35 protein-coding genes (1 of these 35 running past the window's edge) are annotated in these 47,232 nt (G+C 64.9%); 17 read left to right on the top strand and 18 right to left on the bottom strand.

From position 1 onward, the window contains the following. Positions 1–136: 136 nt before the first annotated feature. Both ACIQF4_RS17900 and ACIQF4_RS17895 read left to right on the top strand, forming a co-directional pair. Positions 137–448 (top strand): hypothetical protein, encoded by a 312-nt coding sequence (locus ACIQF4_RS17900; RefSeq protein WP_400516952.1) that lies wholly within the window; start codon positions 137–139, stop codon positions 446–448. A gap of 140 nt (positions 449–588) precedes the next feature. Then, a complete protein-coding gene (locus ACIQF4_RS17895) occupies positions 589–1,464 on the top strand; it encodes a TIM barrel protein (RefSeq protein ID WP_400516951.1) in 876 nt (291 codons plus the stop codon). A gap of 878 nt (positions 1,465–2,342) precedes the next feature. On the opposite strand, the gene ACIQF4_RS17890 is transcribed toward ACIQF4_RS17895, so the two are convergent. The 10 genes from ACIQF4_RS17890 to ACIQF4_RS17845 form a co-directional block, all read right to left on the bottom strand. After that, the gene (locus tag ACIQF4_RS17890; protein WP_400516950.1) at positions 2,343–4,760 is read right to left on the bottom strand and encodes a glycoside hydrolase family 2 TIM barrel-domain containing protein; all 2,418 of its coding nucleotides are present in this window, start codon (positions 4,758–4,760) and stop codon (positions 2,343–2,345) included. Beyond that, positions 4,757–6,565, bottom strand: coding sequence for a DUF5605 domain-containing protein (locus ACIQF4_RS17885; RefSeq protein ID WP_400516948.1), 1,809 nt, complete (start codon positions 6,563–6,565; stop codon positions 4,757–4,759). The genes ACIQF4_RS17890 and ACIQF4_RS17885 overlap by 4 nt, the downstream gene beginning before the upstream one ends. Before the next feature lie 32 nt (positions 6,566–6,597). Continuing rightward, positions 6,598–9,486 (bottom strand): family 78 glycoside hydrolase catalytic domain, encoded by a 2,889-nt coding sequence (locus tag ACIQF4_RS17880; protein WP_400516947.1) that lies wholly within the window; start codon positions 9,484–9,486, stop codon positions 6,598–6,600. Positions 9,487–9,597: 111 nt separating this feature from the next. Then, positions 9,598–11,109 carry a family 43 glycosylhydrolase gene (locus tag ACIQF4_RS17875; protein WP_400516946.1) on the bottom strand — a complete coding sequence of 504 codons (1,512 nt, stop codon included), beginning with the start codon at positions 11,107–11,109 and terminating at the stop codon, positions 9,598–9,600. Then, positions 11,106–13,613 carry a beta-glucosidase gene (locus ACIQF4_RS17870; RefSeq protein WP_400516956.1) on the bottom strand — a complete coding sequence of 836 codons (2,508 nt, stop codon included), beginning with the start codon at positions 13,611–13,613 and terminating at the stop codon, positions 11,106–11,108. Before ACIQF4_RS17870 ends, ACIQF4_RS17875 begins: the two co-directional genes overlap by 4 nt. 41 nt (positions 13,614–13,654) lie before the next feature. Beyond that, on the bottom strand, positions 13,655–13,783 hold the full coding sequence (locus ACIQF4_RS17865; protein ID WP_400516945.1) for a hypothetical protein: 129 nt from the start codon (positions 13,781–13,783) through the stop codon (positions 13,655–13,657). A 46-nt stretch (positions 13,784–13,829) separates the two neighbouring features. Beyond that, complete coding sequence (locus ACIQF4_RS17860) at positions 13,830–14,690, bottom strand: ATP-binding cassette domain-containing protein (protein WP_400516944.1); 861 nt, start codon at positions 14,688–14,690, stop codon at positions 13,830–13,832. Further along, on the bottom strand, positions 14,687–16,516 hold the full coding sequence (locus ACIQF4_RS17855; protein ID WP_400516943.1) for a dipeptide/oligopeptide/nickel ABC transporter permease/ATP-binding protein: 1,830 nt from the start codon (positions 16,514–16,516) through the stop codon (positions 14,687–14,689). The genes ACIQF4_RS17860 and ACIQF4_RS17855 overlap by 4 nt, the downstream gene beginning before the upstream one ends. Further along, the gene (locus ACIQF4_RS17850; RefSeq protein WP_400516942.1) at positions 16,513–17,454 is read right to left on the bottom strand and encodes an ABC transporter permease; all 942 of its coding nucleotides are present in this window, start codon (positions 17,452–17,454) and stop codon (positions 16,513–16,515) included. The genes ACIQF4_RS17855 and ACIQF4_RS17850 overlap by 4 nt, the downstream gene beginning before the upstream one ends. 70 nt (positions 17,455–17,524) lie before the next feature. Continuing rightward, positions 17,525–19,048: an ABC transporter substrate-binding protein gene (locus ACIQF4_RS17845; RefSeq protein WP_400516941.1), complete on the bottom strand. Its 1,524-nt coding sequence runs from the start codon at positions 19,046–19,048 to the stop codon at positions 17,525–17,527. 184 nt (positions 19,049–19,232) lie between these two features. Between ACIQF4_RS17845 and ACIQF4_RS17840 the strand changes: the two genes are divergently transcribed. Then, positions 19,233–19,874, top strand: a complete 642-nt coding sequence (locus ACIQF4_RS17840; RefSeq protein WP_400516940.1) for a TetR/AcrR family transcriptional regulator — start codon at positions 19,233–19,235, stop codon at positions 19,872–19,874. 30 nt (positions 19,875–19,904) lie between these two features. Here ACIQF4_RS17840 and ACIQF4_RS17835 read toward each other — a convergent pair whose 3' ends face one another. The 3 genes from ACIQF4_RS17835 to ACIQF4_RS17825 all read right to left on the bottom strand — a co-directional run bounded on the left by ACIQF4_RS17835 (position 19,905) and on the right by ACIQF4_RS17825 (position 23,512). Further along, positions 19,905–20,660, bottom strand: a complete 756-nt coding sequence (locus tag ACIQF4_RS17835) for an SDR family NAD(P)-dependent oxidoreductase (protein ID WP_400516939.1) — start codon at positions 20,658–20,660, stop codon at positions 19,905–19,907. A 60-nt stretch (positions 20,661–20,720) separates the two neighbouring features. Then, complete coding sequence (locus tag ACIQF4_RS17830) at positions 20,721–22,577, bottom strand: hypothetical protein (RefSeq protein ID WP_400516938.1); 1,857 nt, start codon at positions 22,575–22,577, stop codon at positions 20,721–20,723. Between the two features lie 188 nt (positions 22,578–22,765). Next, positions 22,766–23,512, bottom strand: a complete 747-nt coding sequence (locus tag ACIQF4_RS17825; protein WP_400516937.1) for a FadR/GntR family transcriptional regulator — start codon at positions 23,510–23,512, stop codon at positions 22,766–22,768. 200 nt (positions 23,513–23,712) lie between these two features. On the opposite strand from ACIQF4_RS17825, the gene ACIQF4_RS17820 reads away from it, so the two are divergent. The 6 genes from ACIQF4_RS17820 (at position 23,713) to ACIQF4_RS17795 (ending at position 29,885) form a co-directional block, all read left to right on the top strand. After that, positions 23,713–25,077, top strand: a complete 1,365-nt coding sequence (locus ACIQF4_RS17820) for an MFS transporter (RefSeq protein ID WP_400516936.1) — start codon at positions 23,713–23,715, stop codon at positions 25,075–25,077. A 110-nt stretch (positions 25,078–25,187) separates the two neighbouring features. After that, entirely contained in the window at positions 25,188–26,933 is a 1,746-nt protein-coding gene (locus ACIQF4_RS17815; protein ID WP_400516935.1) for a dihydroxyacetone kinase family protein, read from the top strand. After that, a complete protein-coding gene (locus ACIQF4_RS17810) occupies positions 26,930–27,400 on the top strand; it encodes a ribose-5-phosphate isomerase (protein WP_400516934.1) in 471 nt (156 codons plus the stop codon). The genes ACIQF4_RS17815 and ACIQF4_RS17810 overlap by 4 nt, the downstream gene beginning before the upstream one ends. Continuing rightward, the gene (locus tag ACIQF4_RS17805) at positions 27,384–28,214 is read left to right on the top strand and encodes a triose-phosphate isomerase family protein (protein ID WP_400516933.1); all 831 of its coding nucleotides are present in this window, start codon (positions 27,384–27,386) and stop codon (positions 28,212–28,214) included. The genes ACIQF4_RS17810 and ACIQF4_RS17805 overlap by 17 nt, the downstream gene beginning before the upstream one ends. Further along, positions 28,211–29,023 (top strand): sugar phosphate isomerase/epimerase family protein, encoded by an 813-nt coding sequence (locus ACIQF4_RS17800; RefSeq protein WP_400516932.1) that lies wholly within the window; start codon positions 28,211–28,213, stop codon positions 29,021–29,023. The genes ACIQF4_RS17805 and ACIQF4_RS17800 overlap by 4 nt, the downstream gene beginning before the upstream one ends. Position 29,024: 1 nt before the next feature. Further along, a complete protein-coding gene (locus ACIQF4_RS17795) occupies positions 29,025–29,885 on the top strand; it encodes a phosphogluconate dehydrogenase C-terminal domain-containing protein (RefSeq protein WP_400516931.1) in 861 nt (286 codons plus the stop codon). Between the two features lie 366 nt (positions 29,886–30,251). On the opposite strand, the gene ACIQF4_RS17790 is transcribed toward ACIQF4_RS17795, so the two are convergent. The 5 genes from ACIQF4_RS17790 to ACIQF4_RS17770 all read right to left on the bottom strand — a co-directional run bounded on the left by ACIQF4_RS17790 (position 30,252) and on the right by ACIQF4_RS17770 (position 38,680). Continuing rightward, entirely contained in the window at positions 30,252–31,121 is an 870-nt protein-coding gene (locus tag ACIQF4_RS17790; protein ID WP_400516930.1) for a helix-turn-helix domain-containing protein, read from the bottom strand. 51 nt (positions 31,122–31,172) lie between these two features. Continuing rightward, positions 31,173–33,521, bottom strand: a complete 2,349-nt coding sequence (locus ACIQF4_RS17785; RefSeq protein WP_400516929.1) for a beta-galactosidase — start codon at positions 33,519–33,521, stop codon at positions 31,173–31,175. A 10-nt stretch (positions 33,522–33,531) separates the two neighbouring features. Further along, positions 33,532–34,872: a cellulase-like family protein gene (locus ACIQF4_RS17780; protein WP_400516928.1), complete on the bottom strand. Its 1,341-nt coding sequence runs from the start codon at positions 34,870–34,872 to the stop codon at positions 33,532–33,534. After that, positions 34,869–38,195 (bottom strand): DUF5107 domain-containing protein, encoded by a 3,327-nt coding sequence (locus tag ACIQF4_RS17775; RefSeq protein ID WP_400516927.1) that lies wholly within the window; start codon positions 38,193–38,195, stop codon positions 34,869–34,871. Before ACIQF4_RS17775 ends, ACIQF4_RS17780 begins: the two co-directional genes overlap by 4 nt. A gap of 98 nt (positions 38,196–38,293) precedes the next feature. Then, entirely contained in the window at positions 38,294–38,680 is a 387-nt protein-coding gene (locus ACIQF4_RS17770) for a hypothetical protein (protein WP_350004205.1), read from the bottom strand. A 391-nt stretch (positions 38,681–39,071) separates the two neighbouring features. On the opposite strand from ACIQF4_RS17770, the gene ACIQF4_RS17765 reads away from it, so the two are divergent. The 8 genes from ACIQF4_RS17765 to ACIQF4_RS17730 form a co-directional block, all read left to right on the top strand. Continuing rightward, positions 39,072–40,700 carry an SLC13 family permease gene (locus tag ACIQF4_RS17765; protein ID WP_400516926.1) on the top strand — a complete coding sequence of 543 codons (1,629 nt, stop codon included), beginning with the start codon at positions 39,072–39,074 and terminating at the stop codon, positions 40,698–40,700. 153 nt (positions 40,701–40,853) lie between these two features. After that, positions 40,854–41,774 carry a LysR family transcriptional regulator gene (locus tag ACIQF4_RS17760; protein ID WP_400516925.1) on the top strand — a complete coding sequence of 307 codons (921 nt, stop codon included), beginning with the start codon at positions 40,854–40,856 and terminating at the stop codon, positions 41,772–41,774. Between the two features lie 130 nt (positions 41,775–41,904). Beyond that, a complete protein-coding gene (locus ACIQF4_RS17755) occupies positions 41,905–43,002 on the top strand; it encodes a tartrate dehydrogenase (RefSeq protein WP_231454932.1) in 1,098 nt (365 codons plus the stop codon). A gap of 138 nt (positions 43,003–43,140) precedes the next feature. After that, complete coding sequence (dctA, locus tag ACIQF4_RS17750; protein ID WP_400516924.1) at positions 43,141–44,637, top strand: C4-dicarboxylate transporter DctA; 1,497 nt, start codon at positions 43,141–43,143, stop codon at positions 44,635–44,637. Position 44,638: 1 nt separating this feature from the next. Next, on the top strand, positions 44,639–45,787 hold the full coding sequence (locus tag ACIQF4_RS17745; protein ID WP_231454930.1) for a glycerate kinase: 1,149 nt from the start codon (positions 44,639–44,641) through the stop codon (positions 45,785–45,787). Positions 45,788–45,919: 132 nt separating this feature from the next. Further along, positions 45,920–46,327, top strand: a complete 408-nt coding sequence (locus ACIQF4_RS17740) for a helix-turn-helix transcriptional regulator (RefSeq protein WP_400516955.1) — start codon at positions 45,920–45,922, stop codon at positions 46,325–46,327. Continuing rightward, positions 46,324–46,746 (top strand): VOC family protein, encoded by a 423-nt coding sequence (locus ACIQF4_RS17735; RefSeq protein WP_400516923.1) that lies wholly within the window; start codon positions 46,324–46,326, stop codon positions 46,744–46,746. The genes ACIQF4_RS17740 and ACIQF4_RS17735 overlap by 4 nt, the downstream gene beginning before the upstream one ends. A 91-nt stretch (positions 46,747–46,837) precedes the next feature. After that, positions 46,838–47,232 carry the 5' end (the start) of an ATP-binding cassette domain-containing protein gene (locus ACIQF4_RS17730; protein WP_400516922.1) on the top strand. 1,996 nt of this gene lie beyond the right edge of the window, so 395 of the gene's 2,391 nt are visible here — the first part of the coding sequence; its start codon is at positions 46,838–46,840; its stop codon lies off the right edge, out of view.

Genomic DNA, 47,232 nt, shown 5'->3' with positions numbered 1-47,232 from the left:
CGACGCCCGGAACACACCCCTGCCCGCGGCGCATCATCTCGCACCGGTCACGCCAGGACGGCCAGCCGAAGGCTCATCGGTGGATCGAGGCTAAGACAACAGGCCTTTGTCACTAGCCCACGCAAGGAGACACGATATGGCGCGCAACATACGCTCGCTATCTCTGGAGCGCACTATGGTCCTGTTTTCGCCCACCTTCACCGTGGTGAACGCCGGCCAGACCGCCGTGCGCGCAATAGTCAGCGGCGCCAACAAGGTCGCGGTCCGTAAACGCGTACAAGCCTTGGCAGAAATGCTAGGCAGGTACGACGTCCCGGGCCGCGGCCGCCTGGTCGCGACCAATGATTCGCTTCTTGTGGAGTTCGACCCCTCCCTCATCGAAGCTTCCGCCCTGAAACGACTAATCAGGCTCGCCGACGCATCCGCTTCCCCGACTGAATCTATCTAGCACGAGCCGGTCACCTGCACCCCCGTTTCTAACGCCGCCGAAAACATCGATGACTCGATGCCTTGTCCGGTCGGCTAGGCAGCACAGCAAATAGCAGGAATATCGCGGGCCCCACCAACAGACCACTCGAAGGAAGAGCAATGACCGAACAGCCGGCATACAGTCCAGTGAATGAACTCGTACTTGCCCAGGGCAGCCTTACTGGAGTGACCTTTGAGCAACGCGTCGCGGCAGCGGCTGCGGGCGGATTCACCGCAATAGGCTTGTCCTTATACGAATACGATCGGCTCCTCGCGGCGGGCACCACTGACGAAGAGATGCTCTGCATCCTCGCCGTCTACAATGTCAAAGTCGCAGAACTGGACGGCTTGCACGGCTTTGCAGCCGCCGACAATCAACCAGGGGTGAGAGTTGGCTCAAGCAAAGCGCAGGACGACCATACGCTGGAGCGCCTACTGGACCTGGCTGATCTCTTCCACGCCCGGCACCTGCAGGTATTCGGCACCCCAAACACCGACAAGCTCGAAGATGATGCGGTCGAGAAATTCCAGGATATCTGCGACCAGGCAGCGCAACGGCGCCTGGAAGTCAGCCTAGAACCCAGAACCAACACAAACATCACCTCCATCAGGACTGCAGCAATGATCGTGTCGCGCGCTCAGCGCAGGAATGCTGGGCTCTGCATCACCACGGGGCAACATTTCAGGGCGAAAAACGCAGCCGGGGACCTGCTTGCCATTCCAGCCGATCTCGTATCGGCAATCCGGCTCTCACATGAAGTGACCGCACCGGGGGCTTTGGACTTTACCAGCAGCGCTATAGAAGATGGTCGAGGCACCGTCGAAGAGGATCCTGAGCTGATTAGGTTCCTGCAGACGATCACTCAACACGGCGTAGGTGTGACCCTTTCAGTGGACGCCACCTCATACCGTCCGAATCAAACGGATCCCTTTGCCTTCTGTGCCCTACTTGAGGACAAGACAGCCTCCATCTGGAACCAGGCCATCCGAAACTGAGACTGCGGAGATACTTCGTGGAACATTCGTAGGCGGGGTCCAAGCTATATCTACCGCGAACCCTATGCAAATTTCGTAGCCTCATCACAGCGTCGTTGATGTCCCCGAGAAGTCGGCCAAGTCGAACCCCGCCTCCTGCCAGACCAAGTTCGCATCTCAGGAGACCTGCCCATTATGGGAACGACAGTTATGCGTACACCCCAACCTGACGTCAAAACCGCCTGACAAGGGAGGATTAGCCCTGGGGGCGGAGTTCCTGCTTGTTCTCAGTGGCCCGTCCAGTCACGACATGTGGCATAACCACCCCCTGCCCCAAACGGACTTCATCAAGTCCAGATTCTTTGGACTATTTCGACGATTCTCGAGCCACCCCACCCTGTTTCCTTCCCCTCCGACTGTCAGGCTGGGATCTGAGAACATCATGAGCCACCGTCAATAAAACCGAATTTCACACTATTCTGACGCCAGCACATGAAGCGGCGGGTCCCGCCGGGTGATGAGAACATGAGGACCTAGGGCCAGAGCGATGATGCATGACTTGGCGGCCAGCATCAGCCGCGCACCCGTGCCCCTTGACTTCGCATGCCAAATGACTCTCGGTCGCGAGTCTTCGGCGAGGCGACCTCCGAGTATCCGCGACCGAGGCATGAAGGGGCCCCCTTGCTATCGTTTCCGCTCCCCAGGGCATAACCCGACGGCTACGATCTCAAGGACGCCTTCCGGATGCTCGGCCTGACTTGGAGGATTGAATAGTCCGCTCCCCCGCCGCTCCTCGCCCTAGCTTGACTGAATATCCGTTATCGGCCCTTGAAAACGGGCAAGGGGAGTGCCTGCTCAAGGGCTGAATAGATGGCGTGTGCATCAGCGTGCCCGGCGCGCTACCGTGCGCTTATCCCTGTGACAGCGGGTTCGAAGCCGGCTGCGGACGCTGTGAGGCGGATCTCGCCGGGACCGGTCCGCCGTACAATCGCCACCAGCCGCCCGTCGTAAGTCGTACAGGAGGGCCCCGCGAAAGACTCCTCCGTGCGCGCCCGTCCCGAGCCGATCCCGGCGAGTTCGCCGCCGGAAACTTCCACTGTCACGAGGCAGTCCGCGTCGCAGACGACGGTGCCTTCGGCGTCTTCGATGGTGATCTCGACGTATCCCAGATTCTCGTTCGCGGCGATCTCCACCCGCTCGGCACGAGCCGCGAGTAACGGCCTGCCAGCGGTGCGCAGGTTTGTCCTGGCGACCTCTGCGCCGTCTGTGTAAGCGACGGCAGTGAGTTCACCAGGGTGGTATTCGGTTTCGAAGCGTGCGACCAGCGGCAGCGGCTTTCCGACAGCAGTTCGTGCGAGCACGGTTCCGTCGCGTCGCAGTTCGACCTCTTCGGCGTCCGCGTATACGTCGACGGTCACTGGCGATCCGGCGGGCACGCCCCACGTCCAACTGGAGACAACATCGTCCCAGGACCATGGTGTCTTTGCGGTCGGGCGACCGTGGTGCTGCGGGCGATGTACTGCGATCACTGGCTTGGCCCCAAGACCGTAGGCGATCTCGCGATAGTACGACGCCGGAAGGCGGTGGCCTGTGATGTCGATGTCACCGCAGGCGCCGAGCAGATACGGATAGAGTCCGGTTGTCCCGGTGGGCTCGTACCCCTCGCCGTCGGTGTAGTCGACGCGACCGATGCCGGCCTCCCCGATGTAATCCCAACCGGTCCAGGTGAAGTCGCCGATCACGTGAGGGAAACGACGAACGTCGTCCCACAGCGACGCGATGCGGTCGGGGAACGTCTCGGACCCGACAATTACGCGATGAGGGAACAGCTCCGCATCAAGCGCGTAGCGGGAATCTGCATAGTTGAACCCCACGACGTCGAGCACCGCAGCGGACTCCTCTGTCGAGTCGGTCACCAAGGACGAGGCGTTCATGATCGCCATCTGCTCGCCCATGTTCGCCATCATCGTGTTGGGATCCGAGGCTTCAGCCTCTACCATCACCTCCGCTATTCGGTCCAAATTCGCGATGACCCCGTTAATGCCGTTCGTGACAAACCGCGTCGGGTCAAGCGAACGTAACTCCTCAGCAAGGCGTCGGCTCCACGTGGCGCCGTGCGGCGTGGCCAGCTCGAGAATTTCGTTGCCGATCGAGTACATCACCACACTGGGGTGGTTGACGTCCTTCGTGACGAGAGCCGCAACGTCGCGCTGCCATCGTTCGTCAAACCCGATGGACCCATCAAACGATGTCTTGGACTTCACCCACACATCGGTCAGCTCGTCCATGACGATCACACCATGTAGGTCGCAGGCATCGAGCAGGGCGCGACTGGCCGGATTGTGGGCACTTCGGATCGCGTTGAACCCGGCGGCTTTGAGCAACCGCACGCGGCGTTCCTCCGCATCCGCGATCGAAACCGCACCGAGCGGGCCATTGTCATGATGGATGCACGCACCCCGCAGGTCCACTGTGGCGCCGTTGATACGCAAACCGTGGGTCGTGTCCAGTTGCAGACGACGTATGCCGAAGCGCACCTCGTCCGCATCGACCTCAGTGCCGTCGAGTTCGGTCAGCACGGACCGTACGCGATAGAGGTGCGGCGCATCCGGACCCCACAATTGGGGGGCAGGCAGCGGCAGGCGCACCCGCGCGATGGCGCTGACACCGGGCAACACCGTCACCGGCGACGTACCAGTGGCCGCTTCGGTGCCGACCTCGTCGACCACGATCCAGTTGAGTCGCTGCGTGACCGTGTGGCGGGTATCGTTCTCGACGCGCGTCGCGATCTCCACGATCGCCCGCTCATCGTCGATGTCGGTGCTCGTGGCGCTCGTGCCATCGAGCCCTATGTGCACGGGGTCAGCCACAATGAGATGAACCGGGCGGTAGATGCCGCCCCCGGTGTACCAGCGACTGTCCTTATGTACGCGGGCTTCGACCGTGATCGTATTTGACTTCCCGAAGTGGAGGAAAGGATCGGCGTCGACGACGAACGCGGCGTAACCGTTCGCTTCATGTGCGGCGAAGGCACCGTTTATGTAGACGGTGGCGTCGCGGTATACGCCCTCGAACTCGATGTGCACAGACTTGTCCCGCCAGTGGAGCGGCACGTCGAAAGTTTTCGTGTACTCGAAGACTCCGCCCGGGATGTAGCCGCTGTGCACGCCCTGGGTGCTGTCAGCCGATCGGGGCAGGTCGCGCAGCGCGTCATGCGGGAGAGCCACCGGCACAGCAGCGGTCGTGGCATCGCGCGACTCGAAGGCGCCGAGCTTGGGACCGACCGTCCAGCCATCGACGAAGGAAATACGTTTCACAGCTGTGCCTCCTCGGCATCGAGCATGGTGAAGTGCGGCACTGCACGAATCCTGACGGCAATGAACTGCCGGCCCGGGAGATCCACCCGGAACCGTCCTTCTACTGTGCCGGGCAGGGTATCAACGGTCATGTTCCAAGTGTCGATGACGTCCACTTCGTAGGTCCGCCCGGCCGGCATCACAAAGTTCCGGTAGGTGGGCTGGTTAAAGCCGAAGTAGCTGAGTTCGTACTCATAGCGAATGCCGGCGGTGGGAACGTCCCAGGCGCTGGGCAGGGGTTCCAGGAACCCGCCCGGCGTTTCTTCTATGATGCGCCGCAGGAAGGCGATGCGCTCGGGGCTGCTGCCGTGAAATTCTCCGCCCTTGGCCCACCACAGGATGTCCTCCGGTTGCATGTAGGTTTCACCGTGGCCGACGTAGCCGCCGCGCATGGCTCCTTCCCAGAACCGCCGGGTCATTTCCTCGCCGGTGATGTTGCCCCAGCCCTGGTCGATGTTGCCTTCGTAGGCGCACTCGTCGATGACCACCGGTTTCTGCCAGCGGTCACGCCACTCCCCCGTGAATTCAGCAGTTTTATGCACGTCTTGGCGCTGGATGCTGCTGTGGGTGATCCATGGGCGGCTGTAGTCGTAGAAGTCCTGGCAGTTGTGGATGGACAGCAGGTGCCCGTTGGGGTCGTTGGCTTGGACGATACTGGCAAAGCGTTCCCAGTCATCGGTGGTCTTTCGGAACAGCAGGTCGTACTCGTTGGCCAGGGACCACCAGATATTCCGGTGCGAGGCGAGACGTGCTACAACGTACTTCAGGTAGCGGTCATCCTGGCCGGGGGTCATGGTGGAGAAGCCCCAGCGGTCATAGGCATGGAAGAGGATAAGGTCTGCTTCGATGCCGAGTTCATCCAGCTGAATGATCCGCTGTTCGAAATGGCGGTAGAACGCAGGGTTGGGGCGTTCGTAGTCGAAGCCAGCGGTCAGGGACCCCTCGAACGGGTACAGGTCCGGCTCATTCTCGTTGAACAGGTAGGACTTGGGGAAGACGCACATCCGCATCTTGTTGAATGGGCTCGCTGCCAGAGTCTCAAGGGTTTGTTTCTCCAAGGCGTCGCCCTGGTGCGTCCAGGCATAGGCGGTGGTGCCGATGGGCAAGTAGGGGGTGCCGTCGTCGTAGGCGAAGTGGAAGGTGTTAGCCACACGCACTACACCCTTGGCCCCTGCTGCGGGTTCGTCGGCGGTGAAGCAACCGGTGATGCCGTCCAGTGAGCGGGCGTTGCTGGAGGTGGTGAAGGACCAGTTCCCGGCTTCCGGAACCAGGAGCCGTACCTTGTACAAGCCGTCGCCGTCGTAAAACCCGGGGACGTTGAGCGTCCTGCCGGAAGGCGTAAGGCATTCGGCGCGAAGGTCGACGTCCGTGAACGGGTTGCCGTGCGAGGGGCCGGCAAAGGTGATTTCGAAGCGTTCCTGCGTTGCCGCCGTCGTTGGCAGGGAAAGAACCGCGGTGCCGCGTTGTACGGTTTCCGGCTCATAGCCGGCCGCCGGCGCGGGAACATCGACGGCGGCCGCTGCCGCACGCTGCGCCACGGTGTCCTCCGGTTCCAGTTCGCCAATCAGGCGGAGGATTTCCGAAACTTTGGCGGGCTTCCCTTTTAGGGCTTCCTCGGTTCCAAGGATCATGCCGACCTCATGGAAGTAGAGGGTGTGCAGCAGGGGGTTGTTGGTCAGGGTGGGGACATGTTCGTTCAGGATGCGGTTACCTTCGGCGTGGCTCATTACAAAGTACAGGGGGCTCTCAGCGGTGAAAGTTTTCATCGATGCCTTCTTGGGTGTCGGGACTATGCAGATCAGGAGTTGCTGGCGGTACGGGCAGAGCCACGGTCAGTAAGGGCAGCCAGAGCGACGGCTATGTCTTCCTTGACCGCAGGTGGCGTGAAAAGCAGGCCCTGGTCCAGGCTGGTCTGCCGGTACCAGCTGGTGTCCTTCCGGAATGCTGCGGCAGCCGCGGGCTCGTGCGCTTCAATGGCCTGCCAGACCGCAGCGTAGGCCACCGGGTCGTCCATGATGTCCGCGAGCGGCGTATGCAGGGACACGGCACCGCGTTCATTAGGGGGCGGCACGGCAACGTTCCACTCGTGCTCTCCTGAGCCCACTTCAAACTCCGCCGAGCCGTCCGGCAGTGACACAACCGCGGTGGTGCCGGATGGCACGGCGGCTTCCACGAGGATCCGGTCCCCTACCCGTTTCCAGGCCACCCGCGCCTGGCCGTAAGGCGTCTCGTGTGATGTCGAGGCGTGGTCCAGGGTGTTCAACGGGCGGGGTGCGATGGCCAGTTCCCGGTAACCGGGCGCTGCCGGGGCGAGGCCAGCAACCGTGCGGTGCATCCAGTCGGCGATGGCCCCTAAAGCGTAGTGGTTAAAGGAGGTCATCTCACCGGGGTTGACGCTGCCGTCCTCGAGGATGGAGTCCCAACGTTCCCAGATGGTGGTGGCGCCCTGGGTTACCGGGTAAAGCCATGAGGGGCACTCGGTCTGGGTGAGTAGCCGTTCGGCAGCGTCCAGGTGTCCGGTAACGGTCAGTGCGTCGGCGATCAGCGGTGTCCCGACAAAGCCGGTGGCGATCCGGTAGCCGCCCAGCCGGGCGAGTTCGGCGAGCCGGTCGCCCAGTGCCTGGCGCTGGGCCGGATCGGTGCTGATGCCGAACATCAGCGCCAGCGAGTATGCCGTCTGGGCATCCGAAACCATGCGGCCAGCGGGTGTCACGTATTCTGCCAGGAAGGCCTGCCGAGTGTCCTCGGCGAGTGCTGCGTAGGTGCCGCGGTCGGCGTCGGCACCAAGGACTTCTGCCGCCCGGGCCACCAGGTCCAGGGACCGGAACAGGTAGGCGCTGGCCACAATGTCGCCGTGGGTGCGGGCGGCGCCGGGCTTGTCCGGCGGCGCGGCGGGGTCCAGCCAATCACCCAGCTGCATCTGGCCCTGCCACAAGCCGGAGCTGTCCCGGACCTTAAGGAGGGCGTTGGCCCAGTCCCGCATGCTGTCGTATTGCCGGCGGAGCAGCCCGGTGTCCCCGAAACGCTCGAACAGCACCCAGGGAACTACTGTAGCGGCGTCACCCCAGGCGGCCACCGGAGCCTCCATCATGTTCAGCACGGATGGGACGATGATCGGTACAACGCCACCGCGGTGGCCCTGTTCAAGGGCCAGGTCGCGAAGCCAGGAGTCCAGGAACCCCAACGAGTCATACAGGTAGCTGGCCGTAGGGGTGAAGACTTGGATGTCGCCGGTCCAGCCGAGCCGCTCGTCCCGCTGCGGGCAGTCTGTGGGCAGGGCCAGGAAGTTGCCGCGCATACCCCAGAGAGCATTTTCGTGAAGGCGGTTCAGCAGCGGGTCTGAGCAGTCGAACCAGCCGGTGCGTCGCATGTCATTGTGAATCACGACGGCGGTGATCGCCGACGGATTCAGCTCTCCGGGCCAGTTGTCCACCTGCGCGTAGCGGAAGCCGTGGAACGTGAAGCGCGGCTCCCACTCCTCGGGGCCGTTGCCGGCGAGGGTGTAGGTGTCAGTGGCGGCGGCCTGCCGCAGCGGCCGTAGGGACAGTTCGCCGTCCTCGAGGACCTCGGCGTGCCGGAGGGTGATGGTGTGCCCCGCTTCGCCGGAAACGTTGATCCGCAGCCGGCCCACGAGGTTCTGGCCGAAGTCCAGCACGGTGGCGCCGGAGGGCGTGGCAAGGACTTCCCTGACGGGCAGTTCCTCGATTCGGCGCACCGGCGGGGCACTGGCGGGGGTGGCCTCCGCCCATGCCCCTGGCTCCTGGACGGAAGGGACGGCGGCGGCGGGGAGCCAGTGCGCGTCGTCGAACCCGGGTTCGGACCAGCCTGCTTCGCTGCGCCGGGCGTCGAAGGATTCGCCGGCGTAGATGCCACTGGATACCAGCGGGCCGCCAGTGAAGGCACGCCAGCCCGGGCCGGTGGCCACGGTCTGCTGCGTGCCGTCGGCGTATTCGAGCCGCAGCTCCACCTTGGCCTCGGGCTGCTCGCCGTAGAACGGCTGGGCGAACCCGTGGAAGCCGTACTTCTCGGTGAACCAGCCGCCGGCGAGCCAGACACCAATGGCGTTGGCACCAGGGACCAGCAGGGCGGTGACGTCCGTGGTTTCGTGGTTGAGCCGGTCGGCGTATGCCGTCCAGCCCGGCTTGAGGACCTGGTCATCCACCTCGGAGCCGTTTATTTCGGCCTGGTAGACGCCGTGGGCGGTGGCGAAGAGGGTAGCTTTTGCCAGTCCCTCCCCCACCGTAAATTCATGGCGCAGTTGGCCGGTCTGGCCCAGCACCTGGTTTTCCCGGGCAGCCGGAAGGCCGATCGCTTCGGCCTGCCAAGGGCCATCCACGTAACCGCCCACCAAAACCAGGGGTGCGCTCCAGTCCGTTGTGTTGCCGTCGTTCCCGGACACGCGGACTTCCACGTGCACCTGTTCGCCGGCAGCGATGGCGCCGAAGGGCCAGTCCACCAGTACGGATTCCGGGCTTTCGTGCACGGCGGACTCCACCGTCCCGTCCCGGGTCAGCCGAAGCTCAGCCCGGACCTGCTGCCAGTCCCGGCTCCCGGTGGCGGTGGTCCAGCTGAGCCGGGGCCGGGGAACGGCAACGAACGGCGTGTCCGTCCGGTACTCGGCGGTTAACCGCGCGACAGCGGCCTGCTGGCGGGCCGCTGGCTGCGGTGTCAGGAACGTGAATGTCACAAACGACCTTTCTGGGGAGGAGCAAAGATGCCGAGATGGCACTTCACGGCAATCCGGAGCAGCAACACTGCCGCGGTGCCATCTCGCGCAGAGGCTGGTGCCATGCCGGGGCTACTGAGGTTCGCGGCCTTCGCTGCGGAACCAGTCGAAGGAGACCGTGCCGTTGCTGGCAAACACGCCGGCGACGCGCCCGGTGAAGGACGCAGCGGTCTCAGCGGAGAGGTACCGGCCGTCGAGTTCCGCGAGGGTGACCGGTTCGCCGCCGATGACTGCCTGCAGCGCCACCGTGTCTGAACTCAGGCTGCCGATGGCATTGTCCGGGGTGGGCTCGCGGGTTTCGATCCGCAGTTCCACCGGTCCCCCGGGCGCGGGGCGGGTCCACGTCTGTTCAATCGAGGAGATCCTGGCCCGGGCGGTGATGGTGGTTCCGTCCGTTTCGATCGAGTAGTGGTGGGCCTCGTCATAGCGGACCGCCAGGCCGCCTGCGCCCTTACCGGACTCAGGCGATCCTGCGTCCACCAGCGCGGCGATAGTCTCCACCTGGGACTGCTGGCGGCGGCCCAGGAAGGCGGGCCGGGCATCATCCAGGCCTGCCCCGTCGCTGGTCAGCGTGAGGCGCCCCGAGACTTTCTCGGTGGAGGCAAAGGCGCCAGGGAAGCGCCGGACTGCAATCCAGCCACCGTCGAGCTCTGCCTGCGCAAAGTCATCCTTATACGCGAAGCCGCCGTCGCGTGGGTTCAGGATGACCGGCTTGGCAACGGGCCAGCCGTCCTCCCAGATGACCGGCGTAATGAAGGTTTCCCGGCCTAAAGCTGAAAATGCGCGGGTCATGCCCTTCGGGCGCATGCCCAGGAGCACCATGGCCCAGCCGCCGTCCGGTGTTTCCACCAAGTCGCCGTGGCCGGTGTTCTGGATGGGGCGGTCGGTGCTGCGCGCACTGAGGATGGGGTTGGCCGGGTTGTTTTCGAACGGCCCGGCCGGGGACGTTCCGCGGGCGATGCTGACGCTGTGGCCGCGTTCGGTGCCGCCCTCGGCGATCATCAGGTACCAGTAGCCGCCGTGCTTATAGAGGTGCGGCGCTTCCGGGAACATCAGGCCGGTGCCGGACCAGACGCTACGTGGTTCCTCCAGCGCTTTGCCGGCTTCGAGGTCGACGCGGACCTGGAGGATGCCGCCGTGCTCATGGATGTTGCCGGTGACCGTGTCCAGCCCAGAGTAGGTCATGTAGGCGGTGCCGTCCTCGTCCCAGGCAAGGTCCTGATCAATGCCGACGGCGCCTTCGATGGCCAGCCCGTCACTCCAAGGCCCTGCGGGGTCCTGAGCGGTGAATACCAGGGTTCCGCGTGCCATTGCATCGGTTACGGCGACGTAGAACAGGCCGTCATGGAAGCGGATGGTGGGAGCCCAGGCGCCCCCCAGCGTGGGCACGTCCCGTGAATCCAACTGCCCTTCACGGTCCACCACATGGCCGATCCGGCGCCAGTTCACCAGATCAGTGCTGTGGTAGACGGGGATTCCGGGCAGGTATTCGAAGGTGGAGGTTGCTAGGTAGTAGTCCCCGCCGACCTTGACGATGCTGGGGTCCGGGTTGAAGCCAGGGATCAGCGGATTGGGCAGGCTCATGCGGCACCTTCCGTGCTTGCTGTGGACAGCGTCAGTGTGATTTCGAGGGGCAGGTCGGTGACCGAGGTGCCGATGCGGAGGGTGTAGCTGCCGGTTTCGTAGGTCCAACCGTTGTCCCAGTAGGCAAGAAGCTGGGTGGGGACCACCAGGACGGCGGTGGCGGTTTCTCCGGCGTCTGCCCGGACGGGGGCGGAACCAACGAGCCAGCGGACGGGTCGGTCGACGGCGGAGCCTGGCTTTTCGGCGTAGACCTGCACCACGTTCTTCCCGGGCCGGGCGCCCGTGTTGGTCAGTGTGACAGTGACGGGAATGGTCTCCCCGGGGGCCGCTCCTGCGGGGGCGGCGGCGCTGTCCAAAGTCCAGTCGGTGTAGCCGAGGCCATAACCGAACCCGTAGGCGGGTGCCGTTCCGGCCTTGAGCCAGGCGCGGTAGCCGATGTGGATGCCTTCGTCGTAGGTCAGGGTCCCGTCCGGAGCGGGTGTTACATTGATGACGGGAACGTCTTCCTGGGTCGCGGGCCAGGTGGTGGGGAGCCGGCCGCCGGGTTCGGTGGCGCCGGTGAGGATGTCGGTGAGGGCGTGGCCGAATTCCTGGCCGCCGAAGTAGCCGATCAGCGTCGCGGCTACTTCGTTGCGCCAAGGCAGCAACACCGGGGACCCGGAGTTGACGATGACCACTGTCCGCGGGTTGGCCGCTGCAACTGCGTGGACCAGGCGGTCCTGCAGGCCCGGCAGCTCCAGGGAGGTCCGGTCGTAGCCCTCCGATTCAACGCGGGAGTTTGTCCCCACCACGACGACAGCGACGTCGGCTGCGCGGGCACCTTCCACTGCGTCGTTGATCAGGGAGTCCGGGTCGGCGTCGTCCGCTTCCAGGCCGATGGTGATGGCGAGGGCGTTTGACAGGGCGCCATCCCGGCCGGCGGTGTCGAGTTCGATCCGTACTTCCAGCGGGACCCCGGCCGAGGCTTGGACCTGGACGGAGGCGGACGGCGGGGCCAGGAACGCGGCGCCGAGGTCGGTGCCGGTGGCTTCGATGGTGGCTTCGCGGGCCAGGACGCCGTCCACGAAGATCCGGCCGTGGCCCACGGTGGAGAAGCCGAGCCGGACGGGTCCGGTCTCTTCCGGGGTGAAGTTGGTGTGGATCTGGACCGTGGAGGAAGCCGCGATCGGCGCGTCACCGCCGAACCAGACCAGGGCGGTGGAGCGGCGGTCCTCGGCGAAGAGCTCCTGGCCGTTGGCGTCAAGGAAGCGGACCCGGACGCCCGGGGTGCCGGTGACCGGGTTGGTGATCTGTTCCAGCGGAAGTTCGGCGATCCCTTCCTGGACCACGGCGCCAACACTGTAGGTGACATTCTCCGCACCGAAAGCTTCGCGGATCCCGTCGAGCGGGGTGACGATCTTTTCCGGGACCACGGTGGCGGAGCCACCGCCCTGGGTGCGGGCGTTACGGGCATTGTGCCCGATCACGGCCACGCGGGACACCGAGGCAGGGTCCAGCGGAAGCACGCCGTCGTTCTTCACCATCACGGTGCCCGCGGCGGAGGCTTCCCGGGCAAAGGCGATGGGGTCCTCCTGGTCCACGGGCTCGGCCGCGACAGCCTCAAAGCCCTCCAGGGCACCTACGCGGGCGGCGAGCTGCAGGATGCGGAAGACCTTGCGGTCGATGGCTGCTTCGGGAACCTGGCCGGCTTTCACGGCCACCACTAGGGCTTCGCCCCAAGGGCCATCCGGCCCGGGCATGGCCAGGTCTTGGGAGGCGTTGGCGCTTTTGACGCTGCGGACGGCGGTCCAGTCGCTGATGACCACACCATCGAAACCCCATTCGCTGTTCAAGGGGGTTTCCAGCAGGTCGTTTTCGGTGGCGGTGGTGCCGTTGACGGAGTTGTATGCGCTCATCACCAGCCAGGCCTTCGATTCGATAATGGCCTTTTCAAAGGCGAGCAGGTAAAGCTCGCGCAGGGGACGGTCCCCCACCTTGACGTCCACCGTGAACCGGTCCGTTTCGGAGTCGTTGGCAATGTAATGCTTTGGGGTGGCGCCCACGCCGTTGCGCTGTACGCCGGAAACGTAGGCCGCTGCAAGTTCAGCCGTGAGGACAGGGTCCTCGCTGAATGCCTCGAAGTGGCGGCCACCGAGCGGTGAGCGGTGCAGGTTGATGGTGGGGCCCAGAACGACGTCCACGCCTTTGCGGCGGGCTTCTACGGCGGACGCGGCGCCGAGCCGGTCGGCGATGGCCGGGTCCCAGCTTGAACTGATTGCGGCGGCGGACGGGAAGTTCATGGACGGTTGGCGCTCATCCCACACTTCGCCGCGGACGCCGGTGGGGCCGTCGGAGAACAGCATGCGGCGCAGGCCGATCTTCTCCAGTGGCCATGTGGTCCAAAAGTCGCGGCCGGTCAGGAGCTGGACCTTCTCCTCGAGGGTGAGCTGGTCCAGGAGGGCCTTCAGTCGCAGATCTGTGGCACTCGTGTCAGCGACAAGGGTTTCGGTGGTGAGGGTATCCATGACGGCTTTCGTAGAAGTTTCTGTGGCGGTGGTTTCGATGCTCATGCAGTGGCACCTGCAGTCAGCGGGGCTGCCGCAGGGCGCAGTGCCCCGCCGTTGCGGGTGGCGATGGTGTCCCGGTACCAGTAGGCGCTCTGTTTGGGGATGCGAGTTTGGGTGCCGTAGTCCACGTAGATTGGTGCCTTTCATCGAATTCAAAGGTTGGAAAAGAATGCGTCAGGCGACGCCGGACTGGAGGTCCTGTTCCCGTTGGAGTTCCAGGAGGCGGAGCCTGTCGGCCCGATGCTTGGCCTGCCGGTCGGGGTCGGGAATCGGTGCTGCCATAAACAGCCGCTGCGTGTAAGGGTGTTCGGGTGCCCCGGTTACCTGTTCGCCGTCGCCCCATTCCACAATCTCTCCGTGGTACATCACGGCAACGCGGTGGCTGAGGTGCCGCACCACGGCCAGGTCGTGGGAGACAAAGAGGTAGGCGACCCCGGTGCGTTCCTGGATCTCGATGAAGAGTTCCATTACGCGGGCCTGGGTGGAGAGGTCCAGTGCTGAGACCGGCTCGTCGCAGACGATGAGCTTGGGGTCCAGGGCCAGGGCCCGGGCGATGGCGACGCGCTGACGCTGGCCGCCGGAAAATTCCCGGGGCAGCCGGTGTGCGGCGCCGTGCGGCAGCCGGACCTGGTCCAGTAGATCTGCAACGCGTTTGTTGGCGGCTTGGCGCTCCACTTTCCGGACGGTGAGTGGTTCTGTAAGGATCTGTTCGATGGTCATGGACGGGTTCAGTGAGGTGTACGGGTCCTGGAAGACCACCTGGATCTCGTGGCTGAGTTCCTTGCGCTGTGCCCGGTTAACCTTGGAGATCTCCTGGCCGCGGTACTTGATGCTGCCTCCGGTGACCGGTGCCAGTCCCAGCACCGCGCGGCCCAGGGTGGTCTTGCCGGAACCGGACTCTCCCACCAGGCCGACGGTTTCACCCGGCCGGATGTCTAGGGATACCCCTTTGAGCGCCCGGAAGGGTGGGCGGCGGAAGCCCTTGAGCGGGTACTCGACAACGACGTCCTGGACGTCGAGCAGCGTCTCGGTCATGACGTCACTTCTTTCAATTCCTTGGGCGTGCCTGTGGTGACCAGCGGGCCGCGGGGAGCGGTGTCCTCGAGGATTGCGTCCAGCAGTTGGCGGGTGTATGGGTGTTGTGGGTGGTTGAAGATGGCACGGACGGGTCCGGTTTCAACTACCCTTCCGGTCTGCATCACGGAGACGCGGTCGCAAAGGTCGGCCACGACACCGAAGTTGTGGGTCACCAGGATGACGCCCATGTTCAGTTCGTCCTGGAGTTCGCGGAGCAGGTTCAGGACTTCGGCCTGGACGGTAACGTCGAGTGCAGTGGTGGGCTCATCGGCGATCAGCAAGTCTGGTTCACAGGACACTGCACCGGCGATCAGGACGCGCTGGGCCATGCCGCCGGAGATCTGGTGGGGGTAGGCGTTGAAGGTTCGTTCCGGGTTGGGGATGCCCACCTTGGCCAGTAGGGCAAGGGCGCGTTGGCGGGCTTCTACCTTGGAGATGCCCAGGCATACCCGCATGGGCTCCATGAGCTGGCTGCCGATGGTGAAGGCGGCATCAAGGTTGGACATCGGTTCCTGCGGGATGTAGGCGATGCGCTTGCCACGGATTTTGGTCATCTCCTTTTCGGAGAGGTGTGCCAGGTCCTTGCCCTCGAAGAAAATGGAGCCGCCGGTGATGCGTCCACCCTGCGGCAGGAGCCTGAGGATGGCGAAGGCGGTTTGCGTTTTGCCGGATCCCGATTCGCCGACCAGGCCGTGCACTTCCCCGCGGCGGACGGTGAGGCCCACGTGGTTCACCACGTGGGTGGTGGAGCCGTCAGGCTGGTCGTAGCCGACGCCGAGATCGGTGACTTCCAGCAGCAGCTCACCGGAGTTGCTGTGGGGTTCTTCGGGGTGGACGATAGCGGCGGCGCCGCGCTTTTCAGTGGCACCTTCGGCCTCGGCTGCGGCCGCGGCTGCTGTTGCCTTCCGGCTCTTTTTGGCCGGTCCGCGGCTGCGTTCCAGCTCATCGCGCATGGCGTTGGCCAGCAGGGTAAGTGCGACGCAGACCAGTCCGATGGCCAGGGCGGGCCACAGGACAAGAGTGGGTGACTTGAAGATGTTGATGAAGCCGTCGTTGAGCATGCTGCCCCAGGTGGGGATGTTCAGGTCGCCCAAACCGAGGAACTCAAGGCCGGCCTGGATGGCGATGGCGATGCCCAGGACCATGGCGGATTGGATGATGACGGGGGCGCGCACCACGGTGAGGATGTGGCGGCCGATGATGCGGAAATCGCTGAGCCCGGAAACACGTGCTGCATCCACATACAGTTCGTTGCGGACGGCGGTGACGGAGGCGTAGACCAGACGGAAGAACGCGGGTGAGAGCAGCACGCCGAAGATCATCATCGAGAGCCACATGGAGGGGCCAAGCACGGCGCGGGCTGCCAGCAGCACCACCATGCCGGGCAGGGCCATCATCAGGCCGGTGAGCCAGGAGGAAAGAGAGTCGAACCAGCCGCCGTAGTACCCGGCGATCAGGCCTGCGGTCACGCCGAGGGCCAGTGCCACGGCGAGGGCCACCAGGGCGCCGGCGAGGCTGAACTGGCCGGCGTACAGAAGTCGGCTAAAGACGTCGCGCCCGGCGCTGTCGGCACCGAGAACATGCTCGGTGCCGGCCTTGGCCAACACGTCCTGCAGGCTCGCGGTGTTTGGGTCATGCGTGGCCAGAACGGGCGCCAGGATGGAGGCGAGTGCCACCAGTAGAAGGACAAACAGGGAAGCCGCGCCCGTGGGGTGGGTCAGCAGCCTGCGGAAGAGGGAAACCTTGGCTGCCGTGACAGGCAGTGCGAGGGGAGTTTCGATCATGACAGCCGAACTTTCGGATTGAGCCAGCCCTGGGCGAGGTCGATAATGAGGTTGACGGTGACCACGATGGCGGCCGTGGCGACAACGACACCCATCACGACCGGAATGTCCCCCTGGCCGGTGGCGGCGACAGTGATCTGGCCGAGGCCGGGCAGGGCGAAGATCTGTTCAACGATGACGGCGCCGCCCAGCAGGCCAATGAACTGCACAGCGAGCACAGCCAGGGCAGGGCCGCCTGCGTTGCGCAGCACGTGCTTGTAGACCACCCGGTTGAAGGAAAGGCCGCGTGCGCGCAGCGTCCGGACGTAGTCCTGACGCAGGGCATCGATCAGTGAACCGCGGATTTGCTGGACCACTGCGGCGATGCAACCGATGGAAAGCGCGATGATCGGCAGGGTAACGGTTGCCGCCCAGCCGCCGAACGAGGTTGTGATTGGTACATAACCGGTGGCCTTGAACCACTTGAGGTTCAAGGCAAAGAGGGACACCAGGCCCAGCGCGATCAAAAAGCCCGGGATGGCGAAGCCAAGGACACCCACAAACTGGACCACACGGTCAACCCAACCACGGCGCACCGCCGCCCAGACGGCCACTACTACCGAGACGACAGCAGCGATGATGGTGGCCCCAAGCACCAGGGAGATGGTAACGGAGAGACGGCTGCTGACGCCCGCGCTGACTAGCTGGCCGTTAAACCAGGACCGGCCAAGGTCGCCGGTCAGGGCACTGGTCAGCCAGTCCCAATACTGGATCACGAGGGGACGGTCGAGTCCCAGTTGGCTGGCCTTCAGCGCAACCTGGGCATCACTGGCAGTAGGGCCCACGATGCGGCGAGCGATGTCGCCGCCGCCGGCATACAGCAGCAGGTAGGCGACTGTTGTGATGACGAACAGCAGAAGGACACCGGAGAACAGGCGCCGCAGCACGAATCGATACATTCGAAAATCCTTTGGGAGGGTTCCTGAGGCTGCCGGACCGGGGTTGGGTCCCGGTCCGGCAGCGAATCCGCTAGGAGGCGGGGGTGAAGGACCAGAGGAACGGGTAGGCGTTGCCCGTCTGGACCTGGACGTTTGTCTTGGCGTCGGTTACGAAGCTGGACTGGGGGCGGTACCACGGGGCAAACCAGGCCTGCTCCACGATGTACTTGTTCAGTTCCTTCGCCGCGGACTTCTGCTCATCCTCAGAGCCCAGGTGGATCTTGCTGACCAGTTCGTCAACCTTCGGGTCCTGGTAGTCGTACGGGTTCCACGGGGCGTTGGGGGTCAGCTTCATGTTGATCAGCTGCCAGTCAGACTGCTGTTCCAGGATCATGTAGCTCACGCCGAACTTCGGGGCCAGGAGGTCGGCGATGAAGTTGTTTCCGACATCCGTGAACTTCACGTCAATGCCCACGTCCTTCAACTGCTGGGTGATCAGCGCCGGGATGGTGTTGCCCAGCAGGGTGGAGGATGGCAGTTCCAGGGTGAGTCCCGTGGCATAGCCGGCCTCAGCCAGTAGGGCCTTGGCTTTGGCGGGGTCATAGGCGTAACGGGAGTCCAAGGACTCGTCGTAGGCGTCCGAGGACGGCGGGAACACCTGGGTGGTCAACTCACCGTAGCCCTGGCCAATGGATTTCAGCATCGCCTTCGTGTCGAACGCGTAGTTCAGCGCCTGGCGGACGCGGACGTCCTTGAGGGCCGGGTTGGTAGTACCGGCACGGTCGAAGAGGATCAGGCCTGACCAGTTCAGCTCGAACGGGTTCACCTTGTAGCCCGCCGCTTCGATCTCAGCCAGGGTGTTGTTGTCCACGGTGTTGGCAGCGTTAAGCGTGCCTGACTTGATGGCATTCAGCAGCGACGTCTGGTCACCGTACACGTTCAGTACCAGGTTGTCGTAGTGAACGAGGTCCTTGTCCCAGTAATCCGGGTTGGTTTTGTAGGTGTAAGAGGTTCCCGTGACCGTGGCCGCGGTGTCCAGGATGTAAGGTCCGGAGCCGACGGGGTTGGTGGCGATGTCGGCGTTGCCGAAGGACGCCGGGCTCTGCATGAACGATGCATCTTTGGACAGGTAGTTCAGGAACGCCGGGTCCGGGGCGGAGAGGGTCAGTTCCAGGGTAGTGGCGTCCACGGCCTTGACACTCTGCAGGGCTGCGAGGAACTGGGCGTCCGGCGAGGTGCCGGCCTTGAAGCGCTCAAGGTTTTGCTTGGCGGCGTCAGCATTGAAAGCCGTGCCGTCGGTGAACTTCACATCGTCGCGGAGCTTCAGGGTCAGGACGGTCTTGTCCTCGTTGTAGTTCCACTCCGTTGCCAGCATCGGCACCAGCGTGCCGTCCGGTTCCATGCGGATGAGGGTGTCGTAGACGGCCTGGTAGAAGGGCGAGAGGTTGGCGAATTCGGACTGGTCAGCGGCAAAGGTCTTTGGTGCAAGAAGTGTGCCAAGAGTAAGGGTTTCGGAGGCCTGTTCTCCGGCGGAGTCTCCGCCGGCAGAGCAGCCGGTGAGGCCAAGGGCAACGGCGGCAACAATTGCGGCCATACGCTTCGATCGGAACATCATTGGTCCCTTTCACGGTCAGTGGCGTCCACCATGGACGGCCATTGGGAAAGACCGTAACATGAATACCTAGTGGGCACTAGGTTTTTATTCGGGAATCTGGAACGTGATGAAATGTGACGGTTCCCACAGCGGTTGACCAATCGGTCACCACTTCCAGCCGAAGCTTGCTTGATAGGGTCTTGTGATGACGAACACGTCCGCCCTCGTGGTTTCCGAAGCTCCGCGCCGCGGGCGTCCGAGGGGCAGTTACGCCAAAACCGAGGCGCGCAGACAGGAGATCCTGGCGGCGGCCTTCGAGGTTTTCTCGACCTCGGGCTATCGAGCGGGTTCCTTGAAGGATGTGGCGGACAAGGTGGGGTTGAGCCAGGCCGGGCTGCTGCATCACTTTCCCAGCAAGGAGGCATTGCTCGAGGCGCTGTTGACCCTCCGCGACGAGGAGTCAGCCGAGCGTCTTGGTACCAGCGAGGCCAAGGGGATGGACCTGCTGCGCGGGCTGGTGGAGCTGACGCGCTACAACACCACCATCCCCGGCCTTGTGTCGCTGTACTGTGTACTGTCGGCGGAGGCAACGGACCCTGATCATCCCGCTCACGAATATTTCCTTCGCCGCTACACCTGGGTCCGCGAAATCATTGCCGAGGCCTTCGAAGAGGTGGGCAGGCAGGGCCGGCTGCGCCCAGGCGTCGTACCCCTCGCGGCCACGCGCCAGCTTGTCGCCCTGATGGACGGGCTGCAGGTGCAGTGGCTCCTGGACAAGGAATCTGTGGACATGCCCGCAGAAGTGGTCTCGTTCCTCGAGTCCATCACCTCGGAAAAGTTTCAGTGACTTCCCCTATTCCCGGGCCGGGCACCTGTTCTACAGGGCCGTTAGGCCGCCATCGACGGTAAAAATGCCTCCGGTGGCGTAGGCGGAGTCATCGCTGGCGAGGAACACCATGATTCCTTCAACGTCGGCTGCCGCGCCCGGGCGGCCCAGCATGGTGGAATTAACCAGTCCTGCACGGCTGGCGGGATCATCCGCGATCGCTTGGACCAGCGGTGTCTCCGTGTATCCCGGTACTACCGTATTGACACGGATGCCGACGCCCGCGTAGTCGGCGGCCACTACCCGGGCAAGACCATGGACTCCTGCCTTCGAACTGGTGTAAGCGGTGAAGGTTTGACCGCAACCTACTATGGCCGTTGGGCTTCCGGTGCAGATGATGGAGCCCCCGCCGGTTTCCAGGGCGCGGACAGCGTACTTAAGGGTGAGGAACGCGCCGCGCTGATTGATGCTGACAGTCTTCTCCCAGACTGAGAGGTCAAGGTCACCTACTTTGGCATCCTGGCCAAAGAGCTGGACTCCCGCGTTTGCCACGACTATATCCAGGCGGCCGTCCCTGGCGATCGTTGCGTAGCCGGCAGCCACACTTTCTTCATCCGAGATGTCCATATTGAGGGCGTGCGCGCTCACAGCACCGGTGGCCGCAGCAGCCTTTTCGGCGGCATCGGTATTGATGTCGGCGAAGTAGACGGTGGCCCCTTCGGCAATGAACCGGTGGGCAACGGCAAGGCCAATCCCGGAACCTGCCCCGGTGACCAAGGCGGTTTTTCCTTCAAGACGCAGACCCATCGGGTCTCCTTTCGCTAATGCGGTGCCGCCGTCGAGTGCGACAGCAAGTGTGTATCGTGGTCAGTTGCCCGCGGGGAAACGCACGACGCCGGCGGACCAGGGTCCGAGCGTCAGCCGCCCATGCGGATGGGCGGCCCCGTCGCCGGCAGTGAAGTCCAGGAAAGAGAAGGTGCCTTGGCCGAAGACCGCGCATTTACTCCCGCCGGGGTCGGTGCCGCTGGGAAGCTGGATGTCCAGGAAAACTTCGGACCCGGACAGATTTCCGGCGAACAGTGTGAGGGCGGCCGGTGACTGGACCGGGTAGAGCATGGCAGGACCTGCCGCGGAGTCGACAGAGAACACAGCTGAGCCCCGGAGTGCGGCCAGTTCCTTCAACAGTTCACCGGCCGGGTTCAGCTGGCCGGAGGCGTCGGAGATTCCGTTCGGGCCGGATGCCTCGAAGTAGCTGACGGAGGCCACACCATCCACGGTAAGTGCGCTGATGCTCGCCAGCAGCCAGGCAGCGGTGATGGGATGGCCCTGGAGTTCATCGGATTCGACCCCGGTCCCCTTGCCCGACGTGGCGACGGCATTGAACCTTGGCTTGAGGGTGACGGGCCCAACGTGGAGGGGCTTGCCTCCGCCCAGCCGCAGCGCGTTCTGGGCCACAACCCGTTGTATGGGTACACTGTCGATGATGTGAGCAGGCTCGGTGCTGTGCATTTGCGGTGTGATGCTGAACGTGAGCGCGTCGAAGTCCGACGGCATGCGCCCGCTGTTACGGTTCAGTTCCGTGAAGTGGGACCTGGCCCCGGCAAGGAGGCTGCCATTGAATCCCAAGGCATGGACCGCTGCCTTCAGGTCCTGCCAGGTGCCCGGTTCGGTGAGATGGCTGGCAGGGTGGAAGACCGCGAGCCGCTTGGCTTGGGGCAGAAACCTGGCAAGGTCCGGAAGCGCGGCGACCGGGTCCGCACTCACAGCCCGGATGTCCAACCCGCCTCCGAAGCTGGCGGCAGCGTCAGAGGCTGCCCGCAACTGATCATCCCAGCCGGCACGGGGAGCGGCGCTCGGCAGCTCGGCGAGTTCCACAACGAAGGCGTCGAGCCCTGGAATCGCAGGAAGCAGTTCCGGCTGCCCTCCGGCTCCTACTGCCAGCGCCGGCACCCGGCCCGCCGCACCTTCAATCCGCGCAATTGCGGGAGGCCTGTCGTCTGTTCCGCCGGGGACCGTGACGGCGGCCGCCTCCACACCCTCCTGCGGCTCGAGAGTGGCCGCCTCCAAAAGCACTGACTGCCGGACACTGGTTCCGGCGGCGACACTAACGGGAAACGGCCGCGACAGCGGAGTGCTGTAGGTCTTGAAAGACGCATCTGTCCAGTTCCGTTGATCCTCGGTCTCAAAGACGTCGCCGGTGAAGGTCAGCCGGAAGGCGGTGCCGGCATCGGCCCATTCGAGGGCCGTGACGTCCACAAACGGCTGATGCGGGCTGATGACGTCAGGAAACCGCGTGGCCGTGCTGCTGCCGTCGGAGTGTTCCACCGTTATATCCCGGCCGGCGTCAGAGGGAGGATGCAGCACAACAAGGCCGATCCGGTTGCTTCGGAACGCATGGGCAGCGACGCCCACGAAGTCAACCTGCACGGCCGCTGGAGTAAAGCTGGTCGTCAGCTCACCCTTGTACTCGACGCCGTAGCCGATGTAGTCAACGGTCCAGCGCGCCTGCACGCCGTCACCCCCGCGGGTGATCTCGAAATCACTTGCCGATGGTTGTGGCGTCTGCCAGTCCTGGTCGCGGACCACGGCCTTCACCGCCCGCAGGACCTGTCTGCCGGCGTAGCTGATGTGCGCCAGCTCGTCGCCGATAACTTCGGCGGACCAGGGTCCGGCAACCAGGGCTTGGCGCGGCGGCCGAAGGCGGGCATGGAGGGATGAGGACATTTTGGGCTGGTCCTCCTGCCCTGTGAACTGAAAGGACACGTCACTGCTCTCTGCCTTGCCCGCGGCCGACATGGCCCGAACCGGATGCGACTCGCACATTTAAGGAGCCTGTTACTCAGGCCACAGTCATTATGGAAGCGGCGGAGACCACAAGTCAACCGGTTGACCAAACCCGGGTCAGGAAAAAGCTACTGGGCGGCATCAAAGCCTAGGAGCAGCCGGCGTGATGCCGTCTCCATGTGGGAGCGCATTGAAGCTGTGACTGCTACCGGATCCCGGGACTCCAGAGCTGCGTGGATTTCCGCGTGTTCCTTTAGGGCAGCGGCGGCGTGCCCTTCGTCCGTCAGTGCCCGATCGACCCAGATTCGCAGAAGCGAACGGATGCTCTGCAGCAGTTCCTGGAGCACTTGGTTCCCCGAGCCTTCGGCGATTTCGCGGTGGAAAGCAGCGTCGGCCTCCACGAAGGCGGCCAGGTCGTTGAGATTGGCGGCCATAGTGGCCAGGTTGCCCTTCATCCTTTCGAGGGCTTCGCTGGTGATGCGCTCCGTGGCGAGCTGCGCCGCTTGAACTTCCAAGCCGCTGCGCAATTCCACCAGCTCGCGGGTTCGGGGCGCTCCCAGCATCATGCCCCAGCTCAGTGTTCGAGGCAGGAGCTCCGAGATCCCGTCACGCAGATAAGTCCCGGACCCTGGGCGGACCACGACAATACCCAGGATTTCCAGAGCAGCCAGTGCCTCCCGGACCGCAGACCGCCCGACTCCGAGGGAGGCGGCAAGCTGGCGTTCTGCCGGCAACCTTGTTCCCGCGGCAATATCTCCGCTAGTGAAGTACCCAAGCAGGCGCTCAGCCACTTCCGACACCACTGATCCCTGACCCAGGGAACCAAGGGCCTCGCTGATCTTGGCCGTGGACAGGGGCGAAGGGTTTATGGACACAACCCAAGCCTAGCAACGAGGACCGCTGTGAACTTGCCGTGTGAAAAATCGATCAACCGGTTGACCAATTTATTCCTTGCGCTTATGGTGGACCTCACACGCTTTAGCCGCCGGTTCGGTCCGCAGACCCTTCCTGGCGTTGAGACAGACCCCAGCCTCCAGTGACGGAGGGTCGGGCATTTCACTATCTAGGAGTCAACGTGGACACCACACAATCGGTGGTCGAAAAATCTGCAATCAGGAAAGTGGCGATCCGGCTTGTCCCGTTCGTTGCCCTGATGTTCTTTATCAATTACCTGGACCGCACCGCGATCTCCTTTGCCGGCCCGAACGGAATGAATGCCGATCTGGCCCTCTCGGCGGCCCAGTTCGGTTTCGCGTCCGGCGTTTTCTTTATCGGCTACATCCTGCTTGAGGTCCCCAGCAACCTGGCTCTGCACAAGTTCGGTGCCCGCCGCTGGCTGGCCCGCATCATGGTCAGCTGGGGTATCGTCTCACTGCTGTTCACCTGGGTTGGCAACGTGGAGCAGCTCTACGTCCTGCGGTTCATCCTGGGCGTGGCCGAGGCCGGCTTCTTCCCCGGTGCCATCCTCTTCCTGAGCCTGTGGGTTCCGTCCCGCCACCGCAGCAAGATCCTGGCCCTCTTCTACTTGGCCCAGCCGCTGACCACCGTGATCGGCGCTCCGCTTGCCGGCCTGCTCATCCAGCAGGATGGGCTCTTCGGACTTGAAGGCTGGCGCGTGATGTTCTTCGGCGTCGCCGTCCCGGCCATCATCGTGGGCATCATCGCCTGGTTCTACCTGGCGGACTCCCCCGCCACCGCCAAGTGGCTGACGCAGGAAGAGAAGACCTGGCTGACCGGTGCGCTGGAGAAGGAAAAGAAGGAAACGGTCGCCGGCAACAAGCACGTCAGTGTCCGCACCGTCTTCGGCAACGGCCGCGTCTGGATGCTTTCGGCAATCTACTTCGGTTTCATTTATGGCCTGTACGCCCTCGGTTTCTTCCTGCCCACCATCATCGCCGGCTTCGAAGGCATCTACGGCACCAAGTTCGATGTCATGCAGAAAGGCCTGATCACTGCGATCCCGTATCTGCCGGCAGCGTTCGCCCTGTACTTCTGGTCCAAGGACGCCACCAAGCGCGGCGTCAAGACCTGGCACATCGCCCTCCCCGCCCTGACCGGGGCACTCAGTATCCCGCTGGCCCTGTTCGCCGGGTCCCCGGCAGCAACCATCGCCGTCATCACCATCACTGCCATGTCCATCTTCGCGGCCCTGCCCAACTTCTGGACCGTGCCCACGCAGTTCCTGACCGGCGCCGCAGCGGCCGCAGGCATTGCCCTGATCAACACGGTTGGAAACCTGGCGGGCTTCAGCGCCGGCTACATCACCGGCTGGCTCAAGGACCTGACCGGCAGCTACACGGTGCCCATGTTCGTCGTCGGCGGCTTCATGTTCCTCTCCTGCATCCTCATGGTTGCCCTCAGCCGTGCCCGCAGGGTCAGCGAAGGGGTACCGGCCGAGGCGCTGGACCCGGCCGGAGCTGGAAGTCACTCCGAACCGTAACGATTCGAGCCCTAACAAGACCCGGTGGCGTCCCCCTCACCTGGGGACGCCACCACCCAAGCTGCCCCACCGACACACGACTTCCCTTTAGCTAGGCCCAGGAGCTTTCCATGACCCGCCTGTTCAACCAACCCGCAGCCTTCGCTGACGAAATGATCGAAGGCTTTGTTGCCTCCCACGGCCGCTGGGTCAAGCGTGTCTCCGGCGGCGTTGTCCGCAACACCAAAAGCACACCGGACACCGTCGCGCTGGTCATCGGCGGAGGCTCCGGCCACTACCCCGCCTTCGCCGGTTTGGTGGGCCAGGGCTTGGCCCATGGTGCTGCGATGGGCAACCTGTTCGCGTCGCCCTCTGCTCAGCAGGTCTACAACGTGGCCAAGGCAGCGGATAACGGTGGCGGTGTCCTGCTGGGCTATGGCAACTACGCCGGTGACGTCCTCCACTTCAATCAGGCCCAGGACCGGCTTCGCCGGGAAGGCATTGACTGCCGCAGCATCGCCGTCACTGACGACGTTTCCTCTGCCCCGCTGGCCGAGCGCACCAAGCGCCGCGGCATCGCAGGGGACCTGACCGTCTTCAAGGTAGCTGCCGCAGCAGCTGAAGCGGGCTACTCCATGGATGCGGTGATGGACATCGCCGAACGCGCCAACGATCGTACCCGCTCCTTCGGCGTCGCGTTCACGGGCTGCACCCTCCCCGGCGCGGACCACCCGCTGTTCACGGTTCCCCAGGGACGGATGGCAGTGGGCATGGGCATCCACGGCGAACCTGGCATTGATGAGACAGACATCCCGACGGCTGATGAACTCGCCGAGCTGCTCGTGTCCAAGCTCCTCACCGAGGTCCCGGGCGGAATCACCGCTACCGGCGCACGCGTGGTCCCCATCCTCAATGGTCTGGGCAGCGTCAAGTACGAAGAGCTCTTCGTGGTTTACCGCAGGGTGGCACAACTCCTCGCCGAAGCCGGACTGGAAGCAGTAGACCCCCAGGTGGGCGAGCTGGTCACCAGCTTCGACATGGCCGGCACCTCCCTCACCCTGTTCTGGCTCGACGACGAACTCGAGACCCTCTGGAACGCCCCCGCAGACACCCCCGCCTTCCGCCGCGGCGTAGTCACAGCCGCCGCCCTGGACCCAAGCGAAGCTGCCGACCTGGCCGACGTCGCAGTCACGATCCCGGAGGCGACAGCGGACTCCCGCGCCGGAGCCGTCCACGTCCTGAAGGCACTGCGTGCGGCGAAGGCAGTGGTGGACGCGACCGCCGACGAGCTGGGCCGGATCGACGCTATTGCTGGTGACGGTGACCACGGCATCGGTATGGAACGCGGCGTCCGCGCCGCCGTCGAAGCCGCAACAGACGCCGTCGGACGCGGCGCAGGGGCCGCCACCACCCTCTACATCGCAGGCGACGCCTGGGCAGACAAGGCAGGCGGCACCTCCGGCGCCCTCTGGGGCATGGCCCTGCGGGCAATCGGCGATGCACTGGGCAACACCTACAAGCCCGACGCCAATGCTGTGGCCACCGGTGTGGCGCAGGCGGCCGCCGCCATCATGGACTTCGGCAAAGCCAAGCCCGGGGACAAAACCCTGGTGGACGTCCTGGTCCCGTTCCGCGACGCCCTCACCTCCGAGGTCGTAGCCGGAAAGTCCCTCACCGAAGCCTGGGGAACCGCAGCCATCACCGTCCAAGAAGCCGCCGATGCAACCGCCAACCTTCTCCCCCTGATGGGCCGGGCACGTCCTCATGCCGAAAAGAGCCTCGGCACCCCGGACGCGGGAGCCGTATCCATGGCACTGATCATCCGGGCCATCCACACCACCCTCGTCGAGAACACCACTATTAAGGAGAAAGCATGAGCACCAAACTGCGCCTGGTCATCGGAGCCGACGACGCCGGTTTCGACTACAAGGAAGCCCTGAAAGCGGACCTGGAAGCCAGCGAGTTGGTGGAATCAGTCCAGGATGTCGGGGTGGACGCCACCAGTCACACCCCCTACCCGTCCGTCGCCATCGCCGCAGCCGAGCTCGTCGCCGCAGGCAAGGCCGACCGGGCCCTGCTGGTCTGCGGCACCGGCCTCGGTGTCGCCATCGCGGCGAACAAGGTCCCCGGCGTCCGCGCCGTCACCGCCCACGACAGCTTCTCCGTGGAACGCTCAGTCCTGAGCAACAACGCCCAGGTCCTCACCTTCGGCCAGCGCGTCGTCGGCCTGGAGCTCGCCCGCAGGCTTGCCAGGGAATGGCTCACCTACACCTTCGACGAAACCTCCGCCTCTGCGGAAAAAGTCACCCTGATTAAGGACTACGAAGGTGTCACTTCCTGCTAAGAACCCTTTGGCCAACGCCGGAGGACCCACGCCGACGGCCATCATCGGCGTCAGCCTGAAGATGTACTTCGGCTACCAGCGCTCGGTGGACTACTGCCGGAACGTAGCGGCCATTGCTGCGGAGCACCCGGCAGTGCAGAGCGGGGACATCGAACTCTTCATCCTGCCTACCCTCCCTGTCCTTCCCGAAGCCGCCCGAGTTCTGGGCCCGGCGGGAACGGCTGTGGGAGCCCAGGACATCTTCTGGGAAGACGAGGGCGCGTTCACCGGTGAAGTCGGCGGCAAGACAGTGGCTGAACTCGGTGGCCGCTACGCCGAAGTGGGGCACGCCGAACGTCGGCGAATCTTCGGCGAGGACGACCAGATCATAGGCCTGAAGACCGCCGCCGCCTACCGCAACGGACTCACGCCTGTGCTGTGCGTCGGGGAGCTGCAGCAGGGATCGGTGGAGGAAGCCGTGGCCCGTTGCTCGGGGGAGATCGATGCCGTACTCAACCGCGCCCAGTCCCTGGGACCCACGGGACGAACCATCGTGGCCTACGAGCCGCAGTGGGCCATCGGCGCCCCGGAACCAGCGACGCCGGAATACATCAGCGCCGTCATCACCGGCCTGGACGCACACCTGCGTGCCCTGCCCGGTCAGGAGGACAGCCGCGTGATCTACGGTGGCAGCGCCGGACCCGGATTGATTACGAAGCTCGAGCCCGCCGTGGCCGGCCTGTTCCTGGGCCGCTTCGCCCACGACCCCCAGGCGCTCAAGACCATCCTTGACGAGACCGCCACGAGGTTCGCTGCAGCGGAGGTGACCGTATGACCAGCATCGGGAAAAGCAGGATTGGACTGAGCAGCTACGCGTTCTTCTGGCAGCTCTCGGACAAAGTCTCCGCGCCGCTCAGCATCCATGATGCATTGGAGCGGACCGCGGAACTCGGCGTGGACCTCTTCCAGGTCTGCGACTACGCCCCGCTGGAAACCATGACGGACTCCGAACTGGAAGCAGTCCGGGCCACCGCGGACCGGCTGGGAATCTCCCTGGAGCTCGGCACCAAGGGCATCCGACCGGAGCACCTGCGGAAATTCCTGCACATCGCCCGGATCCTGGGCTCACCCCTGCTTCGGACCATGTTCAACACCCCCGGCCACACCCCCACGAACGAGGAAGCGGTGGGGATCTTCAAAGAAGTCCTGCCCGAATTCGAGGCAGCGGAAGTGAAGATCGCGGTGGAGACCTACGAGCAGGTTCCCACCTCCCGGATCCTGGACGTGATCCGCGGCGTAGACAGCCCATACCTGGGCATCTGCAGCGACCCCGCCAACACCGTCGCGGCGCTGGAGATGCCCCGAGAGGTGATCGACGCCGTCGCACCCTACGTCCTAAATATGCACATCAAGGACTTTGCGTTCAGCCGCAAGGACGGGTGGGTCGGATTCACGTACTCCGGCGCACCGCTCGGCGAAGGCCTCCTCGACTACGACTACATGATCAGCACCATCCAGCCCCACCAAAGAAACATCAACCAGATCGTCGAACACTGGCTGCCCTGGCAGGACACCGAATTGGACACCATCCGCCTCGAAAGCCAGTGGACCCAACAAAGCCTCAATTACCTAAGGAGCAAATGAAATGTCAGCAGAAAAATTGACCGTCGCCGTCATCGGAGCCGGAGGCAAAATGGGAATGCGCGTCTCCCGCAACCTCCAGAAGAGCGCCCACACCGTCTTCTACAGCGAAAACTCCCCCGCCGGCCAGGAGCGCATCCAGGCTGAAGGCCGCGACATCACAGCCACTGACGACGCCGTCAAGGGCGCCGACGTGGTTATCCTCGCCGTCCCGGACACCGTCCTGGGCGTTGTATCCGAGGGCGTTGTCCCCCAGATGAAGGCAGGTGCCATCCTGCTCACCCTGGACCCCGCCGCCGCCTACGCCGGCCTGCTGGCGAGGCGCGACGACGTTGTCCAAGCCGTCGCCCACCCGTGCCACCCCTCGGTGTTCCTCGAGCGCACCACCAAGGAAGAATGGGCCGACACCTTCGGCGGCGAAGGCGCACCCCAGAACGTGGTTGCCGCCATCGATAATGGCACTTCCGAGGAGACCAAGGCAGCTGCTGAAGCTATCATTCGGGTCATTTATGCCCCCGTCATCGACGTCCACTGGGTCACCGTCAAGCAACTCGCCATCCTCGAGCCCACCTTGGTGGAAACCGTGGCCTGCATGATCGGCACCCTTCTCAATGAGGCGCTGCACGAGACCGTCCACACCGCCGGCGTGCCCGAGGAAGCTGCCAAGGCCATGCTGTTCGGCCACGTGCAGATCGCGCTCACCAACGCCCTGCGCGGCTCCAACCCGTTCTCGGAGGCCTGCGAAATAGCCATCCAGTACGGCAAGGACACCATCATCAAGGACGACTGGAAGAAGATCTTCGACGACTCCGAGCTGGACAGCGTCATCGCCAAGATGCTCAAGCTCGAAGCAGTGAAGCGCTAGCCACCCGATGATTAGTAGCCCAGTGCCGATTATCGCGGCGCTGGGCTACTTTTTGCTTATTGGCGTCCTAATACAGCCGGGATTAGCCGTTTAGTCGCTACCGAGTAAGGGGTTCTTTCTAAAGCGGTGTGCGGGGAGCTTGCTTGTCCACATAAGGCACACCCCAACCTGACGTCAGGCCTGCCCCACGAAAACGTCAGATTAGGGTCTAATCTAGGCATTGCGGACACGCCTCGGGAAGGCCTCAGGCCTTAACCTGACACCCAGTTCAGCCGGCCTCGAGCCACATGGCGGTGAAAACAGCTTGCCTGCGAAGCCACCGCGGAGAGACACCGAGAGAACTCACGGAAGCCACTCCCCAGCGCCTCAGCCCTTCCGGTCCGCCCGGTACGCGCTGGGGCTCACCCCGTGCAGCCGGCGGAACTGGCGGGAGAAGTAGAACTGGTCGTTCAGCCCGATTTCCCGTCCCACCTGCGCAATCGTCAGGTCTGTTGTGTCAAGCAGGAGCCTGGCCCGTGCCATCTTCAACGCCGTGTGGTGGGCCAGCACTCCCCCGCCCGTCGCCTCCCGGAACAGCTTGCTCAAATGCGACGGCGAAACACCCACCACCCTGGCCAGGTCAGGCAGGCGGATGGCACCGTCCACCCGGTCCTCGAGGAATTTCATGGCCTGCTGCAGCGGCGTCCCTTGTTCCGGGAGGCGGCGGTCCACCGCCAGGGTGGCCAGCAGCTTCCAGGCCATCCCGGCCGTGGCCACCAGGCGGGCCGGCGACTGGTCCTGCTCCAGGGCAGTAATGATCTCGTCCAGCATGGCGGTCAGCCGGTCCACCGCCACCAGCGGGATGATGGGCCGGCCGGTGCGCGCCCCCGATTCTTCAACGAGTTCGGCAACATCGGACCCGCGGACGTGGCACCACCAGATGGTCCAGGGATCCTCAGCAGAGGCACCGTAGGCATGCGCCTCACCGGTGTTGCCGGGAAGTACGACGGCGGTTGCCTTGCCGACGTCGTAACGCGCACCCCCGGTTTCCACCCACCCCGCGCCCGCGACGCAGAGGATGACGATGGTTTCCTCCGCGCCCTGGGGACGGTACCGTCCATGTTCCCCGGCGGCGGGAAAAACGCCGCCGTCGGTGACCACCAGCCGCCGCGTGACGGGACGTTTCAGCGCGTCACGGACCAGGGGCCGGGGAACCACCACCAGGCGCTGGTTGGGAAACCCCGTTGCCCGCTCCACCCCGCACTCCCTCCGCCACGAAGTGTCCATGCTATGGCACAACGCGGCAGCTCAGGCGGGCTCTTCCGACCACCCGGTCCACTGGAGGAGCTCAAGCTTGTCCAGCGAAACCAGGTCACCGGCAACCGCGTCCCGCCGGCACTGCGCCCCGGCCGGCAGTCCAACCTGCGCATCCTTGGCGAGCGGCAGGATCTGGAGCCGGACGTCCGAGCCCGGGCGTATCCCGGCGTCGTTGGTTTCGATAATCCAAGGGGAACCGTCCCAGAACCTGTCCCCCACTACCGTCCCGTCAACTACCAGGCGGGCCACGTCCCCGGCCCAGGCAACCTCCAGTTCCGTATGCTCCCCGGACAGTACCTCCGCCCCCAGGTCCACCGCATAAACGGCTGCCAGCTCATCGATGGATGAGCCGGTGGGCGCGGCAGCACGGCCGGCGAGCGAACCGAAGGACGCCGGGACCGGCTTCGCGGCGCGGATCCGCTCGGCAGGCAGCGTCCAGCGAAGGGGTTCAGGTTTCAAGCTGCCGGTGCGCACGTCCTCGAACCGTCCGGCCGCAGTGGAGTAGCGCCGGACAGCGGGTTCCCCCTGCGACCTGCCGGCCAGGCGGCCGTCCGCACCAACCCAGAGCGGGTCTGCGGACAGGACCAGCTGGCGCCCGTGCGGTGTCTCCAAAGCCCACGCCTGGTCAGCCAGGTGGGCTGGCAAAACCAGGATGGCCACGGAGCCTTCGGGTAAGCTCGCCGTCAGGGTCACCGGGTGGGCCGCATCGATGGCGTACACGTTGCCATCGAGCGCGGCTGCCGGACCATCCAGAACGGTTCCTTCCTGCAGGCACAGCTGCGGCACTATCCCTTCCTCGGCAGCGAGGACCAGCGTGGGCGCACCGTCCGGGTCCAGCAGTGTAAAGGCCGACGCCGTTGCCCAGCAAAGGCGGACACCTGCCACTTCCAGATTAACGGGCCAGCGCGCGATGGTTCCGGCAGGAATGGTGAGGCCCCTGCGCGGAAAAATGAGTGTTTCCCCGTCCAGGAGGAGCCTGAACTGGGCTTCCGGGTAGTCCGGCACGGGGATGTGGGGCTGGTGCCAGCTGACGAACAGGAAGCCGGACCGGCCGTCCGAGCGCACGGCCCAGCGGAGCGTAGCCACGTCATCAATGCCGGAAGGAAGCGTGTCCGGCAGGGTGGACGGCATCGGGGCGAGCCGGGCACCGAAGGCCGCCAGGAACGCGTGCTGCTTCCGCAGTTCGGCGAAGCCCGGTGCCAGCCTTCCGGCCGCACCAATGGGGGCGTGGAAGTCATAGTCAAACACCGGAAGATCGTTGGGGTAGCCCGTTGCCTGGGACTCCTGCAGCCCGCCCGGCGGATTCGTTCCGCCCGTGAACATGTAATAGCCCTGCCATCCGGAGCCGCTGCCAATCTTGTTGTTGGCTGCCGCGGCAACATCCTTGCCGCTGGGCCATGGCCGCCGCTGGTAGGCCGTTGCCATGCCGCCGGTGAGTTCGCACGTTGCCGGCGGATAGAGCGTGGACGGGGAACGGGACGGTGCCGCGCCGCTACCCGAAAAGTGTTCACGCAGGTCCGCACCGATCCCAGGGTCATCCCACTCGTGGCTGAAGAAGTAATGCTCCCGGAAGGTGGGGTCCCACGGGGCGTCGGCATCAACCCAGAAACCGTCCCCGTAGCCACCGAAGACAGGCATGACGTCATCCTCCGGGATGTCGGCGGCGCCCCAGGCCGTGGCCGTCCAAATTGGTGCGCTCAGCCCTGCTGCCCTGGCCAGCTTCTTGAGCTCCGTGATGTGCCGGGGCTGGTCGTACAGCTCATTTTCCAGCTGGATGCCAATAACGTTGCTGTCCGGGCCGGTGAGGCCGTCCAGTTCCCTGCCGATGCGGTTAAACCAGCGCTCCACCATGGCCAGGTAGGCGGGGTCATTGGTCCGGTGCGCCACCGGCGCTGCCTGCACCCAGTCCGGGAAGCCGCCGTTGCGGACCTCGCCGTGGCACCATGGGCCTAGCCGCAGCACCACGTCCAGGCCAACGTCAGCGCAGAGCCGGACGAACGCGGCAACGTCCAGGTTGCCGTCAAAGCGGGCCTCGCCTTCGGCCGGCTGGTGATGGATCCAGAAGACGTAGCACGCAACCACGGTGATCCCGCCGGCCTTCATCAGCCGCAGCCGCTCTTCCCAGCGGGACCGGGGCAGGCGGCTGTAGTGCAGCTCTCCGGAGACCGGCACCGCCGGAACGCCGTCGTGTTCCATGTACTGGCTGGTGAGCCGCCACCTTTTGTGGCGGTCCTCTGAGTTGCTCATGGGCGGGAACTGCAATGCCAGTTCGCGCGGCCGGTGCGCGGCGCTGAGCATCCCGGCGCTGAGCGTCCCAACGGTCCCTTGTTGGTTCTGCATGGAGGTTCCTTCAGCTTGTGGGGGCGGTAAGGATGCGGCGGTTCATGCGGAGTTGCCACGCTTCGTCAGCCCACATCGGGTGGTGCGGCGCCGCGTTTGAACACAGCACCATCCCCCAGACCCCATGGTCGAGCGCTGCCCCGATGCCGCGTTCGGCGAGGTCGCGCCCGATCGGTCCCTCCTCGAACGTGCCGTGAAGGGGCGTGTAACCGATCCATCCTTCACCGACGACGGCGGGGACGTCCTTCCAGCGCGCCCAGGCGGCGATGGCAATGACACGGGACTCGATTTCCCGCCGCATGACCTCCCTGAACTCACCAAACCTGTTGTACAGCCAGGCATCCCACGCTTCCGGATCGATCCAGTCGTACCCGTAGAACATCTGGTCCGTGACAACTGTTGCCCGGTATTTCCACTCGGCCAGCCGTCCGTACTCTGCCACAGAGGGTGCCCCGGGCCGCAGCAGGGCGGCAAGGTCAGGGTTGGGAAAGGCGGGGTTGGGAAAGCCGGCGGTACCCTCGGACCTGATGTCGATTTGCTGCTGGAGGGCATCCAGCACGCCGTAGCTGTAGACGTGGAACTGGGCTGCTCCCAGCCCGTCCGGAACTGTGTGCATGGCCAGGTGCGGAGGTTTGCCATAGCTCGCCGTGACCAGAAGGTCGGGATGGAGTTCCCGCAGGCGCTCCAGTTCCCTGGTGCCGCCCTCCGCGAGCGCGGGCAGGATAGAGAAGTCCACCTCGTTGTGCAGCTCCACCATGGCGATCCGGTCCCGGTGGCCCGCAGTTGTCAGCGCACCGATGAGCCGGTCCCACGAATCCGCAAGGACCCGGTACCTGTCCTGGAGCGGGACGCCGTCGATCGCCTCGAACCATCGCGGGGAACGGGCGAAGGCCGGTGACTGCTGGTACTCCCAGCTGGCGAGGATGACAACCAGGCCGTGGCGGGCGGCGGCGTCGAAGAGTTCCAGCAGCCGCTCGCGCAGATTGAGGCGGTAGCCGCCGGGAGCGTCGTACCAGCGCGTGCCGCGGCCGTAGAAGCCGCCGTCCGGCGCGGTTCCGAGCCCCTCGATCTCCAGGTCAGCGGCCAAGTCATCGGGGCCGAGCGCGCCGAAGAGGAGCAGCGGGGCGGCGCAGATGCGGACGGTGTTGTATCCCAGCTGCGCGGCCTTGGCACAGGCAGCGTCCAGGTCCGCGTACGGCCCGCCTTCTTCCGCCCGCGTGTACCAGGAGAAGTCCCAGAGGGTGATGGTCAGGCGGGAGGGAAGGTGCGACGGCGGCACGCCCGTCAGGGATGCAGCGTCAGGATCGCGCTCCATGGTTCCGGATCCGAGGTATCTCGGTGCGTCGGTCAAGAGTTTGCCTTTTCTTTGAGGTGGGAGCGGCCCTCTGCGGCCAGGGCGCGCAGGAGTGCGGCTGTTTCGAGGCGGGCTCCGGCCGTGTCAGTGTCGAAGAGCAGGAGTTCGGGCAGGGATGTTGCAAAGTAGTCAGGCAGCGCGGGGGCGGTCTCCAGTTCATCGGCTCGGGCCTCGAGCTGCCGCCAGATCCGTTCAGCGTCAGCGTGCCTTTCCATCCTGCTGCAGGCAATGCCTTTCCAGTAGTCAGCGGGTCCTGCTGAAGGAGGATCGACAGCAAGCGGCGAGCCTTCACGGCAGGCCTGCTTCCAGGCCTCGGTTGCCGCTTCAGTATCCCCTGCGCCGTTGAGGGCGTCCCCCAATGCCACCAGACGCTCGGCCAGGCTCCCGGCAGGGTGCCGCCCTTCGCCCAGGTTCGCCGGCGCCTCCATGCCTTCGCGCAGCAGGGCGATAGCCGCCGTCGGACTCTGCTCGGTGAGCGCGCGCGCAACCTCCACCGACGCCCGGTCATAGGCAGCCAGGGCCAGTCCTTCACCTCCCTCAAACGGCTGGAAGTTGCGCTTGGTTATGATGCCCAGGGCTTGGTCCGCCCGGCCGGCGTCAATCAGCAGGTTGGCATAGAGAACGGTTAGGTCGTCGCGCCGGAACACAGCGGAGCCGTGCCTTTCCAGGTCGTCGAGGCGCTCCTTGACTGGCACGCCCCGGAGGCCGGCCAGGACGGCACGCTCGAACACCAGCCGGGCATCATCCGGACCCAGCTCCAGCGCACGCTCAAAGAAGGAGTCCGCAGCTGCCGCCTCCCCGCCAGTGTTCACGTGGACGATCGCCGCGTTCCGCCAGACCACGGGGTCCTCCGACCCGTTGGCCATGGAGGCCTCCAGGTGGGTCAGCGCTTCAGGGGTGCGCCCCGCATCCAACAGCCAGCATCCCAGCAGTCCGTGCGCCACCGCGTCCCTGGGATGAGCCTGGAGCGCGCGCTGCAACGCGTCATAGTGGTCCAGTCCAGAAGGGAAGGCATAGGTGGTGTCGCTCCGCCGGGCAGCTGAGCGTTCCTGCGACGCCGCTTCCGGGTCCAACAGTTCGTCCAGCCAGCCGGCCCGCAGGTAGCGGCGAAGGGGCTCCGGGTTGCCGAACCCCTTGTCGCCGGACCGGGCCGGCTGCTCCGTCAGGTCCAGGGCAAGCTGCCACTGGCCCGCGGCAGCCAGCCAGCAGGCCACGGCCAGCGGTGTCTTGGGGTCCGAAACGTCAAGGGAGCCGTCCAGCGCATGGGCCACCGGGTCCAGCGGGTCGGCCTTGAGGATGCCCTGAAGCAGACGCGAGGCCTCGCCCCGGCGCCCCGCCCGGCTTAGTGCAAGGCAGAGCAGGTGCTTGGCCGCAGGGCTGGCCGGGTCCAGGCCCAGCGCCTCCTCAGCCTGCCGGAGGGCTTCGGCCGGCTGCCCCGACCGGAGGGCCAGGCGCGCCAGCGCAAGACGGGCCGGATGCGCCCAGGCCCTGTCCCAGGCGGCCTTCGCAAAATGTTCGGCGGCCTCCTCCGGTTGCCCGCTGCGCTCCAGCACCAGGCCGAGCCGGTAGCTGGCCTCGCCGCTGGGCGGATTCAGGTTGCGGCGGGTCAGCCGGGCCAGCGCGTTTTCCAGCAGCCTCCGCGCCTCCACATACTGGCCGGTGGCGTATTTCGCTGCACCCAGCGCGATCGATGCGCGTGAATCCTGCGGATCCCGCCGGAGCATCTCCTCGAAATAGGGCAGGGGCGACCTGGTGGGGTGCCGGTTCTGGGCCAGGTGTGTGCCGGTGACGTAGAGCTCATCCTGGCTTTCGATTTCCGCCGGCCGGCCAGGTTCGGTAGCCACCCACGGCTCCTCCGGGCCATCTCCGGACGGGGCATCACCGGACAAGATATCGCCGGACCGGGGCGGGGACCATGACAACACCTCCGCTCCCGCATCAAGGACCCGGAGCGTGAGGTCAGCAGCCGCAACCGGGCCGTCAAGGCCGCACACTTCCGTGAAGGGGTGGGCCGGGGAGATCCGGGCGTTCCAGGAGCGGATGGCCCGCCCCTGGTCCTGAAGCACCACCGTGGCATTGGCCCGGTCCGCCGTGCTGGAGACCCCCACTGTGGCGTTGCGCCCGGCGTCGTCCAGCTGGAGCGAGACGGCGACGTCGAGGTTCGCCTGGTGCGCCGGGCCCATCTTGCGGATCGGGTACCAAAATTCGCTGAAGGTGCGCGTCTCGCCGGGGGCGAGGTAGCTGAAGTCGGGCTGGTTGTCCGTAAAGACGCCGGACATCAGCTCAACGTAAGGGCCGTCGTCGTCCGTTAAGTGCGCGTCCCATGCCTTGCCCACCGGACCGTTGCCCCACGTCCACTGCTTCTTGCCCGGGGAAATGCCGCGGTCCGCCCAGTGGACGAACCCGGCACCCGCCGCATGGTCGTAGCCGCCGAAGAAGCTGTCTTTGGTGTCGGTGACCATGTAGGACGTGGGGATGGGGATGTTGGCACAGAAGTCGATGCGGTCCGCCTCCGGACTGCCCTCCCCTGCCAGGGCGGGATAGTCCACGCCGTAGTAGGGGCGGTCCGCGCGGGGGAAAGCCGTGATGGCCCGGCGGGCATGGTCCGCCACGTAGCGGACATCGGCCGGGAAGAACGACTGGTACTTTTCGTGGACGCGGGCCGCGGCGTTCGCCCACCAGAGGAAGGTCTGCGGCACGTCCGTGCAGTTGTAGAGCCGCGCCTCCACCTCGATCAGCGAACTGCCCGGGCGGAGCCGGACACCGTGGGTCCCACGCATCCGCTGCAGCGGGTCGAGGTCGCTGTGCCACACCACCACCGCCCCATCAGCGCCGCGTTCGATGGATGTTTCCACGGGAAGGAACGTCGCCGGGCGGTGGTGCTGGGGCCAGTTGAACTCCACGCCACCTGAGATCCAGGGCCCCGCAAGGCCCACCAGCCCCGGCTTGATCACGTTGTTCCGGTAGAAGAAGTCGTACCCGGCCGTCTTGTCGAAGCCGATGTGGATGCGGCCTCCGATTTCCGGCAGCAGCATGAGCCTCAGGTATTCGTTCTCCAGATGGGTTGCCTGCCAAAGCCGGGGTTCCTTCGAGCCGGCGATGCTGTCAATGAACGGCATGGGGTAGACCTTGCCGCTGGACCCCTGGTACACGCGGCGGTCCAGGAACATCGGGTACCGGTCCGGCACGCCGGGAGCGTAGGTGTCGATGGAGACCGGCTCGCTCCAGCAGGCAACACCTCCGGCCTCCAGGACAGCCCGCTGGTCCGGCGGCGCATCGGGCAGATGAATCTGGCTCTTGAAGTGGTTGGCGTCCGTCACCACTTCAGGCTATGGACAAACGCCGCGGCTGCCCATGGCAGAAAAGTGCAACTATATGGACGATCTTCTTCGAGTGCCCACCGGGATCATGTGACGGTTCAGTGCGCCAGCCGCTGCCCGTCAGCCATGGCAGGCATGGAGACCACTGGCATGGAACCGGTGAGAACCTCGATGACGGCCATCTGGCCCGTGGAGTCCGGGACACCCGGGAACTGGACCTGCGGATCCGCGGCCACTACCGGCGGGGTGCTTTCGGAGCGCATGCGGACAAGCGCGACGGCGGAGATGAGGAACCAGGCCACGTTCGTCACCACGGAAGGCCAGGCCCCGTGGAAGGTGCCGTTGATGATGAAGGCGACGGCGCCCACAAGATTCGCGGTCTGGAAGCCTTTGCCGGCCTTCAGCCAGCCCATGGAAACGGCCAGGTATGCACTGAGAATTGCAGCCGCGCCGGCCCAGCCGGCGGTTTCCCACAGCAGTTCCATGGGGTCCTTTCAAGGTGCTGCCCGCGCAGAAGTATTCGGGCAGGGTCTTTGACAGTGGTGAAAAGGGTTTGGTTTCGCCGGATGCCACTGCTCAAATGAACGGACATCATCCAGCACTGCGTTGACTCGAGCCCTGTTCGGGCGAGGACCTCATGCCGGCCGGCGGCACAATCATACCCTGCAAAAAGGGGGCGTTTTACGCAGCCTTCGCGCCGTCAAAAGTCTGGACAAGTTCCCGGCCTCGCACAGGCAGCTGCAGGGATCCAGCTGAAGTACGCCGGGCCGGCGCCTTCATTGGTTTTCCCTATCGGCGTAGTAGGGAACTCATCTTGGACGTGACCGCGGTCACGGATGCACAGTGGGTTCAAACCCTTACGACGAAAGGACGACGATGTCCGGCAACCTAACTGCATCCACGGCAGCCAGCCCTGCGGCCCCACGGACGGATGTCCGCGCAGCCCTGCTGGGCGGCAAGATGTTCAAGAGCCTGAGCGAGCAAAAGCTGTCTCCACGGGAGGAAAAGTTCGAGCGTGCCCGGCAGACCCTCGGATTCTTTCTGGCGCCGGCAGTTTCAATCATCTTCGCGCTTCTCCCCACCGGCATGGAACAGACCCAACAACTGCTCGCAGCCGTCCTGCTGGGCGTCATCATCCTTTGGATCTGCGAACCGGTTCCCATCCCGGTGGGCGGGCTCATCGGCGTCGCGGCGATCGTCCTGCTCGGGGTGGCACCAGCCAGTGACGTGCTGAGGCCCTTCGGCTCCACAACCATCTTCACGTTTATCGGCGCCTTCATCCTCGCCGCAGCCATGCTCAAGCATGGCATAGCCCAACGGCTCGCCTTCGCTGTCCTGTCGATTCCCGGCGTCGCCAAGTCCACCTACCGCGTCATCGTCGCCTTCGGGTTGATCACGTGCATCCTGTCCGCATTCGTCTCCAACACCGCCACGGTTGCCATGCTGATGCCCACCGCCCTGGGCATCCTGGCCGTCATAGCAAAACTGATGCAGGACCGTGGTGTGGTCAAGGCCGACTTCGACCCGCTGCGCCTTCGGGTGGGGGCAGCGCTGATGCTGATGCTCGCCTATGGCGCCAGCGTCGGTGGCCTCCTAACGCCCGTCGGCTCACCTCCGAACCTGATCGGCCGCGGCCTTATCGAGGAAGCAACCGGAATCCAGATTTCCTTCGTCCAGTGGACTGCCACTGTCGCACCCATCTGCGCAGCCATGTTCGTGGTGCTGGCACTGACCATGTTCCTGCTCAACAAACCGGAAATCCGCCGGATCGAAGGCGTGGACGAGTTCATCCGGGAGCAAAAAGCGCAGCAGGGAAAGATGTCCCGGGCCGAGGTCAACACGCTTATCGCTTTCGGCCTGACCGTCACGCTGTGGCTGCTCCCGGCCTTCGCAAGCCTCATCGCCGGCCCGGACTCGGAAATGTACACGCTGCTGGATGACCGCCTGGACGAAGGCATCGTTGCCGTCATCGGCGCTTCCCTGCTGTTCATCCTCCCCACCAACTGGAAGGAACGCCGCGCTACCTTGACCTGGGGGGACGCCGCCAAAATCGACTGGGGAACCATCATCCTTTTTGGTACGGGCATCATCTTCGGGGCCCTTCTCTCCTCCACCGGCCTGGCAGAAACGATCGGAAACGCTGCGGCAGCAAACCTCGGCGTCACCAATATCGTGGCGATCACCGCATTCTCGGCGATTCTGGCCATCCTCATCTCGGAGACAACCAGCAACACCGCGTCCGCCGCCGTCGTGGTGCCAATCGTCATCCCGCTGTGCGTTGCCATGGGCGTGGACCCCCTTGTTCCCGCCCTGGCTGCGACCTTCGCCGCATCGTTCGGGTTCATGTTGCCGGTCTCCACGCCTCAAAACGCCATAGTCTACGGCTCAGGCACCGTTCCCATCACCCGCATGGTCCGCACCGGATTCGCCTTCGACATCCTGGGCGCCATCCTTATCATCAGCATCGTCCCGGTGATGGTGGGCGTTGTCGGCCTAGGCGGCTGACCCGAGTCCGGCCAGCCAGGCCCACGTCACGCCACGCGCGGCTTGGACCTGGCTGGTTGCTGCGTGGAAAGCTTTACAACTACAGCGCCTGACAGGCGTAGGCCACCCGGCGGTTTCCGCAAGCCTGGGGCCCGAACCGCTGAAGGAGCCGGCGTGGATACACGAAAGCTGAAATACTTCCTCGCCGTGGTTGATCACGACGGCTTCAACAGGGCAGCCGAACATCTGCTGATCGCGCAGCCATCGCTGTCCCAGACGATTGCCGGCCTGGAAAAGGAGCTGGGCGTCCCCCTGTTCCACCGCGTCGGCCGCCGGGCCGTACTCAGCGAGGCCGGCAAGGAACTGGTGGGCCCGGCCAGGTTGGTGATGCGGGACCTCGATGCTGCACAATCGGCAGTACAGGCCCTTCGGGGCATCCGCAGCGGGCGCCTGGACATCATCACCATGCCCTCGCCCGGCATCGAACCACTGACATCGATGATCGCGGGCTTCACCGAGCTGCACCCTTCGGTCCGGCTGAATGTCAGTGCCGCGTTTACGCCTGAGGAAGTCATCGAGTCGGTCCGGTCCGGCAGTACGGAGATCGGCCTGGCCGGCTCACCGACGCCCGTGCGCGTGCCGGGAGTCCAGGTCCTTGAGCTGGAGCGCCAACCCCTGATCCTCATCGTCAATCCCCAGGCAGACACCTTCACCTCCGGCGAGGCCATCCAGCGGGAGGACCTGGGCGGACACCGGCTGATTGCCAGCCAGCGCGGATCCCTGATGCGCTGGCTGGTTGACGATGCACTGGCACACGGCGTAAAAACTGAAATCGTGGTGGAGGTCGCGCACCGCACCTCCATCCTGCCGTTGGTTCTCGCCGGGGTGGGCCACGCCGTCATGCCCTCCTCCTGGGCTCCCCTTGCCCATAAGTCCGGGCTCAGGACGCTGCTGATCGAACCGGTCTCCCACTTGGACGTGGCGATCCTCAGCCGCAAGGAGGACCTGACGCCGGCGGCCCGGGCTTTCCTTGCCGTGGCACAGCGCCACGCCTCCCCAAGTCCGAAAAGTGAAACAACCTCTCCCGATCGATAGGCCAGGCCTATCTGCCTTATCGAAACCTGGTCTTGGACGCCCCGCACGTACTGGCCGTCTACTTGAAGAGGAAGAACAGTGTGACTCGAGCAACAGAGGCACTGCCAACACTCAACGAGGAGGTAGGCACATGAGCGCCACCCAGAAATTCAGCATCGCTTCAATCCCCGCAGACGGTGTGGGCAAGGAAGTCGTTTCTGCCGGACGCCGCGTCCTGGACGCCCTGGCGGAGAACTCCAACGGAAAATTCGCGTTTGAGTGGACCGAGTTCCCCTGGGGCTGCGGATACTACGCGGAAACCGGCAAGATGATGGCCGACGATGGCCTGGAGACGCTGAAGGACTTCGATGCGATCTACTTCGGCGCCGTCGGCTGGGAGAACGTCCCGGACCACGTCAGCCTCTGGGGACTGCGGCTGAACATCACCCAGAACTTCGACCAGTGGGCCAACATCCGCCCCGTGAAGTTCCTCCCCGGCATCCAGTCCCCACTGCGCAAAGCAGACAACACCGAGCTCGACTGGGTTGTTGTCCGAGAGAACAGCGAAGGCGAATATGCCGGCCTCGGCGGCCGGAACCTGAGCGGCCGCGGCCCCGGCAACGAGGTTGCCCTGCAGACCGCGCTGTTCACCGAGAAAGGATGCGAGCGCATCATGCGCTTCGCTTTCGACCTTGCCCGCACCCGCACCGTGAAGAAGGTTTCCTCGGTGACAAAGTCCAATGCGCAGCAGTACGGAATGGTCCTGTGGGACGAAGTCTTCAACCGCGTGGCACTGGACTACCCCGACGTGCAGACCGAAAGCGTCCTGGTGGACGCCATGAGCGCCAAGTTCATCCTCAAGCCCGAGGACCTGTCCGTCGTCGTCGCCTCAAACCTCAACGCCGACATCCTCTCCGACCTCGGCTCCGCCCTCGCCGGCAGCCTCGGCCTGGCCGCGAGCGCCAACCTGAACCCGGAACGCCGGTTCCCGTCCATGTTCGAACCAGTCCACGGGTCCGCCCCGGACATCGCCGGCCAGGGTATCAGCAACCCCATCGGTGCCATCGCGAGCGCCGCCCTGATGCTGGACCACTTCGGCCTGCATGAGGAGGCCCGCAAGGTGGAGGCAGCGATCGAACAGACCACCGCTGCCGGGTACCTTACCCGCGACGTCGGTGGGAACGCCGACACCGCCGACGTCACCGACGCCATCATCAAGGCGCTGACGAACACCCTGGCAACGGTCTAGCCAGGACACGGCCAGCCGGGAACCTCCGGCGGCAGCAAACGCCCGGAGTGGGCGGCGGTGCAGCATTTCGCCGCCCACTCCGCCATGTCCCCTTACATCAGAAACTTCCAGCTACATTCCAACAAAGAGGTAGGAATAATGGACCACACCACCACCGCCGGCAGCGTTGCAGCAGCCAAGAACGCGGCCCCCAAAACACCCCTGTACCGGCAACTGTACTTCTGGGTTCTGACGGCGATCGTCGTCGGCATCCTCGTCGGCTGGCTCGCACCCAGTGTCGGCGTGGCCATGGAACCGATCGGCACTACCTTCGTTGATGCGATGAAGATGCTCATCGGCCCCATCGTGTTCCTGACCATTGTGGGCGGCATCGCCAGCGTCGCCGACCTGAAAAAGGTTGGCATGACGGGCCTGAAGGCCCTGACCTACTTCCAGGTGGGTACCATCCTGGCCATGATTTTCGGCCTGGTGGCCATCAACCTCTTCCGGCTGGGCGACGGCGTGAACGCGGATGCGGACAGCATCGAGACCTCCGAATCCGCGGCAAAGCTCATCGACGCCGGCGCAAACCAGGAGTGGTGGCAGTTCCTGACCAAGATCATTCCGGAAAGCATGGCTGCCCCGTTCGTCGAGGGCAACATCCTCCAGATCATCTTCATCGCCGTGGTCTTCGGCATCGCCCTGAACGCCATGGGTAAGGTGGGCGCTCCCGTCCTTGACGGCGTGCAGCGCCTCACCGGGGTCATGTTCAAGATCCTGGGCTTCATCATGAAGGCCGCCCCGATTGGCGCGTTCGGTGCCATGGCCTACGCCGTGGGCAAGTTCGGCGTCTCGTCTCTGACCAGCATGGGCGGGCTGATCGCCCTTTTCTACATCACCTCCATCCTCTTCGTGGTGATCGTGCTCGGCTCCATCATGCTCTTCCTGAGGTTGAACATTTTCAAGATGATCCGCCACCTCAAAGAGGAATACATGCTCATCCTGGGCACCTCCACCGCCGAACCGGCCCTGCCGGGCCTCATGCGCAAGCTCGAGCACGCCGGCGTCAAGAAGGAAACCGTAGGCCTGGTTGTCCCCACCGGCTACAGCTTCAACCTCGACGGCGCAGCCATCTACCTCTCCCTCGCCGCCCTGTACATCGCCCAGGCCACCAACACCGACCTGACCATCGGTGAACAGCTGGGCCTGCTCGCCGTCATGCTCCTGACCTCCAAGGGTGCCGCAGGCGTGGCCGGCGGCGGCTTCATCGCCCTCACCGCAACCCTCACCACCCTCGGCACCATCCCGGCCGCCGGCATCATGCTTATCTTCGGCATCGACAAGTTCATGTCTGAGTGCCGCGCCCTGGTGAACTTCACCGGCAACGCCGTCGCCACCCTGTTCATCGCCTGGTGGGACCGCACCCTGGACGCCGACCGCGCCCGCCGTGTCTTCAATGGAGAAACCGTTGAACCCATGCCGGCGGAGGACCCTGTCCACCTCGACGACGTCACGGACGTCGACGAGGACCTCACCGAATACGGCCACCACGGCCCCAAGCACCCGGCCGGCGCCCACGCGGTACCCGCGCTCTCCGCCGCCGTGGAACCCTCCCCCGCTGCCGACCGCCGTCCCGCCTACTCGGAATCCATCTGACATGACGCAGACCACCGTCCCGAAAACCGTACGGACGCTCATCGCGCCCGACAAGTTCAAAGGCAGCCTCACCGCCGGCGAAGTAGCGGATGCCCTGGCCGCAGGGCTTCGCTCCGCCACCGGATCCGGGGCGGTCCACTGCGAGCTCCTTCCACTCGCAGACGGAGGCGACGGCAGCGTTGATGCCGCCATCGCCTCCGGCTTCGCCCGGCGCCACTACACCGTGGCCGGGCCCACCGGACAACCGGTCCAGGCAAGCATCGCCTTCGACGGCGCCACGGCAGTTGTGGAGGTGGCCAACACCTGTGGCCTCGGACTGCTGCCAGGCGGAAACCCGGAGCCGCTGAACGCATCAAGCCGCGGATTCGGCGAGGCAATCCTGTTCGCGCTCAGCCTGAACCCGTCCCGGATCGTCATGGCCCTCGGCGGCAGCGCCAGCACCGACGGCGGCATGGGCATGCTCACTGCCCTGGGCTACAGCTTCCGGGACGCCGACGGCCGCCAGCTCTACGGCAGCGGCAGGGCCCTGGACCGGATCCATACGGTGCAACGGACAGTGTTGCCGGAACTGGCAGACACCGAACTCATCGTCGCCAGTGATGTCCACAATCCCCTGCACGGTGTCCACGGCGCACCTGCCGTGTTCGGGCCCCAGAAGGGCGCCGCACCTGACGACGTGGCAGCACTCGACAAGGGGCTGGCGCACTATGTCACGAAGATGGCTGGCGCCGGGCTCGCCGGTGCCGCCGCGATGGCAGAACACGAGGGTGCGGGCAGTGCCGGCGGCATCGGCTACGCCTGCCTCCTGCTCGGCGCCACACAGGTCTCCGGCGCCGACTACTTCCTGGATCTGCTGGACTTCAACGCGCGGAAGGAAACCTGCGACGTCGTCATCACCGGCGAAGGCAGCATCGACGAACAGACCTTGGCCGGGAAGCTGCCTGCCGCCGTCGCCCGCCGTTCCGGCTCCAGGCCCATCATCGCTGTCGCCGGCCGCTCGCTCCTCCCTAAGGAACGGTGGTCCGAGATGCCGCTGGCAAAGGTCTACGCTTTGACTGAATACACAGACCAGGACTCCTCCAAAGACCCTGACCTCTCGGCTGTCCTCCTCAGGAGGATCGGGCAGGAGATCGGCGAAAGCCTTCTGTAGCGCTGCGGCTCGCTGACGCAGGAGCCCGGGGAGCAGGCCTCATAGCCGGGTGTCTGGACAACTCCCCCGCCAGGGAGCACCATCTGAAAGGTGACTACCAGCCCCGCAATCGACCCCTACCTGCGCGAACTCATGCTCCTGCGCCGGGTCAAGGACAGGATCGACCGGGAGTACGCGCAGCCCCTCGACGTCGAGGCCCTGGCCCAGGGTGTCCACATGTCCGCCGGCCACCTCAGCCGCCGGTTCAAGGCCGCGTACCAGGAATCGCCCTACAGCTACCTGATGACCCGGCGCATCGAACGGGCCATGGCGCTGCTGCGCCGGGGTGACCTTTCCGTCACGGAGGTGTGCTTCGCCGTCGGCTGTTCCTCGCTGGGCACCTTCAGCACGCGCTTCAGCGAACTGGTGGGCATGCCGCCCAGCGCCTACAAGCAGGAGGCAAAGAGCACGACGGCGGGCATCCCCGCGTGCGTGGCCAAACAGGTCACCAGACCGGTCAGGAATCGAGAAGCGCCCGCTCCGGAGCCGCAACTAGCATGACAGCCATGGACAACATCACCATTTCCTCAACCTTCCTTCCGCACACCGACCCCGACGCTTCCCTGGCGTTCTACCGCGACGCGCTGGGCTTCGAGGTCCGCAACGACGTTGGCCGTGGCACCATGCGCTGGATCACGGTCGGCCCCGCGGGCCAGCCCGGCGTTTCCATCGTCCTGCACCCGCCGGGAGTGGACCCCGGCATCACCGATGACGAGCGCCGCACCATCGCCGAGATGATGGCCAAGGGCACCTACGCCACCGTGATCCTCTCCGCCCCGGATGTCGACGCCGCCTTCGCCCAGGTGGAGGCGAGCGGGGCCGACGTCGTGCAGGAACCGGTGGACCAGCCCTACGGCATCCGCGACTGCGCCTTCCGCGACCCCGCCGGGAACACCGTGCGGATCAACCAGCAGGCCTAGGCTGATACCAACGACGGCGACCGGAGGCTGCGCACGCGGCTTCCGGTCAGCGCAGCCCAACAGACAGCGCAGCCCAACAGATGGAGACCCGATGAGCACGGACACCGGCACCGATACCCAGGCCAACGGGCTGCACGTCGCCGACACGCACGACCTCATCCGCGTGCAGGGCGCGCGGGAAAACAACCTCAAAAACATCAACGTCGAACTGCCCAAGCGCCGGCTGACCGTGTTCACCGGGGTCTCCGGCTCAGGCAAGAGCTCGCTGGTGTTCGCCACCATCGCCGCCGAGTCGCAGCGGATGATCAACGAGACCTACAGCGCGTTCGTCCAGGGCTTTATGCCGAACCTCGCCCGCCCCGAGGTGGACTTCCTGGAAGGCCTGACGACGGCGATCATCGTGGACCAGGAGCGCATGGGCGCCAATCCCCGCTCCACCGTTGGCACCGCCACCGATGCCAACGCCATGCTCCGCATCCTCTTCAG

This window comes from Pseudarthrobacter sp. NPDC092202 (assembly GCF_044755505.1).
Lineage (GTDB): Bacteria > Actinomycetota > Actinomycetes > Actinomycetales > Micrococcaceae > Arthrobacter.
This window is presented reverse-complemented; position numbering and strand designations above follow the sequence as displayed.

Bases quoted from the DNA above. Each gene is read 5' to 3' on its own strand.
- ACIQF4_RS17900 (WP_400516952.1), top strand. From the start codon at position 137: ATGGCGCGCAACATACGCTCGCTATCTCTGGAGCGCACTATGGTCCTG.
- ACIQF4_RS17895 (WP_400516951.1), top strand. From the start codon at position 589: ATGACCGAACAGCCGGCATACAGTCCAGTGAATGAACTCGTACTTGCC.
- ACIQF4_RS17885 (WP_400516948.1), bottom strand. From the start codon at position 6,565: ATGAAAACTTTCACCGCTGAGAGCCCCCTGTACTTTGTAATGAGCCAC.
- ACIQF4_RS17875 (WP_400516946.1), bottom strand. From the start codon at position 11,109: ATGAGCCTGCCCAATCCGCTGATCCCTGGCTTCAACCCGGACCCCAGC.
- ACIQF4_RS17870 (WP_400516956.1), bottom strand. From the start codon at position 13,613: ATGGATACCCTCACCACCGAAACCCTTGTCGCTGACACGAGTGCCACA.
- ACIQF4_RS17860 (WP_400516944.1), bottom strand. From the start codon at position 14,690: ATGACCGAGACGCTGCTCGACGTCCAGGACGTCGTTGTCGAGTACCCG.
- ACIQF4_RS17855 (WP_400516943.1), bottom strand. From the start codon at position 16,516: ATGATCGAAACTCCCCTCGCACTGCCTGTCACGGCAGCCAAGGTTTCC.
- ACIQF4_RS17850 (WP_400516942.1), bottom strand. From the start codon at position 17,454: ATGTATCGATTCGTGCTGCGGCGCCTGTTCTCCGGTGTCCTTCTGCTG.
- ACIQF4_RS17845 (WP_400516941.1), bottom strand. From the start codon at position 19,048: ATGATGTTCCGATCGAAGCGTATGGCCGCAATTGTTGCCGCCGTTGCC.
- ACIQF4_RS17840 (WP_400516940.1), top strand. From the start codon at position 19,233: ATGACGAACACGTCCGCCCTCGTGGTTTCCGAAGCTCCGCGCCGCGGG.
- ACIQF4_RS17835 (WP_400516939.1), bottom strand. From the start codon at position 20,660: ATGGGTCTGCGTCTTGAAGGAAAAACCGCCTTGGTCACCGGGGCAGGT.
- ACIQF4_RS17830 (WP_400516938.1), bottom strand. From the start codon at position 22,577: ATGTCCTCATCCCTCCATGCCCGCCTTCGGCCGCCGCGCCAAGCCCTG.
- ACIQF4_RS17815 (WP_400516935.1), top strand. From the start codon at position 25,188: ATGACCCGCCTGTTCAACCAACCCGCAGCCTTCGCTGACGAAATGATC.
- ACIQF4_RS17810 (WP_400516934.1), top strand. From the start codon at position 26,930: ATGAGCACCAAACTGCGCCTGGTCATCGGAGCCGACGACGCCGGTTTC.
- ACIQF4_RS17800 (WP_400516932.1), top strand. From the start codon at position 28,211: ATGACCAGCATCGGGAAAAGCAGGATTGGACTGAGCAGCTACGCGTTC.
- ACIQF4_RS17795 (WP_400516931.1), top strand. From the start codon at position 29,025: ATGTCAGCAGAAAAATTGACCGTCGCCGTCATCGGAGCCGGAGGCAAA.
- ACIQF4_RS17785 (WP_400516929.1), bottom strand. From the start codon at position 33,521: ATGCAGAACCAACAAGGGACCGTTGGGACGCTCAGCGCCGGGATGCTC.
- ACIQF4_RS17770 (WP_350004205.1), bottom strand. From the start codon at position 38,680: ATGGAACTGCTGTGGGAAACCGCCGGCTGGGCCGGCGCGGCTGCAATT.
- ACIQF4_RS17765 (WP_400516926.1), top strand. From the start codon at position 39,072: ATGTCCGGCAACCTAACTGCATCCACGGCAGCCAGCCCTGCGGCCCCA.
- ACIQF4_RS17755 (WP_231454932.1), top strand. From the start codon at position 41,905: ATGAGCGCCACCCAGAAATTCAGCATCGCTTCAATCCCCGCAGACGGT.
- dctA (WP_400516924.1), top strand. From the start codon at position 43,141: ATGGACCACACCACCACCGCCGGCAGCGTTGCAGCAGCCAAGAACGCG.
- ACIQF4_RS17745 (WP_231454930.1), top strand. From the start codon at position 44,639: ATGACGCAGACCACCGTCCCGAAAACCGTACGGACGCTCATCGCGCCC.
- ACIQF4_RS17740 (WP_400516955.1), top strand. From the start codon at position 45,920: ATGCTCCTGCGCCGGGTCAAGGACAGGATCGACCGGGAGTACGCGCAG.
- ACIQF4_RS17735 (WP_400516923.1), top strand. From the start codon at position 46,324: ATGACAGCCATGGACAACATCACCATTTCCTCAACCTTCCTTCCGCAC.